We start from the raw sequence: 57,131 nt of genomic DNA on the forward strand, positions 1-57,131 counted from the left end.
AGGAGCGAGCTTGCTCGCGAAAAACGCCAGGGCAACGCGGGCATTCAGATAGTCCGCGTTTTCGTTGACGTCCATCGCGAGCAAGCTCGGCTCCTGCAGGGTTCGCAGTAAAGGGCAAAACCCGCTATCGTCGCCGCCATTCAAAACGAGGCGAGCATGGGCTATCTACTTTTTGTCACGCTGATCCAGGCGTTTTCTTTCAGTTTGATCGGCGAGTACCTGGCCGGTCATGTCGACAGTTATTTCGCGGTGCTGGTGCGCGTGCTGCTGGCGGGGCTGGTGTTCATTCCGTTGACGCGCTGGCGCTCGGTGGAACCGGCGTTCATGCGTGGCATGTTGCTGATCGGCGCGCTGCAGTTCGGCGTGACCTACGTTTGCCTGTACCTGAGCTTCCGTGTGCTGACGGTGCCGGAAGTGTTGCTGTTCACTATCCTCACGCCGTTGCACGTGACCTTGATCGAAGACGCGCTGAACCGCCGCTTCAATCCCTGGGCCCTGATCGCTGCACTGGTGGCGGTCGCGGGAGCGGCGGTGATTCGCTACGATCGCATCAACCCGGACTTCTTCATGGGCTTTTTGCTGCTGCAATTGGCCAACTTCACCTATGCCGCAGGCCAAGTGCTGTACAAGCATCTGGTAGCGCGTCACCCCAGCGACCTGCCGCATTATCGACGCTTCGGCTATTTCTACCTGGGGGCATTGGCGGTGGCCTTGCCGGCGTTCCTGCTGTTCGGCAAACAAAATTTCCTGCCTGAAGCACCCCTGCAATGGGGCGTGCTGTTGTTCCTCGGCCTGGTCTCGACTGCTTTGGGACTCTACTGGTGGAACAAAGGCGCATGCCTGGTGAACGGTGGGACACTGGCGGTGATGAACAACCTGCACGTACCGGTGGGATTGCTGATCAACCTGTTGATCTGGAATCAGCATGAGGAGTTGGGACGCTTGCTGCTGGGCGGCTCGGTGATTCTGCTGGCGGTGTGGATCAGTCGGTTGGGTGTGCGAAACCAGCTGGCAACCGCCTGACCCTGTAGGAGCTAGCTCGCTCGCGATGGTGGTTAACGAAAACACGGGCTGTCTGAATGCCCGCGGTGCCGGAAATTTCATCGCGAGTGAACTCGCTCCTACAGGGGGCGGCGTGCACTACATCACGTGCTTTTCGGGCTCGGGCATGTGGCTCGCGCCCAACACCGCTGGCAGCAGCCCGGCCCGTAAATCCCCGCCACTGGGCTGCTGGTACAGGCTCAAGCCAAACTCCGGCAGCACCGCCAGCAGGTAATCGAAAATATCCCCCTGAATCCGCTCGTAATCGGCCCAGGCCGTGGTGCGGGTGAAGCAGTAGATTTCCAGTGGGATGCCCTGGGCCGTGGTCTGCATCTGCCGGACCATGCAGGTCATGTTCGGCTGGATTTCCGGATGGCTCTTCAGATAGGCCAAGGCATAAGCGCGGAACGTCCCGATATTGGTCATGCGTCGGCGGTTGGCGGACATGGCCGCGACATTGCCTTGCGCTTCGTTCCAGGCCTTGAGCTCAGCCTGTTTGCGGCTGATGTAGTCGGTCAGCAGATGCACCTGGGACAGCTTCTGCTCCTCGTCATCGCGGATGAAGCGCACGCCGCTGGCATCGATGAACAGGCTGCGCTTGATCCGTCGCCCGCCGGACTGCTGCATGCCGCGCCAGTTCTTGAAGGACTCGGACATCAGGCGCCAGGTCGGAATCGAGACGATGGTCTTGTCGAAGTTCTGCACCTTGACCGTGTGCAGCGTGATGTCCACCACGTCGCCATCGGCGCCGACCTGCGGCATCTCGATCCAGTCGCCGACCCGCAGCATGTCGTTGCTGGTCAGTTGCACGCTGGCGACGAACGACAGCAGGGTGTCCTTGTAGACCAACAGGATCACCGCCGACATGGCGCCCAGACCCGACAGCAGCAACAGCGGCGAGCGGTCGATCAGGGTCGCGACGATGATGATGGCGCCGAACACGTACAACACCATTTTCGCCAGTTGCACGTAGCCCTTGATCGAACGGGTCCGGGCGTGTTCGGTGCGGGCGTAGATGTCCAGCAGGGCGTTGAGCAGGGCGCTGATGCACAGCACCAGAAACAGGATGGTGAACGCCAGCGCGACGTTGCCGAGGAAAATCATCGCGGTCTTGCTCAGTTCCGGTACCAGATGCAGGCCGAACTGGATTACCAGCGACGGCGTCATCTGTGCCAGGCGCTGAAACACCTTGTTGTGGCGAAAATCGTTGATCCAGTGCAAGGCCGGCTGACGGCCCAGCATGCGGCTGGCGTGCAGGATCAGGTAGCGCGCCACTCGTCCGAGCACCAGCGCGATCACCAGCAGCAGCGCCAAGGCCAGGCTGGCATGCAGGAGCGGGTGCTGATCGAGGGTGCCCCAAAGGTCTTGGGCGTTGAGCCAGAGCTGTTTGATATCCATGGGTAGCAACAATTCTTCTGTAAGACGCGACGGGCGATTAGAGCATTTAAGACGCTTTGTATTACGCTCTGGGACAAATCAGGCAACAAAAAAGCCACTGTTTGCTGCCGATTGCACAAAGAAACTCGGCCTCAGCGCTCGAAACCGTTACCCTATGCAGCTGTTTTTTTGCATTTCTTCGAGGTAGCACCCGTGTTTTCCGAATTCGCCCTGCACGAACGCCTGCTCAAAGCCGTGGCCGAACTGAAATTTGTCGAGCCGACGCCTGTGCAAGCAGCGGCTATTCCGCTGGCGCTCCAGGGGCGTGACCTGCGGGTGACGGCGCAAACCGGCAGCGGTAAAACCGCGGCCTTCGTTCTGCCGATCCTCAACCGCCTGATCGGCCCGGCCAAGATCCGCGTCAGCATCAAGACCCTCATCCTGCTGCCGACCCGCGAGCTGGCCCAGCAGACCTTGAAAGAGGTCGAGCGCTTCTCGCAGTTCACCTTCATCAAGTCCGGCCTGATCACCGGCGGCGAAGACTTCAAGGTCCAGGCTGCCATGCTGCGCAAGGTGCCGGACATCCTGATCGGTACGCCGGGGCGGATGATCGAGCAACTGAACGCCGGCAACCTCGACCTCAAGGAAGTCGAAGTGCTGGTGCTGGACGAAGCCGACCGCATGCTCGACATGGGCTTTGCCGAGGACGTACAGCGCCTGGTGGACGAGTGCACCAACCGTCAGCAGACCATGCTGTTCTCCGCCACCACCGGCGGTTCGGGCTTGCGCGAGATGGTCGCCAAGGTCCTGAACAACCCTGAGCACCTGCAGCTCAACGCGGTCAGCCAACTGAACGAAACCACCCGTCAGCAGATCATCACCGCCGACCACAACCAACACAAAGAACAGATCGTCAACTGGCTGCTGGCCAACGAGACCTACCAGAAGGCCATCGTCTTCACCAACACCCGGGCCATGGCCGACCGTATCTACGGCCGTCTGGTGGCGCAGGACTACAAAGCGTTCGTGCTGCACGGCGACAAGGACCAGAAGGATCGCAAACTGGCGATCGACCGTCTCAAGCAAGGCGGGGTGAAAATCCTTGTGGCTACTGACGTTGCCGCTCGCGGCCTGGACGTCGACGGTCTGGACCTGGTGATCAACTTCGACATGCCGCGCAGTGGCGACGAATACGTGCACCGTATCGGTCGTACCGGCCGCGCCGGCAACGATGGCCTGGCCATCTCGCTGATCTGCCACGGCGACTGGAACCTGATGTCGAGCATCGAGCGCTACCTCAAGCAGAGCTTCGAACGCCGGACCATCAAGGAAGTCAAAGGCACCTACGGCGGACCGAAAAAGGTCAAGGCCTCCGGCAAGGCTGTTGGCGTGAAGAAGAAAAAGACCGACGCCAAGGGCGACAAGAAAAAAGTCGCCGCCAAGACCCCGACCAAGCGCAAGAGCGTCAACCGCCCGAAGGCCGACGCCCCGTCGCTGGTCAGCAAGGACGGCATGGCCCCGCTCAAGCGCCGCAAGCCAGAGGCGCCAGCGGCTGAATAAGCGCTGGAGCTGAATAAAAAATGCCCGTATCGCCAGATACGGGCATTTTTGTTTAGATGGGGCACAGCCCCGAGGTAGTGATTGGCCATGCTGGTGATTTCCAACAACGTGCATCTGCCCGACAGCGAGATCGAGTTGACCGCCATCCGCGCCCAGGGCGCCGGTGGGCAGAACGTCAACAAGGTCTCCAGCGCCGTGCACCTGCGCTTCGACATTCCCAATTCGTCGTTGCCCGACTTCTACAAGGAGCGCCTGCTGGCCCTGCGCGACAGTCGCATCACCAGTGACGGCGTGTTGATCATCAAGGCCCAACAGTACCGCACCCAGGAGCAGAACCGCGCCGATGCGCTGGAGCGTCTGACCGAGCTGATCCTCAGTGCCACCAAGGTCGAAAAGAAACGCCGCCCGACCAAGCCCACCCTCGGCTCCAAGACCCGTCGGCTCGAATCCAAGAGCAAGCGCGGCAACATCAAGGCCGGGCGTGGCAAGGTGGATTTCTAGCGGGCCGCCCGTTCCTTCGGCGCTTGTCGATACAGGTAGATGCAGAGCATCAGGCTACTGACCGCGGCCAGCGCGGCGAACAGGAAGATCGACGCAAACCCGAAGCCCGAGGCCACCGCACCGGCCAATGGGCCGGTGATCCCCAGCGACAGATCAATGAACAGCGAATAAGCCCCGACTGCCGCGCCACGACTGGAAGCAGGCACCAGGTTGACCGCCTCGACCCCCAGCGCCGGAAACACCAGCGAGAAGCCAAAACCACTCAGCGCCGCACCCGCCAGCGCCCAGTGGGCGTCCGGCGCCAGCCACAACAGCAACAGCCCCAGGGTCTCCACCGACAGGCAGGCGATCGCCACACGAAAGCCGCCCAAGCGATTGATCAGGTTGCCAAACAACAGCCGCGCGCCGATGAAGCTGGCGCCGAACAGGCTCAGGCACAGCACTGCGTTATCCCAGTGCTGGGTGGCGTAATACAGGGTGATGAAGGTGGCGATGGTGCCGAAACCGATGGAGCCCAACGCCAGGCCGCAACCGTGGGGCAGCACCCGCCCGAGCACATGCATGAACGGCAGGCGTTCGCCGACCACGATCGGCGCGGCGGTTTTCGGCCAGGCCAGTGCCAATCCAAACAAGGCCAGCAGCACAATGCTCACGCCCATGCTCCACAAGCCCAATTGGCCGACCAGCCACACCCCCAGCGGGGCGCCGACGGCCAGTGCGCCATAACTGGCGATGCCATTCCAGGAGATGACCTTGGCAGTGTTCGCCGCACCGACCCGGCCGATGCCCCAGCCGATGGAGCCGGAGCCCACCAGGCTCTCCGCGCTGCCCAGCACCAGACGGCCGACCAGCAGACTGGCCAGGCTGAGCATCGGCAAATGCTGGGTCCAGGCCGAGATCAGCATGAACACGCCGCTCAACCCGCAACCGGCCAGGCCATACATCACCGCCAGTTTGCTGCCCTTGTTGTCGATGATTTTCCCGGCGTAGGGACGGCTGAGCAGGGTGGCCAGGTATTGCACGCTGATCACCAGCCCGGCGATCACCGCGCCGAAGCCCAGGTCGCTGTGGACGTAACCGGGCAATACCGCCAAGGGAATGCCGATATTCAGGTAGCCGATAAAGGTGAACAGGACGATGGAGACAACTTGCAGCGTGACCGCCAGGGGGCGCTGGTTTTCAGACATGGGTAAAGGTCCACGGGAAAGCAGGATTAGATAGGCTGCTTATGATAACGGCGCTGGCGTTCGTGGGTTGGGGAAAAGTAAAACTATTTACCGGACGAGGTTATCAAGGCTTGGCAGGTGCCACCAGTTGCGTGGTGACCAGCGCGGCCAGGGCGTTTTCTTCGCTGCCGAAACGGGCGAGCAACGCGGCTTGTTTCTCAGGGGGAAGGCGATTCCAGATCTCGATCATTTTTTCGGCGGTGCCGATCAGGACGCTGGCTTGTTGTTCGTCGAATTCATCGGTCATGGCGGCGCTCGGTTCAGGCAGTGTGGAAAGCGCATGTTAGCGCTTTCCACACGGTCTGTACGGCGGGTGTTTCAGTCTTCGCTGTCAGCCTGGCGGCTGTCAGATGCTTCTTTCGGCTCGGGCTGTTGGGCACCGGCTTGTTGCGTGGTCGTCTGCTCAGGTTCGTGCAGGCTTGGGAAGGGGAGATTGGGAATCTCGTGCATGGTTGCGCTCCTCGCTAAGTCTGTTGATAGATCTGGTAGATCCGCGCTTTCGAAAAAGCCTGGGCAGGATACAGCAGTAAAAATGACAATCAGACTTTTATATCCATTTGTTTCGACGGATGGGCTTGTATAGACACGTATTGAAGGGCGCGCAGCCGCTAAATGTGGGAGCGGGCTTGCTCGCGAAAGCGGAGTGTCAGTCGGCCGATAGGTTGACTGTTACACCGTATTCGCGAGCAAGCCCGCTCCCACAGTGAAGACTACTTGCAGACGTCGGCGATCGCTTCGGCCAGCAGATCCAGGCGCGTGGCATCAATCCCCGCCACGTTGGCCCGGCCAGTACCCACCATGTAAACGCTGTGTTGATCACGCAGTTGCTTGACCTGCTCCGGCGACAAACCGGTGTAGGAAAACATCCCGCGTTGCACGCCAATGTGCGCAAAACGTTCGCGCAAACCATGGGGTTCCAGGGCTTCCACCAGGCCGCTGCGCAACTGGGCAATGCGCAGACGCATGGTTTCCACCTCGTCGACCCAAAGGTTTTTCAGCTCTGGATCGCCAAGGATGGTCGCCACCACGGCAGCACCGTGATCCGGTGGGGTCGACCACAGGTTGCGGGCGATGTTGGCCAGTTGGCTGCGAATGTCGATCAGCTTGTCGGCGGTTTTCGCGCAGACGATCAGCGCACCGGTGCGGTCGCGGTACAGGCCGAAGTTCTTCGAGCAGGAACTGGTGATCAGCACTTCCGGCAGCTCGGCGGCGAACAGCCGGGTCGACCAGGCGTCCTGCTCCAGGCCATCGCCAAAACCCTGGTAGGCGAAGTCGATCAGTGGCAGCAGTTCGCGCTTGCGCACCACGTCCAGAATCCGTCGCCAGTCGTCGTGGGACGGATCGAACCCGGTCGGGTTGTGGCAGCAGGCGTGCAGCAGGACCACATCACCCTTGGGGGCTGCGGCGAGCGCGGTGAGCATGCCCTCGATATCGAGCCGGTTGTCGCGGCCCACATAAGGGTAATGACTGACCTTGACCCCGGCCTTGGCGAAAATGCTTTCGTGGATCGGCCAGGTCGGATCGCTCAACCACACGCCACGGCCTGGCAGGCACTGAGCGATGAAATCCGCACTCAGGCGCAGCGCACCGGTGCCGCCCGGGGTCTGGCTGGCGCCAGCGCGTTTGTCGCGAATCAGCGGCGAGTCGGCGCCCAGCACCAGCTCATTGATCACCTTGCCGAACGCCGGCTCGCCGTGACCGCCAATGTAGATCTTGGTGGTCTGCTGCTCCATCAGCCGCGCCTCGGCCAGCTTCACCGAGTGCGGAATCGGCGTCAGGCCCTGGGCGTCCTTGTAGACGCCAACGCCCAAGTCGAACTTGCGCGGGTTGGGGTCCTGCGCATAAGCCTCCATCAGGCTCAGGATCGGGTCGCCGGGCACTCGGCCGATGGCATCGAAATGCATTATTTGCGTCCCTCGGCGTCCTTGGCCACTTCGTCAGTGCGCGCGGCCATGATGAAATCGTTGCGGTGCAGGCCCTTGATCGAGTGGCTCCACCAGGTCACGGTGACTTTGCCCCATTCGGTCAGCAGGCCTGGGTGGTGACCTTCGGCCTCGGAGATCTCGCCGACGGCGTTGGTGAACGCCAGGGCGTGCTTGAAATTCTTGAACAGGAAGACTTTTTCCAACTGCATGATGCTGTCGCGTACTTCGATGTTCCAGTCCGGGATCTGCTTGATCAGGATCGGCAACTCTTCGTCGCTGACCTGTGGAGCATCGGCGCGGCAGGCTTCGCAGTGGGCTTGGTTCAATGTGGACATGGTGGATTCCTGAAAATCTGATGATTGGAATTCGGCCGTCAGTGTGACCACGCTAAAGCAAAGCGACGGTTTCTGACAGACTCACTTGATCGTAAAAGCAGCGGTTCAGGCGGCTTTTGGTTTTGGCGGAAATTTCGGCGCGTGCAGACCCATCTGCATGGCCTGCTTGACCATGCCCATGATGTCTTCGTGGGCGAGGTCGAACAGGCGCTTGAGATTCGGTAGCACGAAGTACAACGGCTGCAGAATGTCGATGCGATAGGGGGTGCGCATGCACTCCAGCGGATCGAAAGCCTGGTGCTCAGGCTCGTCCGACAGGCAGTAAACGGTTTCTTTGGGCGAGGACAGGATGCCGCCACCGTAGATGCGCTGGCCCTGCGGGGTATCGAGCAGGCCGAACTCGATGGTCATCCAGTACAGGCGCGCCAGGTACACGCGTTCTTCCTTGGAGGCCTGTAGGCCAAGTTTGCCGTAGGTGTGGGTAAATTCGGCGAACCAGGGGTTGGTCAGCAGCGGGCAGTGGCCGAAGATCTCGTGGAAAATGTCCGGCTCTTGCAGGTAATCCAGCTCTTCGCGGGTGCGAATGAAGGTCGCCACTGGAAACTGCTTGCTGGCGAGCAATTCAAAAAAGGTCTGGAAAGGGATCAGCGCCGGAACGCGGGCCACCTGCCAACCGGTGGTTTCACCCAGCACTTTGTTGATCTCGCCCAGTTGCGGAATGCGGTCGTGGGGCAGACCGAGTTTTTCGATGCCGTCCAGGTATTCCTGGCACGCACGCCCTTCGATCACTTTCAACTGGCGAGTGATCAGCGTGTTCCATACCGCGTGTTCTTCGTCGGTATAGTCGATAAAACCTTGCGCATCGGGCTCGCGAGCCACGTATTGCGTCTGCTTCATGCTGCTCTCCTGCGAGGGATTTCGTTCTTGTTATGTCCTGCTATGGACTTAGAAATACTCCAAGGGTTGCGGCATTGCAGTAGGTGAGGGAAGCAGGACGTAGGAAAAATCCGCTGGATTCGTAAATTTTTCGTTACGTTTTGCCGGGTGCTGCGCAGCTGTTGCGGTTTGAGGATTTGAAAAGCGCTCTGACTGTCACATAATCTTGACGACTATCTGAGTGCCTTGGCAGAAAATGCCCGCAAAGCACTGCAGTGCCCCTGTGGTAGCGGGCTTGCTCGCAAAGGCGGTGTGTCAGTCGATGTGAATGGCGACAGGCATACCGTCTTCGCGAGCAAGCCCGCTCCCACAGGGTTGTGCATCAACCCCACTCACCGTTTTCGGGCCTTTTATATGCGAATCAAAGTCCACTGCCAGAACCGCATCGGCATCCTGCGTGACATTCTCAACCTGCTGGTGGGGTACGGCATCAACGTCGCGCGCGGTGAGGTGGGCGGTGAGCATGGCAATGCGATCTACCTGCACTGTCCCAACCTGATCAACATCCAGTTCCAGGCCTTGCGTCCGAAATTCGAAGCGATTGCCGGGGTGTTTGGCGTCAAGCGTGTAGGCCTGATGCCCAGCGAGCGTCGGCATATGGAACTCAATGCGTTACTGGGCGCCCTGGAGTTTCCGGTGCTGTCGATCGACATGGGCGGCTCCATCGTTGCCGCCAACCGTGCGGCAGCGCAGTTGCTGGGTGTGCGGGTCGACGAGGTGCCCGGAATTCCGCTGTCGCGCTACGCCGAGTATTTCGATTTGCCGGAACTGGTGCGCGCCAACAAGTCGCGAATCAACGGCCTGCGGGTCAAGGTCAAGGGCGATGTGTTTCTGGCCGACATTGCCCCGCTGCAATCTGAGCATGACGACAGCGAAGCCATGGCCGGCGCAGTGCTGACGCTGCATCGCGCCGACCGGGTAGGGGAGCGCATCTACAACGTGCGCAAACAGGAATTGCGTGGCTTCGACAGCATCTTTCAAAGCTCGAAGGTGATGGCTGCCGTGGTGCGCGAAGCCCGGCGCATGGCGCCCCTCGACGCACCGCTATTGATAGAAGGCGAAACCGGCACCGGCAAGGAGCTGCTGGCGCGGGCCTGTCACCTGGCCAGCCCCCGTGGGCAATCGCCGCTGATGGCGCTCAACTGCGCCGGCCTGCCGGAGTCCATGGCCGAGACCGAACTGTTCGGCTACGGCCCTGGCGCCTTCGAAGGGGCGCGGGCCGAGGGCAAGCTCGGGCTGTTGGAATTGACGGCGGGCGGCACGCTGTTTCTCGACGGTGTGGGGGAAATGAGCCCGCGGCTGCAGGTGAAATTGCTGCGCTTCCTGCAGGACGGCTGCTTTCGTCGTGTGGGCAGTGATGAGGAGGTCTACCTCGATGTGCGGGTGATCTGTGCGACCCAGGTCGACCTTTCCGAGCTGTGCGCCCGGGGTGAGTTTCGCCAGGACCTCTATCACCGCTTGAATGTGTTGTCGCTGCACATCCCGCCGTTGCGCGAATGCCTCGACGGTTTGCCGCCGCTGGTGGAGCATTTTCTCGATCAGGCCAGTCGGCAGATCGGTTGCCCGCTGCCGAAACTGGCGCCGGCGGCCATGGATCGGTTAAGCCATTACCATTGGCCGGGCAACGTGCGGCAGTTGGAGAACGTGTTGTTCCAGGCGGTTTCGCTGTGCGACGGCGGCACCGTCAAGGCCGAGCACATCCGTTTGCCGGACTACGGCGTGCGCCAACCGCTGGGGGATTTTTCCCTCGAAGGCGGGCTGGACGAAATCGTCGGGCGTTTCGAAAAAGCCGTGCTGCAAAGCCTGTATTGCGAGCATCCCAGCAGCCGGCAACTGGGCAAGCGGCTCGGGGTTTCCCATACCACCATCGCCAACAAGTTGCGTGAGTACGACGTGGGCAAGAACGACGCCTAGCCAACACTTGGGAAAAGACTTGCCTCCAACCGGCATGACACCGCCGGTTTTTCGTCTTCGACACCATCGCTCCATTCCCTGCAAACCCCTCAAGTCCTTTGTTTACCGGCCCTTGCGCCGGCAAAAACAAGTTGGTCTGCAAATTGCTTGTGGCTCATCAGTACAGCAGTGGGCGGCAAACGTCCGGCAGGCAGAGGATAGATTGTGGACAAGTACCTTTATGTGGCAATGACCGGCGCCAGCCAGAATGCACTGGCGCAAAAGGCTCATGCCAACAACCTGGCGAACATCTCTACCAACGGCTTCCAGAAAGACCTGGAGCAGGCGCGTTCGATGCCGGTGTTCGGTGACAGCTTTCCGGCGCGTGCGTTTGCCATGTCCGAACGCCCGGCCACGGATTTCTCCCCAGGCTCGCTGGTGGAAACCGGTCGCGATCTCGACGTTGCCGTGCAAGGCAACGGCTGGCTGGCGGTGCAGAACCCCGATGGCGGTGAAAGCTACGTGCGCACCGGCAGCCTGGTGGTCGATGCCTTGGGCGTCTTGCGCGCCGGCAACGGCATGCCGGTGATCGGCAACGGCGGCCCGATCGCCGTGCCGCCCGAGCAACAGATCGAAGTCGGCGAGGACGGCACCATCAGCATCCGTGCGATGGGCGAAGGTCCGCGGGTCATGGCCGAAGTCGACCGCATCAAGCTGGTCAACCCGGACATCAAGAACATGACCAAGGGCCTGGACGGTTCGATCCACACCAAGGACGGTCAGCCGGCGCAAGCCGATGCCAACGTCAAACTGGTGTCCGGTTTCCTTGAGTCGAGCAACGTCAACGCCGTGGACGAAATGACCTCGGTGCTGGCTTTGTCCAAGCAGTTCGAGCTGCACATCAAGATGATGAACACCGCCAAAGAAGACGACCAGGCCATGGCTCGGGTCTTGCAGATCAGCTAATTATCAGAACGTCGCGCCGTAAAACAGGCGCACGAGGAGAATCGAATGCTTCCGGCTCTATGGGTTGCCAAAACCGGTCTGTCCGCCCAGGACACCAACCTGACCACCATTTCCAACAACCTGGCCAACGTGTCGACCACGGGTTTCAAACGTGACCGCGCCGAGTTCCAGGACCTGCTCTATCAGATCAAGCGCCAGCCAGGCGCCCAGTCGACCCAGGACAGCGAACTGCCGTCGGGTCTGCAACTGGGTACCGGTGTGCGCATCGTAGGCACCCAGAAAAACTTCAACGCCGGCAGCCTGCAAACCACCGAGCAGCCGCTGGACATGGCCATCGACGGTCGCGGTTTCTTCCAGATCCTGCAACCGGACGGCACCACGTCCTACACCCGTGACGGCACCTTCCACCTGGACTCCAACGGCCAGATCGTCAACGCCAGCGGTTTCGCCCTGGAGCCGGCGATCGTCATTCCCAACGATGCCCAAACGTTCACCGTGGGCAAGGACGGCACCGTGTCCATCACCACCGCCGGCAACCCGGCGTCCCAGGTGATCGGCAACCTGCAGACCGCCGACTTCATCAACCCGGCCGGCCTGCAGGCCGTGGGCAACAACCTGTTCCTGGAAACCGCCGCCAGTGGCGCGCCGCAAGTCGGCACCCCGGGCCTGGCCGGTTTCGGCACTACGCTGCAGAACACCCTGGAAACCTCCAACGTCAGCACCGTTGAAGAGATGGTCAACATGATCACCACTCAGCGCGCCTACGAGATGAACTCCAAGGTGATCTCCACCGCCGACCAGATGCTCTCGTTCGTAACGCAGAATCTGTAATCAAGTCTACGGGGCGGCCATGAGGTCGCCTGCAACACCGTGAGGTAAGGGTCATGAAACGCTTCGTCTCTGTTATGGCTTTGAGTGGGATCACCGCGCTTGCCGGTTGCGTCGCGCCGACGCCCAAGCCCAACGACCCTTACTACGCCCCGGTGTTGCCGCGCACGCCGCTGCCGGCGGCGGCGAACAACGGCTCGATCTATCAGGCCGGGTTCGAGCAGAACCTGTACAGCGACCGCAAGGCGTTCCGGGTCGGTGACATCATCACCATCACCCTGAACGAGAAGACCCAGGCCAGCAAGAACGCCAACTCGCAAGTGGCCAAGAACAGCAAGACCGGCATCGGCCTGAGTTCGTTGTTCGGCACCAGCGCCACCACCAACAACCCGTTCGGTGGCGGTGACCTGAGCCTGAGTGCCGGCTATGAAGGCGACCGCGCGACCAAGGGTGACAGCAAGGCCGGGCAAGGCAACAGCCTGACCGGTTCGATCACCGTGACCGTGGCCGACGTATTGCCCAACGGCATCATCGCCGTGCGCGGCGAGAAGTGGCTGACCCTCAACACCGGCGATGAGCTGGTGCGGATCGCCGGCCTGGTGCGTGCCGATGACATCGCCACCGACAACACCGTGTCATCGACCCGTGTCGCCGACGCACGCATCACCTATTCGGGCACCGGTTCGTTTGCCGATGCGAGTCAGCCAGGCTGGTTCGACCGTTTCTTCCTCAGCCCGCTGTTCCCTTTCTAGGTGGCTACGTTGTTGAATTTCAGAAGCCTCATGATGGCCGCGGTGATGGTGTCCGCGGCCTTCAACGCCCAGGCCGAACGCCTGAAGGACATCGCCAGCATTTCCGGCGTGCGTTCCAACCAATTGATCGGTTACGGCCTGGTGGTCGGGCTTAACGGTACCGGCGACCAGACGACGCAAACCCCGTTCACCCTGCAGACCTTCAACAACATGCTCTCGCAGTTCGGCATCAAGGTGCCGCCGGGTTCGGGCAACGTGCAGTTGAAGAACGTCGCGGCAGTGTCGATCAGCGCCGATTTGCCGGCGTTCGCCAAGCCGGGTCAGCAGGTCGACATCACCGTTTCGTCCATCGGTAACTCCAAGAGCCTGCGCGGCGGCACCTTGCTGCTGACACCGCTCAAGGGTATCGACGGCAACGTCTACGCCGTGGCACAGGGCAACCTGGTGGTTGGCGGTTTCGACGCCGAGGGCCGTGACGGTTCCAAGATCACGGTCAACGTGCCGTCGGCCGGTCGCATCCCTGGCGGTGCCTCGGTAGAGCGCGCCGTGCCGAGCGGTTTCAACCAGGGCAACAGCCTGACGCTGAACCTCAACCGTTCCGACTTCACCACCGCCAAACGCATCGTCGACAAGATCAACGACATGCTCGGCCCGGGCGTGGCCCAGGCCATCGATGGCGGTTCGATTCGTGTCACCGCGCCACTGGACCCGAGCCAGCGTGTCGACTACCTGTCGATACTCGAAAACCTGGAAATCGATCCGGGCCAGGCCGTGGCGAAAGTCATCATCAACTCCCGTACCGGCACCATCGTGATCGGCCAGAACGTCAAGGTTTCCCCGGCCGCCGTGACCCACGGCAGCCTGACCGTGACCATCACTGAAGATCCGATCGTCAGCCAGCCCGGCCCTCTGTCCAATGGTCAGACGGCAGTGGTGCCACGTTCGCGGGTCAACGCCCAGCAGGAAGCCAAGCCGATGTTCAAGTTCGGCCCGGGCACCACCCTCGACGAGATCGTGCGTGCGGTGAACCAGGTCGGCGCGGCGCCGGGTGACTTGATGGCCATCCTCGAAGCGCTGAAACAGGCCGGCGCGTTGCAAGCCGACCTGATCGTGATCTGAGGACGGCGACCATGGACATGTACAAGAGCGGTCGCGTCAGCAGCAGCGATTCGGGTTCTTTTTCCGACCTGAACCGCCTGAACCAGCTCAAGGTCGGCGACAAGAACAGCGACGCGAACATGCGCAAGGTCGCGCAGGAATTCGAATCGCTGTTCCTTGGCGAAATGCTCAAGTCGATGCGCTCGGCCACCGAAGCGCTGGGCAAGGACAACCCGCTCAATACGCCCGAAGCCAAGCAATATCAGGAAATGTACGACCAGCAGTTGGCCGTTTCCATGTCCCGCGAAGGCGGGGGCATTGGTCTGGCGGACGTGCTGATGCGCCAGATGTCGAAGAATAAACCGTTGGCGCCGGGCGAGGCCGCGATCCTGTCTGCGCAAAAGCAGGAAGCCGCGAAAGCCGCTGCACAAACGCCAGTGGCTGCCGGCACCGTGGCAATCAACGGGCCGCTGTCGCGGGTCAATGGCGAGCGCCCGCTGTGGGCGTCGCGTTCGGTCAAGGCGCCGACAGGCGAGGGCGAGCATCGCAACGACATGGCGCTGATCAACCAGCGTCGCCTGGCGTTGCCGCCGAAACTGGCCGATCGTTTGCTGGCAGGTCTGGTGCCTTCGGCTACGACCGCTGCGGCCGTCAACAAGGCGCCATTGCCGGAACGCGTCGCCACCACCACCGGCGCCGGTGCTTTGTATAACGGCGACTGGCTGGCGAACGCGCAGGCGATGACCAGCGGGACGATGCAGACTCACGGTCGCGCCATCGCACAGATTCCCCTGGCGCCAGCGAAGAAAGCCTTCAGTTCCGCCGACGAATTCGTCAATGCCATGCTGCCCATGGCCAAGGAAGCCGCCGACCGCATCGGCCTCGATCCGCGGTACCTGGTGGCTCAGGCCGCACTGGAAACCGGTTGGGGTAAATCGGTCATGCGCGCCCAGGATGGCAGCAGCAGCCACAACCTGTTCGGCATCAAGGCCAGCAGCAATTGGCAGGGCAATTCGGCGCGGGCGATCACCAGCGAATTCAGAAACGGCGAGATGGTCAAGGAGACGGCCGAGTTCCGTTCCTATGACTCTTACAGGGACAGCTTCCATGACCTTGTGACGCTGTTGCAAACCAACAATCGCTATCAAGATGTCGTGAAGTCGGCCGATAACCCGGAACAGTTTGTACGCGAGCTGCAAAAGGCCGGTTACGCAACCGACCCGCAGTACGCGAGCAAGATTTCGCAGATAGCCAGGCAGATGACGAGTTACCAAAACTACGCCGCGGCGGGCGCTTCCACGACGCCTTTATAGACACAAGGTATAAGGTCTGAATCATGAGTTTGCTCAACATCGGAATGTCGGGTCTGTCCGCTAGCCACGCCTCGTTGGTGACTACCGGTAATAACATTTCCAACGTCGATACCGTCGGGTACTCGCGCCAACAAACCGTACAGAACAGCAAGAATTCCATTCAGTACGGCAATGTGTTCATCGGTACCGGCACCACGCTGGCCGATGTGCGCCGGGTATACAACAGCTACCTCGATTCGCAGTTGCAGACCACCACGTCGCTCAACAGTGACGCCCAGGCGTATCTGGGCCAGGCCACTCAGGTCGACAAGCTGTTGTCCGACAGCGGTACCGGTGTCACCAAATCCTTGCAGGCGTTTTTCTCGTCCCTGCAAACCCTGGCCGGCAACTCCAACGACAACGCCGCGCGCCAGGCGCTGCTGACCAACGCCCAGGGCTTGAGCAGTCGCTTCAATGCGATCTCCCAGCAACTGAGCCAGCAGAACAGCTATATCAACGACCAGTTGGGCTCGATGGCCGACCAGGTCAACAAGCTGGCCTCGACCGTTGCGGTCTACAACAAGAAGATCGCCGAAGTCAGCGGTTCGGGCGGCACGCCCAACGAGCTGCTGGATCAGCGCAACGAAACCATTCGCCAGCTCAATGAACTGGTCGGTACTCAGGTGACTGAAACCGAAGGCCGTCTCGATATTTACCTGGGCAGCGGCCAGCCACTGGTGGTCGGCGATACCGTCAATAAATTGCGCGTGTCGCCGGACCCGGCCGATCCGACCCGTTCCGCGATCATCATGGATCGCAACGGCTCGTCGGTCGACATCACGTCGGTGATGAGCGGCGGCGAGATGGGCGGGCTGGTGCGTTATCGCAATGAAGTGCTGACGCCTGCGGTCAATGGTCTGGGGCGCATCGCCATGGTTGTGGCCGATCAGGTCAACAAGCAACTGGGCCAGGGCCTGGACCAGAACGGCAACTTTGGCGCGGCACTGTTCAACAACATCAACAGTGCGGCCGCGATCAGCCAACGCAGTATCGCCAACGGCAACAACAACCCGGCATCCGGCAACCTGAACGTCACCATCAACGACACCAGCAAGGTGCAGGCCAGTGACTATCAGGTGACCATCACCGCCACCGGTTACAACGTGCGTCGCCTGTCGGACAACACCGACATGGGCAACTTCGCCTTCGCCACGCCGCCGGCTGCACAACCGGTGATCGACGGCTTCAGCCTGAGCATCAACGCCGGCACCGTCGCTGCCGGCGATAGCTTCAAGATCACCCCGACCCGTGGGTCCGCCGCGGACATGGCAACGGTCATGACCGACACCAAGACCCTGGCCACCTCCGCACCGCTGACCTCGACCAAGGCCTCGGGCAACGACGGCACCGGTGCGGTGAGCCAGCCGAGCCTGAAGACTACCCTGGATATTTATGATCCGGTGCAGCGCCTGGAGGTGCAATCGGCGGTCAAGGCGTCGATGCCGGTGCGTCTGACGATGACCAGTGCGACCGCCTACGAAGTCTTCGACGCCAAGGGCAATAGCATCGGCACCGGCAGCATCGTCCCGGGCCAGAACAACGACCTGAACATCGCCGTGCCGTACACCGATGCCGGTGGCAACGCCAAGACCTTCAATGTCGGCATGACCGTCAGCGGCAGCCCGGCGTCGGGTGACAGCTTCAACATCGCCATGACCGCGGCGGACAGCACCGACAACCGCAACGCCCAGGCATTGCTCGGCCTTCAAACCAAGGCCACCGTCGGCGCCAGCGCGACCAGCCCGGGTGTCAGTTTCACCGATGCTTATGGTGGTCTGGTGACCACCGTTGGTTCGCTGACCAAGCAAGGTCAACTCGATGCCACGGCCACCGATACCATTGTGACCAGTGCACGTAATGCCCGGGACTCGCTGTCGGGCGTCGACCTCGATGAAGAGGCGGGCAATCTGACCAAGTACCAGCAGTACTACACGGCTTCTTCGCAGATCATCAAGACTGCGCAGGAAATTTTCAGCACCCTGATCAATGCCCTTTAAGGAGCCGTAGAACATGCGTATTTCTACAGCACAATATTACGCGGCGTCGGCTGCCAACTATTCGCGCAACCTCAACAACGTGATGAAAACCGCGGAAGAGGCCAGCAGCGGGGTTAAGGTCAACACGGCGGCCGACGATCCGGTGGGCGCCGCGCGTTTGCTGCAACTGGAGCAACAAAAAGCCATGTTGGGGCAGTACACCACCAACATCCAGGCGCTGAACACCGCCCAGGCGCAGGAAGAAAGCGTACTGGACAGCATCAACAACACGCTGCAGAAAGTCAGTGAACTGGCCGTGCGTGCCGGTGGCGGTTCGTTGAACGACGATGACCGTAAATCCATTGCTGCCGAACTCAAGCAGTCGGAAGAGCAATTGCTGAGCCTGATGAACAGCAAGGATGCCAACGGCAAGTACATCTTCTCCGGCGCCAGCAACAACACGCAGCCGTTTGTGAAAAACAGTGATGGCACCTACAGCTACCAGGGTGACCAGACTCAGCTGGAGCTGAAAATCGGCGATTCGATGTCGCTGGGTCTGAACGATACCGGTTGGGATGTGTTCCAGCAGGCGATCAATGCGGCGCGCAGCTCGACTACCATGACCGCGCCGGCCGTCGATGACGGGCGTGTGAAACTGTCGCCTGGACTGGTCAGTTCCGGTGCGGCATTCGATGCGAATTTTCGCAGCGGGCAGCCTTACACCATGGCGTTTACCAGCAGTACCCAGTTTGTGATTACCGATGCACTGGGTAATGACGTGACTGCAGAGGCGATCGGTGGTGGCAAGTTTGATCCGAATGCCAAAGGTGGTTCCGACGTGACTTTCCGTGGTGTGACCTTCAAATTGGATATTGCTTTCCAGCCGGGCGACACCCCTGCCGACACCGCCAGTGCGGATGCTGTGATCGCAGGTCATAGTTTCCAGTTGACTGCCAAACCAGACAGCTTTGTTGCCAACCGAGCCCCGGGCAATACCTCGACAGCCATCATCTCCCAGACTTCGGTGACCAACGCCGCTGATTACAAAAGCTTCTTTCCAGAAGGCGGGGCGGTTCTGAAGTTCACCGGTCCCGGCACCTTTGAGTTGTATGCGCGTCCACTGACCAGTAGCAGTACACCCGTCTCCACCGGTACCGTGACGGCTGGCGTGGCCACGGCCGCCGGTGTCAGCTTTACCCTCGGCGGCACGCCACCTAATCCGGTAGCCGGCGATCAGTTTGATATCGCGGTCAATACGCACCAGACGCAAAACGTGCTCGACACCATCAGTCAACTGCGTTCGGCCCTCGACGCGCCGACCCAGGGTAATCCGATTGCGCAGCGTTTCCTGCAAGACACTGTGGCCTCGTCCATTGCCAACCTGAACAACGCCAAGAACCAAGTCGACCTGGCCCGTGGCGCGATCGGCGCGCGGGGCAACGTGATGGACATGCAGACCGAGCAGAACACCAGCACGGGCCTGATCAACGAATCGACCGGCAACGCGATCAAGAACTCCGATCCTGCCGAAGTGCTGACCCGCCTGACCCTGCAACAAACCATGCTGCAGGCCGCGCAACTGGCCTTCGCCAAAGTGTCCCAGTTGAGCCTTTTCAACAAGCTTTGAGTCGGTCCTGACCGCTCGCGGCCAGCCCCTGTCACAGGGGCTGGCTTTTTTTTGCGTTTTTTTTGTAGGAAACGTGGTGCGGCGGGCGACATTCGGACCCCGAAATCAAATAAAGCGCCGATCTCTGAGTGACCCGTCAGTCAAAACGCGCATCTTCACTGTATCCTGTCTGCGGGCGGTGAAGGTGGCGGGCTCTCCAAGGCTTGTAATAGAGTCCCGATGTCGCTTCTTCTGGGGGCCAGGCCCCGACTGTAGACGCCCTCGATTCAGCGAGCGGCGATGTTCAGCTGTTTATTATTGGGAAGCCATAATGATTGGCATAAAAAATATAGCGAGTTACGTGCCGACAGCCGGGGTTGATAACTACGCCCAGGGTGCAAAGTTCGACAAGGACGAAACCTTCATCCTTGGCAAGATCGGTTCGGCGTTTTTGCCGCGCATGGATGCCGATCAGGAAACCTCGGATCTGTGTGTCGAAGCAGTCAATGCGTTGTTCGCCGCCAGCCCTGAACTCAAGCGTGAATCCATCGACTGCCTGATCGTCGTCACCCAGAACGGTGATGAAGAAGGGTTGCCGCACACCGCCGCGATTGTCCAGGACAAGCTGGGCCTGCCGACCAACGTCGCCGCTTTCGACATTTCCCTGGGCTGTTCCGGTTACGTCTACGGCCTGTATGCGATCAAGGGCTTCATGGAAGCGGCGGGGCTGAAAAACGGCCTGCTGATCACCGCCGATCCCTATTCGAAGATCGTCGACCCGGAAGACCGCAACACCACCATGCTGTTCGGCGATGCCGCCACCGCCACCTGGATGGGCGAAAACGCCGTCTGGCAGTTGGGTAAATCGAAGTTCGGCACCGACGGTTCCGGTGCGCCGCACCTTAAGGTTACCGACGGTGTGTTCTTCATGAACGGGCGCCAGGTCTTCAACTTCGCCTTGCTCAAGGTGCCGGCGCATTTGCATGAACTGCTGGACGAGTCGAATCTGCAGGCCAGTGATATCAACGCCTTCTGCATTCACCAGGGCAGTGCGGCCATCGTAGATGCCGTGGCCCGTCGCTTCGAAGAAGGCGAGCCGGAGAAGTTCGTCAAGGACATGCTCGAAACCGGCAACACCGTTTCGTCGAGCATTCCGCTGCTGTTGCAAAACCACGTGTTCGATTCCAAATGGACTCGTGTGGCCATCAGCGGCTTTGGCGTAGGCCTTTCGTGGGGCTCGGCGATTCTCTATCGCGGCTGATCGACGCTTCGCTGTCGCAAAAAAAAACGCCCGGAAATGTAAGTTCCCGGGCGTTTTTCGTTTTATTGGCGCCGGTATTCTGTCTCTAAAGCCTTGAAAATAAAGGGCTGGCACGCTGCCACTAAAAAATTCAAAAAAACCCCTCAAGCAAACGGGTCCCACGACGATAACTATTACGTAGGTTCTCTAGGCCAAACCCGACGGATGTCAGGGCCGGAAGCCGAAGTATCCATCCAACGAGGATTTCGTCATGGCTTTAACTGTAAACACCAACCTTGCTTCCTTGACCGTTCAGAACAACCTGAACAAAGCTTCCGGCAACCTGCAGACTTCGATGCAGCGCCTGTCCTCCGGCCTGCGCATCAACAGCGCTAAAGACGACGCCGCTGGCCTGCAAATCTCCAACCGTCTGACCAGCCAAATCAACGGCCTGGGCACTGCCATCAAAAACGCCGGTGACGGTATCTCCATCGCGCAAACTGCTGAAGGCGCGATGCAAGAATCGACCAACATCCTGCAAAAAATGCGTACTCTGGCCCTGGCTTCCGCCAACGGCTCGCCAAGCGCTGAAGACCGTAAGTCGAACAACGCTGAATACGCTGCCCTGACTTCCGAACTGACCCGTATCGCTACCACCACTACCTTTGGTGGTCGTAACCTGCTGGATGGTTCTTTCGGTACTACTGCTTTCCAAGTCGGCGCCAACGCCAACCAGACCATCAACATGACTCTGGGCGACGTATCGGCTAACAACATCGGTTCCCAGCAACTAAAAAGTGTAACCAACGCACCTAGCGCTGCTGGTGCTTACACTCCGGGCAACATCACTGTAACAGGTGGTGGCCAGACTAGCGCTGCTCTGGCAATTGCTGCAAACGATTCGGCTAAGTCTGTCGCTGCCAAGTTGAACGGCGCTGTAGGTGGTCTGAGCGCTACTGCGAGCACTGAAGCCTCGTTCAAAGTAACCGCTACCGCTGCTTTGCCTGCTGCCTTCGACCTGACTGTAGCTGGCGCAACTGTCAGCTTCACTGGTATCACCAGCACTTCCGATCTGGCAGATCAGTTGAAATCCAACGCTGCCAAACTGGGCGTCAGCGTAAACTACGATTCTTCGACTCAAAGCCTGTCGGTTAAATCTGATACCGGCGAGAACCTGACCTTCAACAACGGTAACGCCAACATTGCGGGCGTTCAGGTTGCCACTAAAGACGGCTCCGGCACTCTGAGCGGTTACACGGCTCTGGCTGCTACTGCAATCGTTGCTCAAGGCGCTGTATCGCTGAACTCCACCAGCAGCTACTCGCTGTCAGGTGCCGGCGTCGGCGGTCTGTTCGGCGCTGCCGCAGCTACTTCTGCCAACTCGACCAAGACCGTTGTCAGCAACACTGACGTGACCACCGCCGCTAACGCACAAAACGCAATCGACGTGATCACTCAGGCTATCGCCAACATCGACTCTCAGCGTGCTGACCTCGGTGCGGTACAAAACCGTTTCGACAGCACTGTGTCGAACCTGCGCAGCATCTCGGACAACTCCACAGCAGCTCGTGGCGTGATCCAGGACGTTGACTTCGCGGCAGAAACCGCTCAGCTGACCAAGCAGCAGACCCTGCAACAGGCATCCACCGCGATCCTGTCCCAGGCTAACCAGCTGCCATCGGCTGTGCTGAAACTGCTGGGTTAATTCCAGAGTTTGGTGAGTGACGGAAGGGCGCGTTTACGTGCCCTTTTGTCTTTTGAGCGACGAGGAGATCTAGCATGGACATGAGCGTCAAGTTGAACCTGTCTTATCCCGCCGTTGCCCCACAAAGTGCAACGCCGGCTGTTGCAGATAAAAAAGATCAGCCCAAGGCAGAAAATTCTGAAGCGAAGGTCGTCGAACCAAAGCGAGATGAACTGCAAAAGGCTGTGACCGATATTCAGGAATTTGTCCAGGCTGCCCAGCGCAATCTGGATTTCTCCATTGATGACTCCACAGGCCGTGTCGTGGTCAAGGTCATCGCTACCGAAACGGGCCTAGTCATTCGTCAGATCCCTTCGGAAGCTGCATTGAAACTGGCCCAAAGCCTGTCGGACGCCAGTAGTTTGTTGTTTGACGACAAAGTCTGAACTGGCATGAATTTTGTTGCTGTCTGCGCTCGAGGCGCGTTTCGTCAAGAAAGCAGCAGCCACTGAACTAGGAGATAGATGATGGCGGGTACATCGGTTAGTGGTATTGGTTCGAACATCGATACCCAGGCGATTGTGAAGTCTTTGGTGGACTCTGAAAGGGCTCCCAAACAAACTCAGATCAACAATCAAACGCTGAAGGCAACCACTTCGCTGTCGTCTATCGGCAAAATCCAGGCGGCGCTGGACGCGTTTCGCGGCGCACTGGATAACATGAAAACGGCCTCCAGTTTCAGTGGGTTGAGCGGCACGTCCACGGATGAGAAAGTCGCTACGGTGACCACCGGTAATGGTGCGGCAGCGGGCAGTTTCACGCTGTTGGTGACGCAACTGGCAACGGCGTCGAAAATCTCCACCAAAGTCTTCAGCGGCGGCGCGTCTTCGGTGGTGAATGCCGGTACATCGCCGACTGTGCTCAGTATCAAGCAAGGAGCCGATACTTTCGACGTCAGTATTCCTGCGGGCGCGACGTTGCAGCAGGTGCGCGACTCGATCAACTCCCAGTACGCAAACCAGGGCCTAAGTGCCAACATTCTTACCGATGCCAATGGTTCTCGCATGGTGCTGACTTCTAACAAGACCGGCGAGGGGTCGGATCTGAGCTTGTCGGGCAACTCCGGGCTTGAAACTGGCACTTCGGTTCTCGCTACGCCGCAGAACGCCAAGTATAAAATCGATGGTGTTGTGGATATGGAGTCCAAGAGCAACACCATTACCGACGCGGTCAGCGGGATTACCCTCAAGTTGACAGGTATATCTCCCACTCCGTCCGGCGGCGGTTCACCCACGCCACTCACCATCACCGTGGCGGCGGACACGACGACACTCAAATCGGCGGTCAAAGGTTTTGTCGATACCTACAACGCGCTGATCAAGGCTGCGAATACCGAGACTCAGGTCACCACCAATGCCGATGGTTCATTGACCACAGGCGCCCTTACAGGCGATGCCTCTCTGCGTTCGTTGTTGTCATCGGTACGTAACGAGTTGAACTCCATGGGCGGTACGGGCCAATTGAAGTCCCTCGCTCAGTTCGGTGTCGAAACCGATCAGAAGACCGGATTGTTGTCGATCGACGACAAGGTGTTTAGTGCTGCGGCTCTTACCAATGCTGCCGATATCAACGGAATTTTTTCGGGTGATACCGGTTTGCTAGCACGCATGAAGTCTGCCACGGACAGCTTTGCGCAAAAAAATACCGGCGTTTTTGCAGCGCGTTCTACTAGTCTTAGCGACAGTCTGAACGATCTAAAAAAACAGCAGGATGCCCTTGATGCGCGCATGACCGCTCTGCAAACAAGTCTCACGGCTAAATACACCGCCATGGACTCCTTGGTGGCCAAGTTGCGCGCACAGAGCGACAGCATCATGACCACGCTCAACGCGTTGAATAATCCGAAGTCGGACTGATTAAGGTCAGGCATTAAAAACCCAGGTCGTCGATAATGACAGCGCCTGGGTTTTTTCTTTGGTGGCGGGTCTACGTTAAAGTTCTGTGTCGATCAGTCGACATAAAGATCAGAGCCCTTCAAATTTCAAGCTGTTGTCTGTCACGAGGTAGAAACATGAACCCCATGAGAGCCCTTCGCCAATATCAGAAGGTCAATTCCCACGCCCAGGTCTCTGAAGCCAACCCGCATCGCCTGGTGCAGATGCTGATGGAGGGTGGCCTGGATCGTATGGCTCAGGCCAAGGGGGCTCTGGAGCGTGGCGATATTGCACTCAAGGGGTTGATGCTGGGTAAAGCTGTGGACATCATCATCGGTCTGCGCGATGGCTTGAACCCGGAGAAGACCAATGATCCGGCGTCCCTGCAGCAGCTCGATAATCTGTACGCCTACATGATGACGCGCTTGATGGAAGCCAACCGCGATAACAACGTGGTTATCATCGACGAAGTCTCCGGCCTGCTGGAAACCCTGAAAAGCGGCTGGGATGCCATTGCCAATCAATAGGCCCCAAAGCCTGAGGATGACGTCATGAGTCAAGCACTGCGGCGCATAGAAGAAACCCGCGAAGCCCTGATCGACGCCCTGGCGGCGCGTAATTGGGACGCGATTGGCGAACTGGATTCGACCTGCCGCGAATGCGTCGACGAGGTGCTCAGCGAGGCGCCGATCGACGAAGACGCAGTGCGCAGCAATCTTGAGGGGTTGTTGGCGGTGTACAAAGAGTTGCTCACGGCGACCATGGGCGAGCGGCAGGCGATAGTCGACGAGATGTCGCAGATCAATCAAGCACAAAAGGCGTCAAAGGTTTACCATCTGTTTGGTTAATTGACGCCAGTTAATCCAAACATAGTGCGCCATAAATTTGACTGTGCACGGTTTTTTGACTTAACTAGTGGCTGTTCCAGATTTCAGTCGTCTTCAGGCATATTTAGCCTGCAAGCGTTTAGCTTGCCCCAGCATTTTGGGCATTGAGTTGACTAGGGAAGTTGCTATTGCATGTGGCGTGAAACCAAAATTCTGCTGATAGATGACGATAGCGTCCGCCGCCGCGACCTGGCGGTGATTTTAAATTTTCTCGGCGAAGAAAATTTACCCTGCGGTAGCCACGACTGGCAGCAGGCTGTCGGCTCTTTGTCATCAAGTCGTGAAGTGATCTGTGTCCTTATCGGGACGGTCAATGCTCCTGGCGCGCTATTGGGCTTGCTAAAGACACTCTCGACCTGGGATGAGTTCCTTCCGGTTTTGCTGATGGGCGATAATTCTTCCATCGACCTGCCGGAAGACCAGCGTCGTCGCGTGCTTTCGACCCTCGAAATGCCGCCCAGCTACAGCAAGTTGCTCGACTCCCTGCATCGTGCCCAGGTCTACCGCGAGATGTATGACCAGGCCCGCGAGCGCGGCCGTCATCGCGAACCCAATCTTTTCCGTAGTCTCGTCGGCACCAGCCGGGCGATTCAGCACGTGCGCCAGATGATGCAGCAAGTGGCCGATACCGACGCCAGCGTGCTGATCCTCGGCGAGTCCGGCACCGGCAAGGAAGTGGTGGCGCGTAACCTGCACTACCATTCCAAGCGCCGTGAAGCGCCGTTCGTACCGGTCAACTGCGGGGCGATTCCGGCGGAGCTGCTGGAAAGCGAATTGTTCGGTCACGAGAAGGGCGCCTTCACCGGGGCGATCACCAGTCGCGCCGGGCGTTTCGAACTGGCCAACGGCGGCACCCTGTTCCTCGACGAAATCGGCGACATGCCGCTGCCGATGCAGGTCAAGCTGCTGCGCGTGTTGCAGGAGCGTACGTTCGAGCGCGTGGGCAGCAACAAGACCCAGAGCGTCGATGTGCGCATCATTGCCGCCACCCACAAGAATCTCGAAAGCATGATCGAGATCGGCACGTTCCGCGAAGACCTGTACTACCGCCTGAACGTGTTCCCGATCGAAATGGCGCCGCTGCGTGAGCGCGTCGAAGACATCCCGCTGCTGATGAACGAGTTGATCTCGCGCATGGAGCACGAGAAGCGCGGTTCGATCCGTTTCAACTCCGCCGCCATCATGTCCCTGTGCCGTCACGGCTGGCCGGGCAACGTCCGCGAACTGGCCAACCTGGTGGAGCGCATGGCGATCATGCACCCGTACGGGGTGATAGGCGTGGTCGAGTTGCCGAAGAAATTCCGCTACGTCGACGACGAAGACGAGCAGATGGTCGACAGCCTGCGCAGCGATCTGGAAGAGCGGGTGGCCATCAACGGCCATACCCCGGACTTCACCGCCAATGCCATGCTGCCGCCGGAAGGCCTGGACCTGAAGGACTACCTCGGTGGTCTGGAGCAGGGCCTGATCCAGCAGGCGCTGGATGATGCCAATGGCATCGTGGCACGTGCCGCCGAACGTCTGCGTATTCGCCGCACCACGCTGGTGGAGAAGATGCGCAAGTACGGCATGAGCCGTCGCGACGGTGATGAACAGGCGGATGATTGACGCCTGTTTTTCAAGGTCTTCATTTATAAGCGGTTTTTTTTAGGCACGGGTATTGCTACGTCCCTCGCAACGTTCCGTTTCACTGACGGTCAGCCAAGCGAGAAAGTACGATGCCCCAAGCCGCCCAGATCTCCTCTGTCCCTGACGCCCTGGGGCACTCGTCTTCCGTAGAGCAGGCAAGCCGACTTGGCCTCGAGCAGGCATTCGCCCTGTTCAACCAGATGTCGAGCCAACTGACCTCTTCCTACAGCATGCTCGAAGCGCGGGTCACCGAACTCAAGGGTGAGTTGGCCGTGGTCAGCGCCCAGCGCATGCAGGAACTGGCGGAAAAGGAGCGTCTGGCGAACCGTCTGCAAAACCTCCTCGATCTGTTGCCCGGTGGCGTCATCGTCATCGACGCTCAGGGCATCGTGCGCGAAGCCAATCCGGCGGCCTGTGAGTTGCTGGGCCTGCCGCTGGAAGGTGAGCTGTGGCGCCATGTGATTGCTCGCTGCTTTGCCCCTCGCGAAGACGACGGCCACGAAATTTCCCTCAAGGACGGTCGGCGTCTGTCGATCGCCACGCGCTCCCTGGATGCCGAGCCGGGTCAGCTTGTGCTGCTCAATGACCTGACTGAAACACGTCACTTGCAGGACCAGTTGGCCCGCCACGAACGCCTGTCCTCCCTCGGTCGCATGGTGGCCTCACTGGCTCATCAGATTCGCACCCCGCTGTCCGCTGCCTTGCTCTATGCCAGCCATTTGACTGAGCAGGCGCTGCCGGTCGAGACCCAGCAACGTTTCGCCGGGCGCCTCAAGGAGCGCTTGCACGAGCTGGAGCATCAGGTGCGTGACATGCTGGTGTTCGCCCGGGGCGAGCTGCCGTTGACCGATCGCGTCACGCCAAAGCAACTGATGCAATCGCTGCAGGCGGCGGCCCTGACCCATGTGCAGGACCTGCCAATCCGCTGGCAATGCGACAGCCATGCCGGCGAGTTGCTGTGCAGTCGTGACACCCTGGTCGGCGCCTTGCTCAACCTCATCGAAAACGCCGTCCAGGCCAGTGCCGGTGATGTGCGCCTCAAAGTCCATCTGTACACCCGTGGCAACCAGTTGCGCGTGTGCGTCAGTGACAGTGGCTGCGGCATCGACGGCGTCGTCCTGGCGCGTCTGGGCGAACCCTTCTTTACCACCAAAGCGAACGGCACCGGCCTGGGCCTCACCGTGGTTCACGCAGTTGCCCGTGCCCACCAGGGCGAGCTGCAGTTGCGCTCGCGGCTCGGTCGCGGCACCTGCGCGCAGGTCGTGCTGCCGCTGTTTTCCGATGAAACACGCAGCACTCAGGGAGCGGAGTGAAGTCATGAGCATCAAGGTTCTACTGGTCGAGGATGACCGCGCGCTGCGTGAAGCGCTGGCCGACACGCTGCTGCTTGCCCATCACGATTACAAGGCCGTCGGTTCGGCGGAGGAGGCCCTGGCGGCGGTCGAGGCCGAGGCGTTCAACCTGGTGGTCAGTGACGTCAATATGCCGGGCATGGACGGGCATCAACTGCTCGGTTTGCTGCGAGTGCGTCAACCGCAACTGCCGGTGTTGCTGATGACGGCCCATGGCGCGGTGGAGCGTGCAGTGGATGCGATGCGCCAGGGCGCGGCGGACTACCTGGTCAAGCCGTTCGAGCCCAAGGCTTTGCTCGATCTGGTAGCGCGGCATGCATTGGGCAGCCTCGGTGCCATCGACAGCGAAGGGCCGGTGGCCTTCGAGCCTGCCAGTGCGCAGTTGCTCGAACTGGCCGCGCGGGTCGCCCGCAGTGATTCGACGGTGCTGATCTCCGGCGAGTCCGGCACCGGCAAGGAGGTGCTGGCGCGCTACATTCACCAGCACTCCCATCGCGCCAGTCAGCCGTTCATTGCGATCAACTGCGCGGCGATCCCGGACAACATGCTCGAAGCGACTTTGTTCGGTCATGAAAAAGGCTCGTTCACCGGGGCCATTGCGGCCCAGCCGGGCAAGTTCGAACAGGCCGATGGCGGGACTATCCTGCTCGATGAAATTTCCGAAATGCCACTGGGGCTGCAGGCCAAACTGCTGCGTGTGTTGCAAGAGCGCGAGGTCGAGCGGGTGGGCGCACGCAAGCCGATCAATCTGGACATCCGCGTGGTGGCGACCACCAACCGCGACCTGGCCGCCGAAGTGGCGGCGGGGCGTTTTCGTGAAGACCTTTACTATCGCCTGTCGGTGTTTCCGCTGGCCTGGCGACCGCTGCGCGAGCGCACCGCCGACATCCTGCCGCTGGCCGAGCGTCTGCTGGCCAAACACGTCAATAAAATGAAGCACGCGGCCGCGCGGCTGTCGCCCGAGGCGCAAGCCTGCCTGATCGGTTATCCATGGCCGGGGAATGTGCGTGAACTGGACAACGCGATTCAGCGGGCGCTGATCCTGCAGCAGGGCGGTTTGATCCAGCCTCAGGATTTTTGCCTGACGGGCCCGGCCCTCTTCGCCCCATTGCCTGCAACCACACCGGTGCGCGCGGTAGAAGTCGAAGCGGAGTCTGCCGGAGCCTTGGGCGATGACCTTCGCCGCCGCGAATTCCAGATGATCATTGACACCCTGCGCACCGAACGCGGCCGCCGCAAGGAAGCCGCCGAGCGCCTGGGCATCAGCCCGCGCACCCTGCGCTACAAGCTGGCGCAGATGCGCGATGCCGGGATGGACGTGGAAGCCTACCTGTTCGCCACCTGACAGTGTCGCTGCTTCTGTCTCTGTAGGAGCGAGCATGCTCGCGATGGTCGTTAACGAAGACGCTGGGCGTCTGGATAAACGCAGTGCTCTTGAGTTGATCGCGAGCCTGCTCGCTCCTACAGGGGGCGGCGATGAGAAGGGCTTTTGTGGAACGAGGCCACCGAGCTGGCACCCTTGTTGCTAACACCTGAGTACCCGCCGAGTGAGCGTCAAAAAATTGCGGGCCGCCAAAGAGAGAAATCATGAGCCAAGGTATTGAATTCAATCGGTTGATGCTGGATATGCGGGCCATGCAAATGGATGCCATGTCTGCGCCGAAATCGTCGGCCGCCGTGCCTGAACTGAATGGCAGCAGCTTTTCCGACATGCTCGGCCAGGCCGTCAATAAAGTGAACGACACCCAGCAAGCGTCCAGTCAGTTGGCCAATGCCTTCGAGATTGGCAAAAGCGGCGTCGACCTGACCGATGTGATGATTTCTTCGCAAAAGGCCAGCGTGTCGTTCCAGGCATTGACCCAAGTGCGCAACAAGCTGGTTCAGGCTTACCAAGACATCATGCAGATGCCGGTTTAAGGACGAGATTGAGTCATGGCAGAAGCAGTCGCCGATAACGTTCCGGCCAAGGCCACACCGACAGAAGGCAAACCGCCGCTGTTCGGCCTGTCCTTCCTGGAAAATCTTTCCGAGATGACCATGTTGCGTCAGGTGGGCCTGTTGGTCGGCCTGGCTGCCAGCGTGGCGATTGGTTTTGCCGTGGTGTTGTGGTCCCAGCAGCCGGACTACCGTCCGCTGTACGGCAGCCTTGCCGGCATGGACGCCAAGCAGGTGATGGACACCCTGGCCGCCGCCGACATTCCCTACACCGTCGAACCGAACTCAGGTGCCTTGCTGGTCAAGGCCGAAGACCTGTCCCGTGCGCGACTCAAACTCGCGGGCGCTGGTGTCACTCCCAGCGACGGCAACATCGGTTTCGAGATCCTCGACAAGGATCAGGGCCTGGGCACCAGCCAGTTCATGGAAGCGACCCGTTATCGTCGCGGCCTGGAAGGTGAGCTGGCACGGACCATCTCCAGCCTGAACAACGTCAAGGGTGCCCGCGTGCACCTGGCGATTCCCAAGAGTTCGGTGTTCGTGCGCGATGAGCGCAAGCCGAGCGCTTCGGTTCTGGTTGAACTCTATTCCGGCCGCTCTCTGGAGCCAGGCCAGGTTGTCGCCATCATCAATCTGGTGGCCACCAGCGTTCCCGAGCTGAGCAAATCGCAGATCACCGTCGTCGACCAGAAGGGCAACCTGCTGTCCGATCAGGCGGAAAACTCCGAACTGACCATGGCCGGCAAGCAATTCGACTACAGCCGTCGCATGGAAAGCATGCTCACCCAGCGTGTGCACAACATCCTGCAACCGGTGCTGGGCAATGATCGCTACAAGGCTGAAGTTTCGGCTGACGTGGATTTCAGTGCCGTCGAATCGACCTCCGAGCAGTTCAACCCGGATCAGCCGGCACTGCGCAGCGAACAGTCGGTCAACGAACAACGCACCGCCAGCAATGGCCCGCAAGGCGTGCCGGGTGCCCTGAGCAACCAGCCGCCGTCGCCGGCCTCCGCGCCACAAACCACCGGCGGCACCGCTGCTGCGGCAGGCATGGTTCAGCCAGGTCAGCCGTTGGTCGATGCCAACGGCCAGCAGATCATGGACCCGGCCACCGGCCAGCCGATGCTGGCACCATACCCGGCGGACAAGCGTCAACAATCGACCAAGAACTTTGAACTCGACCGTTCCATCAGCCACACCAAGCAGCAACAGGGCCGTTTGAATCGCCTGTCGGTGTCGGTGGTGGTGGATGATCAGGTCAAGGTCAACCCGGCCAATGGCGAAACCACTCGCGCGCCCTGGAGCGCCGATGAGTTGGCGCGCTTCACTCGCCTGGTTCAGGATGCGGTCGGCTTCGATGCCAGCCGTGGCGACAGCGTCAGCGTGATCAACATGCCGTTCTCCGCCGATCGCGGTGAAGTGATTGCCGACATTCCGTTCTACTCACAGCCCTGGTTCTGGGACATCGTCAAGCAAGTGCTGGGTGTGCTGTTCATCCTGGTGCTGGTGTTCGGCGTGCTGCGTCCGGTGCTCAACAACATCACCGGTGGCGGCAAAGGCAAACAGCTGGCCGGCATCGGCAGCGACGTGGAACTGGGTGGCATGGGCGGCCTGGACGGCGAACTGGCCAACGATCGCGTCAGCCTCGGTGGCCCGACCAGCATCCTGCTGCCGAGCCCGAGCGAAGGCTATGACGCACAGTTGAACGCAATCAAGAGTCTGGTGGCAGAAGACCCGGGTCGTGTGGCCCAGGTCGTGAAAGAGTGGATTAACGCAGATGAGTGATAACCGAGCCGTTGCCGCCAAGCTGTCCAAGGTCGACAAAGCCGCGATTCTGCTGCTGTCCCTTGGTTCTACCGACGCCGCCCAGGTGCTGCGCCACATGGGGCCCAAAGAGGTCCAGCGTGTGGGTGTGGCCATGGCCCAGATGGGCAACGTTCACCGTGAGCAGGTCGAACAGGTGATGAGCGAGTTCGTCGACATCGTCGGCGACCAGACCAGCCTGGGCGTCGGTTCCGACGACTACGTGCGCAAGATGCTTACCCAGGCCCTGGGCGAGGACAAGGCCAACGGCCTGATCGACCGCATCCTGCTGGGCGGCAACACCAGTGGCCTGGACAGCCTCAAATGGATGGAACCGCGCGCCGTCGCCGACGTGATCCGCTACGAGCACCCGCAGATCCAGGCGATCGTGGTGGCGTATCTCGATCCGGATCAGGCCGGCGAAGTGCTGGGCAACTTCGACCATAAAGTGCGGCTGGACATCATCCTGCGGGTGTCCTCGCTGAACACCGTTCAGCCAGCGGCCCTGAAGGAACTCAACCAGATTCTCGAGAAACAGTTCTCCGGCAACTCGAACGCCTCGCGCACCACCCTGGGTGGCATCAAGCGCGCGGCCGACATCATGAACTTCCTCGACAGCTCGATCGAAGGCCAGCTCATGGACTCGATCCGCGAAGTCGACGAAGACCTGTCCGGTCAGATCGAAGACCTCATGTTCGTGTTCAACAACCTGGCCGACGTCGACGACCGCGGTATCCAGGCACTGTTGCGCGAAGTGTCCTCCGATGTGCTGGTGCTGGCCCTCAAGGGCTCGGACGAGAACGTCAAGGAAAAGATCTTCAAGAACATGTCCAAGCGTGCGGCCGAGCTGCTGCGCGACGACCTCGAAGCCAAGGGCCCGGTGCGCGTCAGCGACGTGGAAACCGCGCAGAAGGAAATCCTCACCATTGCCCGTCGTATGGCCGAAGCCGGAGAAATCGTTCTGGGCGGCAAGGGCGGCGAGGAAATGATCTGACACCATGGCCAAGCATGACGATTTACCCACTGACCTGATCCGGGCCGGGCAGGTCAGTGGTTTCGATACCTGGGCCCTGCCCAGTTTCGACCCGCCGGAACCCGAGCCAGAACCTGAGCCGGAACCCGAACCGCCAGAGATGGAGGAAGTGCCGCTGGAGGAAGTCCAGCCACTGACCCTCGAAGAAGTGGAAAGCATTCGTCAGGAGGCCTACAACGAAGGCTTCGCGGTGGGCGAAAGAGAAGGGTTTCACAGCACCACCCTCAAGGTTCGCCAGGAAGCCGAAGTGGCGCTGACCGCCAAGGTCGCGGCGCTGGAGCAACTGATGAGCCACCTGTTCGAGCCCATCGCTGACCAGGACACCTTTATCGAAAAATCCCTGGTCGACCTGGTGCAGCACATCACCAGACAGGTGATCCAGCGCGAACTGGCGATTGATTCGACGCAGATCGAACAGGTCATGCGCGAGGCGCTCAAGCTGTTGCCGCTGGGCGTGGGCAACGTGCGCCTGTACATCAACCCTCAGGATTTCGAACAGGTCAAAGCCCTGCGCGAGCGCCATGAAGAAACCTGGCGCATCGTCGAGGATGAGTCGCTGTTGCCGGGCGGTTGCCGGGTCGAGACCGAACACAGCCGCATCGATGCCACGGTGGAAACCCGGGTCGCGCGGGTGATGGACAAACTGTTCGATCAACTGCACGAGCAGGCCCTGCACCCGTCCGAGGCGGACCTGAGCCTGGACCTGCCGATCGACAGCAAACCGGTCTCGGACATTCCCGATGCGCCTTGAACGCACCAGTTTCGTCAAACGCCTGAGCAGCTACGCCGAGGCCACGCAATTGGCCGGCGCGCCGATCCTTGAAGGACGCCTGCTGCGCATGGTCGGCCTGACCCTCGAAGCCGAAGGTCTGCGCGCCGCCATGGGCAGCCGCTGCATGGTCATCAACGACGACAGTTACCACCCGGTGCAGGTCGAAGCCGAAGTCATGGGCTTCTCCGGCAGCAAGGTATTTCTGATGCCGGTGGGCAGCGTTGCCGGTATCGCCCCTGGTGCCCGGGTCGTGCCGCTCTCGGACAGCGGTCGTCTGCCGATGGGCATGAGCATGCTCGGCCGGGTACTCGATGGCGCCGGTCGGGCCCTGGATGGCAAGGGCGGAATGAAAGCCGAAGACTGGGTGCCGATGGATGGCCCGACCATCAACCCGCTCAAGCGCGAACCGATCAGCGAACCGCTGGACGTGGGCATCCGTTGCATCAACGGCATGTTGACGGTGGGGCGCGGTCAGCGACTGGGCTTGTTCGCTGGTACCGGTGTCGGTAAATCCGTGCTGCTGGGCATGATGACCCGCTTCACCGAGGCCGACATTATTGTCGTCGGCCTGATCGGTGAGCGGGGTCGGGAAGTCAAGGAGTTCATCGAGCACATCCTCGGTGAAGAAGGCCTCAAGCGTTCGGTGGTCGTGGCCTCGCCGGCGGACGATGCGCCGCTGATGCGCCTGCGCGCCGCCATGTACTGCACGCGCATCGCCGAGTATTTCCGCGACAAGGGCAAGAACGTCCTGTTGCTGATGGATTCCCTGACCCGTTTCGCCCAGGCCCAGCGGGAAATCGCCCTGGCCATCGGCGAGCCGCCCGCGACCAAGGGCTACCCGCCGTCGGTGTTCGCCAAGTTGCCGAAACTGGTGGAGCGGGCAGGCAACGCCGAGAAGGGCGGTGGTTCGATCACCGCGTTCTACACCGTGCTGTCCGAGGGCGACGACCAGCAGGACCCGATTGCCGACTCGGCGCGAGGCGTGCTCGACGGGCACATCGTACTGTCGCGGCGCCTGGCCGAAGAAGGTCATTACCCGGCCATCGATATCGAAGCGTCCATCAGCCGGGTGATGCCGGCGGTGGTGTCGCCGGAGCACATGACCCGGGCGCAGTATTTCAAGCAGTTGTGGTCGCGCTATCAGCAGAGCCGGGACCTGATCAGCGTCGGCGCCTATGTGGCCGGCGGTGATCGCGAGACCGACCTGGCGATTTCCCTGCAACCGCAGTTGGTCAAATACCTGCGCCAGGGTCTCAACGACAGCATCAGCCTGGGCGAGAGCGAAGCCTATCTGGCCTCGATCTTCGCGCCCGCGGCGGGCGGTTAATCGGCCATGGCCCAGACTCGGGCAGGGCGCCTGGCCCCCGTGGTGGAAATGGCCGAAAAGGCTGAGAAAACCGCGGTCCAGCGTCTGGGGCACTTTCAAGGTCAGGTACGCCTGGCGGAAAGCAAGCTGGCCGACCTCGAAGCCTTTCGGCTCGATTATCAGGAACAGTGGATCGTACGCGGCAGTGGCGGTGTGTCGGGGCAATGGCTGCTCGGCTATCAAGGCTTCCTGGCGCAGTTGGGCACGGCCATCGACCAGCAGCGTCAGAGCCTGGCCTGGCACCAGAACAACCTGAACAAGGCGCGCGAGACCTGGCAACAGGCATTCGCCCGGGTCGAAGGCTTGCGCAAACTGGTGCAACGTTACATGGATGAGGCGCGGGCGCTGGAAGACAAGCGCGAGCAGAAGCTGCTGGACGAGTTGTCCCAGCGCTTGCCCAGGCAGGATCAGTATTGATTCAGATGTACACAAAGTTTTTGAGCCGCCCAAATCCCCTGTGGGAGCGGGCTTGCTCGCGAAAGCGGTGTGCCAGTCGACCTCCATGCTGCCTGTTGAGCCGCCTTCGCGAGCAAGCCCGCTCCCACAGGTTTTGCGCCGACACCCCGATAGGCTGCCTTGCCCCAACCTCTACCAAATGCTAAACCTTGTACAAGAAGGTTCACCCATGACAAGGAAGCCATAAAATGTCCGTCGTTTCGCAAGTCTCTCCAGATGGTCAAAAACTGACGATCTCCGTCAAAGGGCGTTTCGATTTCGCCAAGCATCAGGAATTTCGTGAATCCTACGAGTCCAGGGATCTGGCCGAAGTGGTGATCGACCTGAAAGAGGCGACCTACCTCGACAGCTCCGCACTGGGCATGTTGCTGCTGTTGCGTGACCACGCCGGCGGCGACGATTCCGACATTCGCGTCGTCAACAGCAGCTCCGACGTGAGAAAAATCCTCGCGATCTCCAATTTCGACAAACTGTTCGACATCAGTTGATCGCCGTGCAGGCTGCACTCGAACCGCTGACGATCCTGATCGCCGAAGACAGCGCGGCCGATCGCCTGCTGTTGTCGAGCATCGTCCGCCGCCAGGGCCATCAAGTACTGACGGCGGCCAACGGTGCCGAGGCGGTCGAAGCGTTTCGCCAGGAGCGCCCGCAACTGGTGCTGATGGACGCGATGATGCCGGTGATGGACGGCTTCGAAGCGGCCCGGCAGATCAAGGCGTTGGCCGGCGAAACCCTGGTGCCGATCATCTTTCTTACCTCCTTGTCCGAAAGCGAAGCCCTGGCCCGTTGCCTGGAAGTGGGTGGCGACGATTTTCTGGCGAAACCCTATAACCAGGTGATCCTTGCCGCCAAGATCAAGGCGATGGACCGTCTTCGACGGCTGCAGGAAACCGTGCTGCAGCAGCGCGATCAGATTGCCCGCCATCACGACTACCTGCTCAACGAACAGCGGGTGGCCAAGGCTGTGTTCGACAAGGTGGCCCACTCCGGCTGCCTGAACGCCCCCAACATCCGCTACCTGCAATCGCCCTACGCGCTGTTCAACGGCGATCTGCTGCTGGCGGCCTTCACCCCGGCCGGCGACATGCACGTGCTGCTCGGCGACTTCACCGGGCATGGCTTGCCGGCCGCGGTCGGCGCGATGCCGTTGGCCGAGGTGTTCTACGGCATGACCGCCAAGGGCTATGGCCTGGCCGAAACCCTGCGCGAGATGAACGCCAAGCTCAAGCGCATCCTGCCGGTGGATATGTTCTGTTGCGCCACGCTGCTGTCCCTGAGTTTTCAACGCCAGTCAGTGGAAGTCTGGAACGGCGGCATGCCCGACGGTTATCTGCACAGTATTGCCAGTGGTGAGCGCACGCCGCTCAAGGCGCGGCATTTGCCCCTCGGCGTATTGACCCCGCAAACATTCGACGATCGCACCGAAGTGTTTCCGATGGCGCTCGGTGATCGGGTGTTCCTGTTGTCGGACGGGGTGATCGACACTTGCGATGTCAACGATCAGCTCTTTGGCGTAGAGCGCCTGCAGCAGGTGTTTGCCGCCAATCGTCAGCCTGATGCGTTGTTCGAGGACATCGAGCAGGCACTGCGGGATTTTCGCGGAGAGGCCCGTGACGATGTCAGCATGGTGGAAATCAGCCTGCTGGACCCGAACCTGCTGAGTCCGCCGGCGCCGATCTATTCCGACAGTGGCCAGTCCTGCCCCCTGGACTGGTCGGTGAGTTTCGAATTTCGCGCCGCCACCCTCAAACGCTTCAATCCGCTGCCCTACCTGCTGCAACTGTTGCTGGAGGTTCACGGCCTGCGGACCCAGAGCGGGGCGCTGTACAGCGTGCTGGCCGAGTTGTATTCCAATGCCCTGGAACATGGCGTCCTGGGGCTCGATTCAAGCCTCAAGCGTGACGTCGCCGGTTTTGCCCGTTATTACCAGCAGCGCAATGCGCGCCTGGAAGCGCTGGAGGACGGCTATGTGCGCGTGCACCTGCAGGTCACGCCGGAGGGCGAGGGTGGTTGCCTGGTGATTCGCGTCGAAGACAGTGGCAAGGGATTTGATGTGGAAAGGGTGATGGCGCGCCCGGTCGACCCTGTCCGTTTGTCGGGACGTGGTGTCAGTCTGATCCGACAATTGGGGCGTAACGCCCATTGGACCGACGATGGTCGAAGTGCCCGCGTGGAGTTTTTCTGGGAGGCTCTGGCATAATCCGCGCATTCTTGATCAAGGAGTGAACAAGTGGCTGACATACATCTGGATCCGGACGTGCTGAGCGCGTTGCGGGACGTCATGGAGGATGAGTTTTCGACGCTGATCGATACCTTCCTCGCCGATTCCGAACAACGGTTGCGGCAATTGACCGTGGCTGGCGATGCCACGCAATTGCTTGAAGCGGCGCACAGCTTCAAGGGCAGCAGCAGCAATATGGGGGCGATTCGCCTGGCCGCGTTGTGCCATGACCTGGAGCAGCGTTCCAAGGAGCGCAACCTCTCGGGGATCGAACTCCTGATCGCTGATATCACCCGCGAATTCGCTTTGATCCGACCACTCTATGAAGATGAGCGCACGCGCGCCGGTTCTGCGATCGCGACCGTTCGGCCCTATTGACCTATTTCCATAAGAATTGGCGCGGCCTTTGCACACAACTCCCTGAACTGTACCTACGATCCCAGTACAGCGGAGACCGTTAAATGCCCGTTACCCCCAATCTTCTTCTCCAGGCCAACGCGCCGGCCAAGACTCAAAGCGCCAGCGCCAATACCACGGCGCTGGCCGCAGAGCCCGGGGACAAGGCTTCCAGCTTCGCTCAGGTGTACGCCAGGCAGGCGCAGAACAAGCCTGCGACATCCACCGAGGATTCGGCCAAACCGGTACGAGACAAAGCCACGGACAGCGCCGGCAAGCAGGATGTGGGCAACGACAAGGCTGCCGCCGAGGAGCCTGTGGTTGCCGATAGCGGCAAATCCTTGCCCGCCGCCAAACCTGTGACAGCCGATGACGAAAGCGCCAGCGATGACGCCGATGACGCAGCACAGACGCCTGTCGTCGATGCCGCGCCGGTCGACCCGACGCTCGACCCTGCCTTGCTGCAGGCGGTGCAACCCACGGTGTCAGAACCCGCCGCCGTCACCCCGCCGGTGGTCGATGCGCAGCCAGCGCCAACTCAAACCCAGGTTGCCGCTGTTGTCACGGCAGCACCGCCGGCGGCAGTTGCAGACCCCGATTTCGATCCCGAAGCCGATCCGCTCGACGCACTGCCGGCCCTGCGCCTGGCCATGGAGCAGAGTGGTCACGTGTCAGCGTCCAGCCAGGCGCAGCCTAAGGCTGCACCAACGCCTGCCCAGGCGCAGGCCGATGGCGAGCAGACCGCGGCGCAGAATTTTGCCGCCGGCATGGCCACCATGCTCGATGTGCAGACCAGCAAGGACAGCACCAGCCAGGGCGGCGACAAAGCCTTCAGCGGCCTGATCGATGACGGCCTCAAAGACCTGACATCGGCCAGCAGCGATACCCGGGTCGACGATTTCGCCAATCGTCTGGCGGCGCTGACGCAAGCGGCCACGCCGAAAACCGCTAACGCGCTGCCGGTGAACCAGCCGATCGCCATGCACCAGAACGGCTGGACCGAGGAAGTGGTGAACCGGGTGATGTACCTGTCCAGCGCCAACCTCAAGGCGGCGGACATTCAGCTGCAGCCGGCGGAACTGGGGCGTCTGGACATCCGCGTGAACATGGTGCCGGACCAGCAGACCCAGGTGACCTTCATGAGTGCCCACCCGAGCGTGCGAGAGGCGCTGGACGGCCAGATGCACCGCTTGCGCGACATGTTCGCGCAGCAGGGCATGGGCCAGGTCGACGTCAACGTGTCCGACCAGTCCCGTAATCCGCAGCAGGGCCAGCAACAGGCTCACCAAAGCCAGAGTGGCGGTACCCGTGCCAGCGGCGGTCGCCTCGATGCCATGGATGACGACATCGCGCCGAGCGTGGTTGAAGTCGCCGCTCCCGTGACCAGCGTGATTGGTTCCAGCGCCGTCGACTACTACGCCTGATTCATCGCAACACATCCCTGGGGGAGCGGGCTTGCTCGCGAAGGCGTCGTCTCAGACACCATGGAAGGCGACTGATACTCCGACTTCGCGAGCAAGTCCCCTCCCACAAGGGGCCTGCTGCGTTCTTGGTCTGCTTTCGGCCATCCATCTCGGTCCGACCTTTCTGGCATAACACTTGCTCTTGCCTATCCGTGCGACTGTGAAAACCCGATTAGTGACGGATTATTGGCATGGCGAAGAGCGACGCAGCAGTAAAAGACCCCGCAACCAAAGGCAAACTCAAGCTGATTATCCTGATCGTAGCGGCTGTGCTGCTGGCGATCGGTTTGTCCGTGGGAGCGACCTGGTACTTCATGCACAGCGCCCAGAGCAAGCCTGCGGCAGTGGCCGACGTGGCCCCGGTCGGCAAGCAGCCGGCGATTTTCGAATCCATGGCGCCGGCATTCGTCGCCAACTACAACCAGAACGGCCGTCAGCGCTACATGCAAGTGAGCATCAGCATGCTCGCGCGCAACCAGGCCGATCTGGACGCGCTCAAGGTCCACATGCCGGTGATCCGCAACAACCTGGTCATGCTGTTCTCCGGGCAGGATTTCGCCACGCTCGCCTCGCCGGTCGGCCAGGAAATGCTGCGCCAGAAAGCCACGGCCAGCGTCCAGGAAGTGGCGCAGAAAGAACTCGGCAAAGTGGTTGTCGAACAGTTGCTCTTCACTAATTTCGTACTGCAGTAGGAACACGACATGGCCGTGCAGGACCTGCTGTCCCAGGATGAAATCGACGCGCTGTTGCATGGCGTGGACGATGGTCTGGTACAGACCGATATCGCTGCCGAACCCGGCACCGTCAAAAGCTACGACCTGACCAGCCAGGATCGCATCGTCCGCGGACGCATGCCGACCCTGGAGATGATCAACGAACGTTTCGCCCGCTATACGCGCATCAGCATGTTCAACATGCTGCGCCGCTCCGCGGACGTGGCGGTCGGCGGCGTGCAGGTGATGAAGTTTGGCGAATACGTGCACTCGCTGTACGTGCCGACCAGCCTCAACCTGGTCAAGATCAAGCCATTGCGCGGCACCGCGCTGTTCATTCTCGACGCCAAACTGGTGTTCAAGCTGGTGGACAACTTCTTTGGCGGCGACGGCCGTCACGCGAAGATCGAAGGGCGTGAATTCACCCCGACCGAACTGCGGGTGGTGCGCATGGTGCTGGAGCAGGCCTTCGTCGATTTGAAGGAAGCGTGGCAGGCGATCATGGAAGTGAACTTCGAGTACATCAACTCGGAAGTGAACCCGGCCATGGCCAACATCGTCGGCCCGAGCGAAGCGATCGTGGTGTCGACCTTCCACATCGAACTCGATGGCGGTGGCGGCGACCTGCACGTGACCATGCCGTACTCGATGATCGAGCCGGTGCGCGAAATGCTCGACGCCGGCTTCCAGTCCGACCTCGACGACCAGGACGAGCGCTGGGTCAATGCCCTGCGTCAGGACGTGCTGGATGTCGACGTGCCGATCGGTGCCACCGTTGCCCGTCGCCAGTTGAAACTGCGCGACATCCTGCACATGCAGCCGGGGGACATCATCCCGGTGGAAATGCCGGAAGACATGATCATGCGCGCCAACGGCGTGCCGGCCTTCAAGGTCAAGATGGGCTCGCACAAAGGCAACCTGGCGTTGCAGGTGATCGAGCCGATCGAGCGCCGTTGACCGGCGCACCCCCTATTCGTTTTTAACTGACGGCCTCCCGTTCAAAGGTGGCCTTCCGAGGACAAATTGATGGCTGACGATATGAATACCCAGGACGACCAGGCGCTGGCAGACGAGTGGGCAGCAGCCCTGGAAGAAACCGGTGATGCCGGTCAGGCCGACATCGACGCGCTGTTGGCGGCCGATGCGTCCTCTTCCTCCAATAACCGTCTGCCGATGGAAGAATTCGGCAGCGTGCCGAGAAGCAACGACCCGGTGAGCCTGGAAGGTCCGAACCTGGACGTGATCCTCGACATCCCGGTATCGATCTCCATGGAAGTGGGCAGCACCGACATCAACATCCGTAACCTGCTGCAGCTGAACCAGGGTTCGGTGATCGAGCTTGATCGCCTGGCCGGTGAGCCGCTGGACGTGCTGGTCAACGGCACGCTCATCGCCCACGGCGAAGTGGTAGTGGTCAACGAGAAGTTCGGCATCCGCCTGACCGACGTGATCAGCCCAAGCGAACGCATCAAGAAGCTGCGCTGAGTGAAAAGGTTCCTGGGGTGGGTAATGGCGCTGCCGTTGAGCGTGATGGCGGCCGAGCCGGTTACCACAGCCGCCACCGCTGCTGCGCCAGTGGCCAGTGGCGGGGTGGCCGGGCAATTGACGCAACTGGTGTTCGGCCTGCTTTTGGTCGTCGGGCTGATCTTCCTGCTCGCCTGGCTGTTGCGCCGGGTTCAGCAGGCAGGGCCGGCGGGCAAAGGCCAGGTGATCGAGCTGATCGGCTCCCGCGCGCTGGGCCCCCGTGATCGCTTGATGCTGGTGCAGGTGGGCAACGAGCAGATCCTGCTCGGTCTGAGCCCGGGCACCATCACCGCGTTGCATGTACTCAAGGAGCCGGTGCAAGTGCCGGCCGCCACGCCAACCGCGACCCCCGAGTTTGCCCAGCGCCTGATGGAGCTGTTGGGCAAGGATCAGAAGGATAAGAAGTAATGGGTGCGTTACGCATCATCTTGACCCTGGCCCTGATGCTGGCTGCGCCGCTGGCGTTTGCCGCCGATCCGTTGTCGATCCCGGCGATTACCCTGGGCACCAACGCCCAGGGCGCTCAGGAGTACTCGGTCAGCCTGCAAATCCTGCTGATCATGACCGCGCTGAGTTTCATCCCGGCGTTCGTCATGCTGATGACCAGCTTCACCCGGATCATCATTGTCTTCTCGATCCTGCGTCAGGCCCTGGGCCTGCAACAGACGCCGTCGAACCAGATCCTCACCGGCATGGCGCTGTTTTTGACCCTGTTCATCATGGCGCCGGTGTTCGACCGGGTGAACCAGGATGCCTTGCAGCCCTACCTGGCGGAAAAGATGACCGCCCAGGACGCCGTGGCCAAGGCTCAGGTCCCGATCAAGGACTTCATGCTCGCCCAGACCCGCACCAGTGATCTGGAGCTGTTCATGCGCCTGTCCAAGCGCACCGACATCGCCACGCCGGACCAAGCGCCGCTGACGATTCTGGTGCCGGCGTTCGTCACCTCTGAGTTGAAAACCGCCTTCCAGATCGGCTTCATGATCTTCATTCCGTTTTTGATCATTGACCTGGTGGTGGCAAGTATTCTCATGGCGATGGGCATGATGATGCTGTCGCCGCTGATCATTTCCCTGCCGTTCAAAATCATGCTGTTCGTGCTGGTCGATGGCTGGGCGCTGATCATCGGTACCCTGGCCAGCAGTTTCGGTGGTGTATCGCCATGACCCCAGAAGTTGCCGTCGACATATTCCGCGATGCCCTGTGGCTGACCACGCTGATGGTCGCGGTGCTGGTGATCCCCAGCCTGCTGGTGGGCCTGGTGGTGGCGATGTTCCAGGCCGCCACCCAGATCAACGAACAGACCCTGAGCTTCCTGCCGCGCCTGCTGGTCATGCTGGTGACACTGATCGTGGCCGGCCCGTGGCTGGTGCAGACCTTCATGGAGTACATCCTGCAGCTGTACGGCAGCATTCCGCAGGTCATTGGCTAAGCCATGTCTTCGCTGCTGCAACTGACCGATACCCAGATCAGCACCTGGGTGGCGACTTTCATGTTGCCGCTGTTCCGGGTCGGCGCCTTGCTGATGGTCATGCCGGTGTTCGGCACCTCCCTGGTGCCCAAGCGTGTGCGTCTGTACTTCACCCTGGCCATTACCGTGGTCATCGCCCCGGGCCTGCCGCCCATGCCGCCGGTCAATGCACTGGACTTGAGTGGTCTGCTGCTGATTGCCGAGCAGATCCTCATAGGCGCGGTACTGGGATTTTTCCTGCAGTTGTTTTTCCAGGCCTTCGTCATCGCCGGGCAAATCCTCTCCATCCAGATGGGCATGGGGTTCGCCTCGATGGTCGACCCCACCAACGGCGTGTCGGTGGCTGTTATCGGTCAGTTTTTCACCATGCTGGTGACCCTGCTGTTCCTGTCGATGAACGGCCACCTGGTGGTGTTCGAAATACTCACCGAAAGCTTCACCACGCTGCCGGTGGGCAGTGGCCTGACGGTCACCCATTACTGGGAACTGGCCGGCAAGCTCGGTTGGGTGCTGGGCGCGGCGCTGCTGCTGGTGCTGCCGGCGATCACCGCGCTGCTGGTGGTCAACATCGCCTTCGGCGTGATGACCCGGGCGGCGCCGCAACTGAACATTTTCTCCATCGGCTTCCCGCTGACCCTGGTGCTGGGGATGTTCATCATGTGGGTCGGGCTGGCGGACATTCTCAATCAGTATCAACCGCTGGCCAGCGAGGCCTTGCAGTTTTTACGCGAACTGGCACAGGCGCGCTGAGACATGGCAGAGAGCGAAAGCGGTCAGGACAAGACAGAAGACCCCACGGACAAAAAGAAAAAGGACGCCCGAGAGAAGGGCGAGATCGCCCGTTCAAAGGAACTCAACACCCTGGCGATCATGCTCGCCGGCGCCAGTGCCCTGCTGATATTCGGCGGCGCCCTGGCCCAGGAGATGATGGACCTGATGCGCCTGAATTTTTCCCTGTCCAGGGACGTGGTGCTGGACCAGCGCTCCATGGGCACCTTCCTGCTGCATTCGGGGCAGATTGCCTTGCTGGCCATTCAACCGGTGATGATCACCCTGTTGCTGGCCGCCCTGATCGGCCCGATCTCCCTGGGTGGCTGGCTGTTCTCCGCCGGCACCATGGCCCCCAAGTTCAGCCGCATGAATCCCGGCGCCGGCCTCAAGCGCATGTTCTCCACCAAGTCCATCGCCGAACTGCTCAAGGCCCTGGCCAAGTTCTTCATCATCCTGTTCGTGGCGCTGATGGTGTTGTCAGCCGACATCGACGACCTGCTGCGCATCGCCCACGAACCCCTGGACCGGGCCATCACCCACAGCCTGCAAGTGGTCGGCTGGAGCACCCTGTGGATGGCCTGCGGCCTGATCATCATCGCCGCCGTCGACGTACCGATCCAGCTGTGGGAAAGCATCAAGAAACTGAAAATGACCAAGCAGGAAATCCGCGACGAGCACAAAGACCAGGAAGGCCGGCCGGAGGTCAAGCAACGCATCCGCCAACTGCAGCGGGAAATGTCCCAACGCCGGATGATGGCGGCCATCCCCGAAGCCGACGTGGTCATCACCAACCCGACCCACTACGCCGTGGCGCTCAAATACGACGCCGACAAGAGCGGCGCGCCGATGCTGATCGCCAAGGGCAGCGATTTTCTGGCGTTGAAGATGCGAGAAATTGCCGTTGCTAACGAAGTGTTGCTGCTGGAGTCACCGGCGCTGGCGCGGTCGATCTATTACTCGACCGAGTTGGAACAGGAGATTCCGGGTGGCTTGTATCTGGCCGTGGCGCAGGTATTGGCGTATGTGTATCAGATTCGGCAGTACAAGGCAGGGAAGGGCAAGCGGCCGGATCCGTTGAAGGATGATTTGCCGATTCCGCCGGATTTAAGACGGGATTAGTCGTCAGTATTTTATGGTTAATCCTTGCGCAGTCTTGCAGCGTCAAATACAAGGTTTTTTGGGCTTGGGGGAGGATTGCTCCCCTGTGAGGCGGGTGCCTTGGCTAATGAAGTAAGGTCTACATATTCAAACAGATTGGCTATTTGGTAGCGGGAGTGATGGCGCTCAATGCTATCGGCCTCATTGATTTTCTTATGTGCTTTTATGAGCAAGTTCTTAGCTGATATGAGATTTTCAATTGACTCTGGCTGAGTGTTTAGTAGAGCGACCTGCGATCTGAGCTCTTTGAATTTTGTCATTTTATGTTCGAAGGCTGCACTAAACACGCGATCTGCAAGTTCTGCACTGTCGAGGTTGCTAATTTCTGAGGGAAGGGCGTTGATTTGTTTCTTTAAACTATCAATCACTTTGCTTGTGTCGAAGCTTCCTGTTTTTGCCGGAGCCGAGGCGGCAACTTTGTTTAAAAAGCTGGTAAACCAATTATGCCCTGTGCTGTCTGTACGATTTATTGGTTCTCCACCGCAATAGGCATACGCATTTAAACCTCCTTTACCGAAGGGGCTTAAGTTATCGGTGCAGGTGAACCTCATTAACAACGGGTCAAACGGTCGATACCCATTCCCCAACAAATACCATCCCGTCACCGGATCCGGCCGCTCGCCGTTGAAGCCAAGCGGGCTCAGTAGTCCGCTGTCCGAGGAGCGATGTCCGTAGGGCGAATAGGCAAGGCCCCGGGATGTTTGATTGACTTGGAGCGCTTGCAGTACAGACCGTTGCTGATCGGTAGCCAGCAGTGCCGCTTCGAGTGCATCGCCGTCGCGTAGTTGCGCCAGTAATTGGTCTTCGTGTTGGATGATCGAGTAGCTGATTGCTCCGTTTATCTCGGTTGCCAAGCGGGTTTTGCAATAGAAATGCTGGCGCTCTGGCTCGTTTGTCGGCGCATCGGCGATCAGTCGATCGAGCGGGTCATAGCGGTACTGGCAGTGCAGGCTTTCGCTTGATGATGGCATGGGTGAGTGCTCCGAAGTGCTAGCACTCAGTATCGGTCTTGTCGCATGCAGTGGGTACTAGCAGAACTGATAGGTGGGCAGTTCCGCCTCTTCGCGGGCAAGCCTCGCTCGTACATTTTCAGCTGCTGGCCGCGCTGATCGGCCCGATCTCCCACGGTGGCTGGCTGCTCTCCGCCGGCACCAGGGCCCCCAAGTTCAGTCGCATGAACCACGGCGCCGGCCTCAAACGCATGTTTTCCACCAAGTTCTTCATCGTCATGTCCGTGCCACTGATGGTGTTGTCCGCCGACATCGACGACCTGCTGCGCATCGCCCACCGCCCCCTGGACCGGGCCATCATTCACAGCCTGCGGGTAGTCGGCTGGAGCACCCTGTGGAAGGCAAGCGGCCTAATCCGTTGAAGGAAGATTTGCCGATTCCGCCGAATTCAAGGCCGGATGCTTAAGCGGAATCGTCTTTATATTAATGAGTAATTTAGGCCTAATTGCTTTCAACTATTTAAAAAAGGTGGAGGAAACGATCTTTAAGCGCGGTATTTGGGCCGTCAACATCGTTTCCATATCGTATGATTTGATTCATTGCTCTGTTAGGAAGAATTCCAAGTTCATTTCCATTGAGCGCAGAGGCGTAGGCTTCGTTTTGATTGTGAAATTGCGCTCTGTCGAGGTTGTTGTGGCTAGAGTTCCGATGGCGAACGTTGTTTAAGAGATTGTTAAGGTTGATGTCCCCAATCGATTTATCTGTTGCGCTGACCAGCTCGGCTGAGCTTCGTGATGAATTTGCCAGCTTCTGCAGTTCGCTTCCTTTTGAAGCGCTAAAGCTTAACTGTTTCAGTGATGGGGAGTTGATTGTGGTTCTTGTAAATCCCGTAGAGTCCATGTAAGTCGTAGTTACGATGTCGTTGAAAGAAAGGCTGAGAAAATTCTGTTCTTCAACGATTCGGTAAAAAAAATTCTCTGGGCCGGCTTTGGCAGCAGGGGGCATTTTTCTTTTTTTTATTCCTGAGGCTACTCTCGGGATGGTGTTGCGACTACGCTTTAATGCGTTATTCAGAATTTTCGCTGCGGCTATACTTGCAATACTGTGACCGCTTGGGTCGGAGAATTTTATTGGATTCCCTAAGCAATAGGTGTAGGCGTTTAATCCTCCCTTTCCAAACGGACTTACGCTATCCGGACTGGTGAAGCACATCAACACTGGAATAAACGGTCGATACCCATTCCCCAATAAATACCATCCCGTCACCGGATCCGACCGTTCGCCATTGTAGCCGAGCAGGCTGAGCAACCCGTTGGCGATTGGGCGATGGCCATATGGGGAATACACAAAAGGCTGTCCCGGTTGGTTGGCTTTCTGAGATTGCAGCACTGATCGCTGGTTATCGGTTGCCAGCAACGACGTTTCACGCGCATCGCGTTCACTATGCTGCTGTGCCAATAACTGGTCTTCGTACTGGATGATGGAACAGGCGGTTGCCCCGTGTATCTCAGTCGCCAGACGGCTTTTGCAGTAAAAACGCTGGCGCTCTGGCTCGTCTGGCAGCGCATTGGCGACCAGCCGATCCAGCGGGTCGTAGCGATATCGGCAGAGCAGATTTTCCCTTGGCGATGGCATGAGTGAGTGCTCCGAAGTGCTGGCGCTCAGTATCGGTCTTGTCGCATGCAGTGGGTACTGGCAGAACTGATAGGTGGGCAGTTCCGGCCTCTTCGCGGGCAAGCCTCGCTCCTGCGGTTTCTCATCGTTCGCGACCCTTCTATCAACCAAAGCTGTAGGAGCGAGGCTTGCCCGCGATGACGTCCGCCCAGCCACCCCCATCCCCCTGAAAACCCTTCAATTTCAAACCCCCGCTAAAGTTGGAAAGCTTCTTGCAGTAGCCCCGTTGCGCCTGCTTCAGGCGTCAAAAGTTTGCTTCAAAGGAACGGGGAATACCGGTGGATCGCTCTCAGTTAATCAACAGTGCCCGCACGAACATGGCAGACCTCAGCCGAGGCAATCTGGGCGTGCCGCTGTTGCTGCTGGTCATGTTGGCGATGATGATGTTGCCGGTGCCGCCGTTCCTGCTCGACGTGTTTTTTACGTTCAACATTGCCCTTTCCATCGTCGTGCTGCTGGTCTGCGTATACGCCTTGCGGCCGCTGGATTTCGCAGTGTTCCCGACCATCCTGCTGGTGGCGACGCTGTTGCGCCTGGCGCTCAACGTGGCATCCACCCGGGTGGTGATGCTGCACGGTCAGGACGGACACGCGGCCGCCGGTAAGGTGATCCAGGCGTTCGGTGAGGTGGTGATCGGCGGTAACTACGTGGTCGGTATCGTGGTTTTCGCGATTTTGATGATCATCAACTTCGTGGTGGTGACCAAGGGTGCCGGGCGGATTTCCGAGGTAAGCGCGCGTTTCACCCTCGATGCAATGCCCGGCAAGCAAATGGCGATCGACGCCGACCTCAACGCCGGCCTGATCGACCAGAACCAGGCCAAGGCCCGCCGTTCGGAAGTGGCCCAGGAAGCCGAGTTCTACGGCTCCATGGACGGTGCCAGCAAATTCGTGCGCGGTGACGCCATCGCCGGCCTGCTGATTCTGTTCATCAACCTGATCGGCGGCATGGCGGTCGGTATCTTCCAGCACAACATGACGTTCGCCGACGCCGGCAAGGTGTACGCACTGCTGACCATCGGTGACGGTTTGGTGGCGCAATTGCCATCACTGTTGTTGTCGACAGCGGCTGCCATCATGGTGACCCGTGCTTCCGGTTCGGAAGACATGGGCAAGCAGATCAATCGTCAGATGTTCGCCTCGCCCAAGGCGCTGGCCGTGGCGGCGGGCTTGATGGCAGTGATGGGCCTGGTGCCCGGCATGCCGCACATTTCCTTCCTGAGCATGGCTGCCCTGGCGGCGGGCGGTGCGTACCTGTTCTGGCGCAAGCAGAACATGGTCAAGGTGCAGGCGCTGCAAGAGGTCAAGCGTCAGCAGGAACTGCTGCCATCGCCGGCCCGCGCCCAGGAAACCAAGGAATTGGGCTGGGACGACGTGACACCCATCGACATGATCGGCCTGGAAGTGGGCTACCGCCTGATTCCCCTGGTGGATCGCAACCAGGGCGGGCAGTTGCTGGCGCGGATCAAGGGCGTGCGCAAGAAGCTGTCCCAGGACCTGGGCTTCCTGATGCCCACTGTGCACATCCGCGACAACCTCGATCTGGCACCCAGTGCCTATCGCCTGACCCTGATGGGCGTGATTCTGGCCGAGGCTGAGATCTACCCGGACCGCGAACTGGCGATTAACCCCGGGCAGGTCTACGGTACGCTCAACGGCATCACCGCCAAAGATCCGGCTTTCGGCCTGGAAGCGGTGTGGATCGAAATAAGTCAGCGTGCCCAGGCACAATCTCTTGGCTATACAGTGGTCGATGCCAGTACAGTAGTGGCCACTCACTTGAATCAGATTCTGTATAAGCACTCCAGTGAGCTGATTGGTCACGAAGAAGTGCAGCAGCTTATGCAGTTGCTGGCGAAGAATTCGCCGAAACTGGCCGAGGAACTGGTACCGGGCGTGCTGTCGCTGTCGCAGCTGCTCAAGGTTCTGCAGGCATTGTTGGCCGAACAGGTGCCGGTGCGCGACATTCGCAGCATCGCCGAAGCCATCGCCAACAATGCGTCCAAGAGTCAAGATACCGCCGCGTTGGTGGCTGCCGTGCGGGTCGGGGTATCGCGCGCAATCGTGCAAAGCATTGTAGGCACTGACTCCGAGCTGCCAGTGATCACGCTGGAGCCAAGGTTGGAACAGATATTGCTCAATAGTCTGCAGAAGGCAGGACAAGGCTCTGAAGAGGGCGTTCTGCTGGAGCCAAGCATGGCCGAGAAGCTGCAACGTTCGTTGATCGATGCGGCGCAGCGCCAGGAGATGCAAGGTCAACCGGTGATTCTGCTGGTGGCCGGTCCGGTACGCGCGATGCTCTCGCGGTTTGGCCGACTGGCAGTACCGGGTCTGCATGTGCTGGCCTACCAGGAAATACCGGACAACAAGCAAGTGACCATCGTTGCGACAGTAGGGCCCAACGGCTGAGGTAGTGGTTTATGCAAGTTAAGCGTTTTTTCGCCGCCGATATGCGTCAGGCCATGAAGCTGGTTCGTGATGAGCTGGGCGCTGAGGCTGCCATCATTGGCAACCGCCGGATCGCCGGTGGTGTCGAGTTGACGGCTGCCCTGGATTACAAGCTGTCGGCGCTGGCGCCGCGGGTTCCGAACATGGAACTTGAAGACGAGCTGCGCAAGACCCAATCGCGGATCGTCACCGCTCAGGCCGAACTGAGCCTGCGCAGCGAGGGCGAGAGCGACAACGCCACCAATCGCCAGTTGTTCGCCGGCCTGCCGTTGACCGCCGCCGAACCACTGATCGAGCCGACCTACGCCGAGCCGCGTCGCCCCGCGCCTGCACCGGCCGCAGCGCCTTCGATCGACCAGCGTGCGTTCGATTCGATGCGCTTCGAACTCAATGGCCTGCGAGAGCTGCTGGAAGTGCAGTTGGGCTCTCTGGCGTGGAACCAGTTGCAAGGTCGTCGTCCCGATCAGGCCAACCTCTGGCGTCGCCTGCAGCGCATCGGTCTGTCCGGCCCGTTGTCGCGGGATCTGCTGGCAATGATCACCGACATCGAAGAACCCCGTCAGGCCTGGCGCATGTTGCTGGCGCACCTGGCGCGGATGATCGTCACGCCGGAAATCGAACCGCTCGAAGAGGGCGGTGTGATCGCCATGGTCGGTCCGGCCGGCATGGGCAAGACCACCACCCTGGCCAAGCTTGCTGCCCGCTACGTGCTCAAGTACGGCGCGCAGAACATCGCACTGGTGAGCATGGACAGCTATCGCATCGGCGCCCAGGAACAACTCAAGACCCTCGGTCGGATTCTCAATGTGTCGGTAACCCACGTCGATCCGGGACAATCCCTGGTGCAGGCGTTGGATCCACTGCTGCGCAAGCGCGTGGTGCTGATCGACACCGCAGGTCTTCAGGCCAGCGATCCAGCGCTGCGCATGCAACTCGAAAGTCTGGCCGGGCGTGGCATCAGGTCAAAAAATTACCTGGTCCTGGCAACCACCAGCCAGAAGCAGGTTCTAACGGCCGCTTATCACAGTTACAAGCGCTGCGGGCTCGCTGGCTGCATCCTGACTAAACTGGATGAAACGGCAAGTCTGGGCGAGGTGTTGAGCCTGGCGATCAGTCATGAATTGCCGGTGGCCTACCTGACCGATGGCCCGCGGATTCCGGATGATCTGCATCTGCCGCGCCGTCATCAACTGGTCAGTCGCGCCGTCAGCGTGCAAATGCAGGAAGAGCCCAGCGAAGAAGCCATGGCTGACATGTTCGCTGATATCTACCACAGCCCGACCAAGCAGGTTGGCTGAGGTAACAATGAATAGTTTTTGTACCTACATCGATGGTCTGCCATGCATTGTTCCGGTTGTGAACGCGCAGCCAGTCATGTGGCCTCCGTCTATGCAAGACAAGGTAAAGAAATAACATGGGCAGCATGCATCCCGTACAGGTGATCGCGGTGACCGGCGGCAAAGGTGGCGTCGGCAAAACTAACGTGTCAGTGAACTTGTCCCTGGCTTTAGCTGAGCTTGGCCGTCGCGTCATGCTGCTGGACGCCGATCTGGGGCTGGCGAACGTCGACGTTCTGTTGGGCCTGACCCCCAAACGCACCCTGGCCGACGTGATCGAAGGTCGCTGCGAGCTGCGCGACGTACTGTTGCAGGGGCCTGGCGGCATCCGCATCGTGCCGGCCGCGTCCGGTACCCAGAGCATGGTTCACTTGAGCCCGGCACAACACGCCGGCCTGATCCAGGCGTTCAGCGACATCGGCGACAACCTCGACGTGCTGGTGATCGACACCGCAGCGGGGATTGGTGACTCGGTCGTCAGTTTCGTTCGCGCCGCCCAGGAAGTGTTGCTGGTGGTGTGCGACGAGCCGACCTCCATCACCGACGCCTACGCCCTGATCAAACTGCTTAACCGCGACTACGGCATGAACCGTTTCCGCGTCCTGGCCAACATGGCCCAGAGCCCGCAGGAAGGTCGCAACCTGTTCGCCAAGTTGACCAAGGTCACCGATCGCTTCCTCGACGTCGCCCTGCAATATGTTGGTGCGGTGCCCTACGACGAAAGCGTGCGCAAGGCCGTGCAGAAGCAGCGTGCCGTCTATGAAGCCTTCCCGCGTTCCAAGTGCTCGCTGGCGTTCAAGGCCATCGCGCAGAAAGTTGACACCTGGCCTTTGCCGGCCAATCCACGGGGCCACCTGGAGTTTTTCGTCGAGCGCCTCGTGCAACAAACGGCAGGACCCGTGCTATGACAGCCAGCGGCTACAACCTTTACAAAAAGTCGGCGCGTGATGCGCAATACGAGCTGATCGAGCGTTACGCGCCATTGGTCAAACGCATTGCCTATCACTTGCTGGCGCGCCTGCCGGCCAGCGTCCAGGTTGAAGACCTGATCCAGGCCGGGATGATCGGCCTGCTGGAAGTCTCGACCAAATACGACGCCAGCAAGGGGGCCAGTTTCGAAACCTACGCGGGCATCCGCATCCGTGGCGCCATGCTCGACGAAGTGCGCAAAGGGGACTGGGCGCCGCGTTCAGTCCACCGCAATACCCGAATGGTCAGCGACGCCATTCGTGCAATTGAAGCTAAAACCGGCCGTGACGCTAAAGATCACGAAGTTGCGGCCGAACTCCAATTGAGTCTCGACGATTACTACGCGATTTTGAACGATACCCTGGGCAGCCGTCTGTTCAGTTTCGACGACCTGCTGCAGGACGGCGAACACGAAGGGCTGCACGAGGATGGCGCCAGTGCCCATCTCGAACCGTCACGCGATCTGGAAGATGAACGCTTCCAGGCGGCGCTGGCGGATGCGATTGCCAATTTGCCGGAGCGTGAGCGACTGGTGTTGGCGCTGTACTACGACGAAGAGTTGAATCTCAAGGAAATCGGTGAGGTCCTGGGCGTCAGCGAGTCCAGGGTCAGCCAGTTACATAGCCAGTGCGCGGCCCGCTTGCGGGGGCGTCTGGGAGAGTGGCGAGCGCGCTGAAGGCGGTGTGGGGGCACTGCGACGTGGCTGGTGGGGTGATGAGCCGCGCCGGTCTCGATTCGTTGTACTCCAGACAATCATCGAGTGTTTCGCCAGATTGATTGAAATGGCGCGCCCAGGTGCTGGGCGCGTTTTAGTCTGCTTGGAGGTCGAATTGGACAAGAACATGAAAATCCTCATCGTTGATGACTTCTCAACGATGCGGCGGATCATAAAAAACCTGTTGCGTGACCTTGGGTTCACCAACACGGTCGAGGCTGACGATGGCACTACCGCCATCCCGGTCCTCAACAGCGGGAGCATCGACTTTCTGGTAACGGACTGGAACATGCCAGGCATGACCGGTATCGATCTGCTGCGCCATGTGCGCGCCGATGAAAAGCTCAAGCACCTGCCGGTGCTGATGGTGACCGCCGAAGCCAAGCGCGAGCAGATCATCGAAGCGGCCCAGGCCGGTGTTAACGGCTATGTGGTCAAACCCTTCACGGCCCAGGCGTTGAAAGAAAAAATCGAGAAGATTTTCGAACGCATTGGTTGATCTGCGCCACGGGGGAGCTATGGGGCATAACGAATCTTCGCAGGGCGATTTTGAATCGACCCTGAAAAAACACGCCGTCGAACTGGTCGCCAGCCTTGAAAAGGGCAGGTTCGGCGATGCTGTGCAATTGATCCATGAGCTCAACCAGACCCGTGACCGCGGCCTGTATCAGGAAGTGGGCAAGCTCACCCGCGAGCTGCACAGCGCGATCGTCAATTTCCAGATTGACCCGCACATGCCGCAAGCCGAGGAAGTGTCCCAGATCACCGACGCCACCGAGCGTCTGGGGTATGTGGTCAAGCTGACCGAGGCCGCGGCCAACCGCACCATGGACCTGGTGGAAAACGCCACGCCGCTGGTCAACCGCCTGAGCGATGAAGCCCAGGCGCTGAGCACCGACTGGGGCCGGTTCATGCGTCGCGAAGTCGGGGCTGAAGAGTTCCGCGAGCTGGCCCGGCGCGTCGACGCGTTCCTGGCGCGCAGCAGCGAGGACGGTCGCGCGGTGTCGAGCAACCTCAACGACATCCTGCTGGCTCAGGATTACCAGGACCTCACCGGTCAGGTGATCAAGCGTGTGACCCAACTGGTCACCGAAGTCGAAAGCAACTTGCTCAAGCTCGTACTCATGGCCAGCCAGGTGGACCGTTTTGCGGGCATCGAGCATGACCGTGCGGCGATGCTTGCAGAAAAAGATCCACAAAAACATCTCTCTCAGGGTGAAGGTCCGCAGATTCATGCCGATAAAAGAGAAGACGTTGTGTCCGGTCAGGACGATGTGGACGATTTGTTATCCAGCCTTGGATTTTAGATTTGGATCCTGGGTTTTTTGGGTTTTTAGACCTGTAGGAGCACACCCTTAATGAGCTTCGGCGCCGATGAAGAGATCCTTCAGGATTTCCTGGTTGAGGCCGGCGAGATTCTAGAGCAACTGTCCGAGCAACTGGTCGAGCTGGAAAGCCGCCCGGATGATGCGGACTTGCTCAATGCAATTTTTCGCGGTTTTCACACTGTAAAAGGGGGCGCCGGCTTCCTCCAGCTCAATGAGTTGGTGGAATGCTGTCACATCGCCGAGAACGTATTCGACATCCTGCGCAAGGGTGAGCGTCGCGTTGACTCGGAGTTGATGGACGTGGTTCTCGAAGCACTGGACGCGGTGAACAGCATGTTCAGCGAAGTCCGTGAACGTGGCCCGATCACTGCGGCCACGCCTGAATTGCTCGCTGCCCTGGCCCGTCTGGCCGAGCCGCAAAGTGCCGACGAGGTCGCCGCCGCACCGGTCGCGGAAATCGTTGAAGCGCCTGTGGCGGAAAGCGAATCGGTCGACATCACCGACAATGAATTCGAACAACTGCTGGACTCGCTGAACGCCGTCAAGGCCCAGGCCGAGGGCACAGCGGTCGCTGCTGCACCTGTCAGCGACAGTGCTGCCAGCGACGAAATCACCGATGCCGAGTTCGAGTCGTTGCTCGATCAACTGCATGGCAAGGGTCAGTTCGCTGTCGATGCGGTCGTACCGTCCGCCGCGCCGGCCGCGCCCGAGGCACCGAAAGCCGCGGGCGACAGTTCCGATATCACCGACGACGAATTCGAAGCACTGCTCGACCAGTTGCATGGCAAGGGTAACTTTGCGGTGGATGCCCTGGAGTCGGCCATCGCTTCGGTCACACCGCCTGCGGCACCCGCCGCCGCCGCGGCCGCCGGCAGCGACCTGATCACCGATAACGAGTTCGAAGCGCTGCTCGACGAGTTGCACGGTAAAGGCAAGTTCACCGAAGTCGGCCAAGCCACCGGCACCGATGCTTCCGTGGCGACGACAGTGGCCAAGGCCGCCACGCCAAAACCGGTGGCCAAGGCGCCAGAACCAAAGGCCGAAGCGCCCAAACCCGAAACATCCAAGCCTGCACCGGCACCTGGTGCCGCACCGGCTCCGACTCGTGCGCCCGCCGCACCGCCTGCGGAAAAACCGGCCAGTGAAGCCGAAACCACCGTGCGGGTCGACACCGCGCGTCTGGACGAAATCATGAACATGGTCGGCGAACTGGTGCTGGTGCGTAACCGTCTGGTGCGCCTGGGTGCCAACAGCGCCGACGAAGCCATGTCCAAGGCGGTGTCGAACCTCGACGTGGTCACCGCCGACCTGCAAACCGCGGTCATGAAGACCCGGATGCAACCAATCAAGAAAGTCTTCGGGCGCTTCCCGCGCCTGGTTCGCGACCTGGCCCGCCAGCTCAAGAAAGAGATCAACCTGGAACTGGTGGGCGAAGAAACCGACCTCGACAAGAACCTCGTCGAGGCCCTGGCCGACCCGCTGGTCCACTTGGTGCGCAACGCGGTCGACCACGGCATCGAGTCGCCGGAAGAACGCGAAGCGTCGGGCAAGGCTCGTGGCGGCAAGGTAATCCTGGCGGCAGAGCAGGAAGGCGACCACATCTTGTTGTCGATCTCCGATGACGGCAAGGGCATGGACCCCAACGTGTTGCGTTCCATCGCGGTCAAGCGCGGTGTGATGGATAAGGATGCGGCCGATCGTCTGAGCGACACCGAATGCTACAACCTGATTTTCGCCCCGGGCTTCTCGACCAAGACCGAGATCTCCGACGTGTCCGGCCGTGGCGTGGGCATGGACGTGGTGAAGACCAAGATCTCCCAGCTCAACGGCTCGATCAACATCTTCTCGGCCAAGGGCCAGGGTTCGAAGATCGTCATCAAGGTGCCGTTGACCCTGGCGATCATGCCGACGCTGATGGTCATGCTCGGTAACCAGGCCTTCGCGTTCCCGCTGGTGAACGTCAACGAGATCTTCCACCTCGATCTGTCGACCACCAACGTGGTGGATGGCCAGGAAGTGGTGATCGTGCGGGACAAGGCGCTGCCATTGTTCTACCTCAAGCGCTGGCTGGTCAGCTCCGCCGCTCACGAAGAGCAGCGCGAAGGCCATGTGGTGATCCTCTCGGTGGGCACCCAGCGGATCGGCTTTGTTGTCGATCAACTGGTGGGCCAGGAAGAAGTGGTCATCAAGCCGTTGGGCAAGATGCTCCAGGGAACCCCGGGCATGTCGGGCGCCACCATCACCGGTGACGGTCGCATTGCGCTGATTCTCGATGTTCCGAGCATGCTCAAGCGTTACGCCACACGGCGTATTTGATTTCGGTGGAGCGGGGCGACGGGCCTCGCTCCATCTAATGGAGTGTTTATGGCAGTCAAAGTCCTGGTGGTGGACGATTCGGGGTTTTTCCGCCGCCGCGTCTCGGAAATTCTTTCAGCGGATTCGAATATCCAGGTCGTCGGCACGGCGACCAACGGCAAAGAGGCGATCGATCAGGCGCTGGCCCTCAAGCCGGACGTGATCACCATGGACTA

The 57,131-nt window shown here is 60.1% G+C and carries 55 protein-coding genes and 1 pseudogene (1 of these 56 running past the window's edge); 47 read left to right on the plus strand and 9 right to left on the minus strand.

Features of this window, described 5'->3' with window-relative positions; all coding sequences use genetic code 11:
- The first annotated feature begins 156 nt into the window (after positions 1-156).
- Positions 157-1,023 carry a carboxylate/amino acid/amine transporter gene (locus B0W55_RS09495; protein ID WP_077045746.1) on the plus strand — a complete coding sequence of 289 codons (867 nt, stop codon included), beginning with the start codon at positions 157-159 and terminating at the stop codon, positions 1,021-1,023.
- 117 nt (positions 1,024-1,140) lie between these two features.
- On the opposite strand, the gene B0W55_RS09500 is transcribed toward B0W55_RS09495, so the two are convergent.
- A complete protein-coding gene (locus B0W55_RS09500; protein ID WP_077045747.1) occupies positions 1,141-2,439 on the minus strand; it encodes a mechanosensitive ion channel family protein in 1,299 nt (432 codons plus the stop codon).
- Positions 2,440-2,631: 192 nt separating this feature from the next.
- Here B0W55_RS09500 and B0W55_RS09505 point away from each other — a divergent pair, with 192 nt between their 5' ends.
- The gene (locus B0W55_RS09505; RefSeq protein WP_077045748.1) at positions 2,632-3,978 is read left to right on the plus strand and encodes a DEAD/DEAH box helicase; all 1,347 of its coding nucleotides are present in this window, start codon (positions 2,632-2,634) and stop codon (positions 3,976-3,978) included.
- Between the two features lie 87 nt (positions 3,979-4,065).
- The gene (arfB, locus tag B0W55_RS09510; protein WP_077045749.1) at positions 4,066-4,479 is read left to right on the plus strand and encodes an alternative ribosome rescue aminoacyl-tRNA hydrolase ArfB; all 414 of its coding nucleotides are present in this window, start codon (positions 4,066-4,068) and stop codon (positions 4,477-4,479) included.
- On the opposite strand, the gene B0W55_RS09515 is transcribed toward arfB, so the two are convergent.
- The 6 genes from B0W55_RS09515 to phhA form a co-directional block, all read right to left on the minus strand.
- On the minus strand, positions 4,476-5,666 hold the full coding sequence (locus tag B0W55_RS09515; protein WP_077045750.1) for an MFS transporter: 1,191 nt from the start codon (positions 5,664-5,666) through the stop codon (positions 4,476-4,478). The genes arfB and B0W55_RS09515 overlap by 4 nt on opposite strands.
- 103 nt (positions 5,667-5,769) lie before the next feature.
- Positions 5,770-5,952: a hypothetical protein gene (locus B0W55_RS09520; protein WP_077045751.1), complete on the minus strand. Its 183-nt coding sequence runs from the start codon at positions 5,950-5,952 to the stop codon at positions 5,770-5,772.
- A gap of 71 nt (positions 5,953-6,023) precedes the next feature.
- Positions 6,024-6,155, minus strand: coding sequence for a hypothetical protein (locus B0W55_RS31100; RefSeq protein ID WP_256576250.1), 132 nt, complete (start codon positions 6,153-6,155; stop codon positions 6,024-6,026).
- 260 nt (positions 6,156-6,415) lie between these two features.
- Complete coding sequence (locus tag B0W55_RS09525) at positions 6,416-7,609, minus strand: amino acid aminotransferase (protein ID WP_077045752.1); 1,194 nt, start codon at positions 7,607-7,609, stop codon at positions 6,416-6,418.
- Positions 7,609-7,965, minus strand: coding sequence for a 4a-hydroxytetrahydrobiopterin dehydratase (locus B0W55_RS09530; protein ID WP_007975310.1), 357 nt, complete (start codon positions 7,963-7,965; stop codon positions 7,609-7,611). The genes B0W55_RS09525 and B0W55_RS09530 overlap by 1 nt, the downstream gene beginning before the upstream one ends.
- A gap of 105 nt (positions 7,966-8,070) precedes the next feature.
- On the minus strand, positions 8,071-8,862 hold the full coding sequence (phhA, locus tag B0W55_RS09535) for a phenylalanine 4-monooxygenase (protein ID WP_077045753.1): 792 nt from the start codon (positions 8,860-8,862) through the stop codon (positions 8,071-8,073).
- Positions 8,863-9,255: 393 nt separating this feature from the next.
- Between phhA and B0W55_RS09540 the strand changes: the two genes are divergently transcribed.
- The 35 genes from B0W55_RS09540 (at position 9,256) to flhB (ending at position 45,141) form a co-directional block, all read left to right on the plus strand.
- The gene (locus tag B0W55_RS09540) at positions 9,256-10,815 is read left to right on the plus strand and encodes a sigma-54-dependent transcriptional regulator (protein WP_077045754.1); all 1,560 of its coding nucleotides are present in this window, start codon (positions 9,256-9,258) and stop codon (positions 10,813-10,815) included.
- Positions 10,816-11,019: 204 nt separating this feature from the next.
- Positions 11,020-11,760: a flagellar basal body rod protein FlgF gene (locus tag B0W55_RS09545; protein WP_077045755.1), complete on the plus strand. Its 741-nt coding sequence runs from the start codon at positions 11,020-11,022 to the stop codon at positions 11,758-11,760.
- A gap of 45 nt (positions 11,761-11,805) precedes the next feature.
- Entirely contained in the window at positions 11,806-12,591 is a 786-nt protein-coding gene (flgG, locus tag B0W55_RS09550) for a flagellar basal-body rod protein FlgG (protein ID WP_077045756.1), read from the plus strand.
- Positions 12,592-12,644: 53 nt separating this feature from the next.
- A complete protein-coding gene (flgH, locus tag B0W55_RS09555; RefSeq protein ID WP_077045757.1) occupies positions 12,645-13,340 on the plus strand; it encodes a flagellar basal body L-ring protein FlgH in 696 nt (231 codons plus the stop codon).
- A 30-nt stretch (positions 13,341-13,370) separates the two neighbouring features.
- Complete coding sequence (locus tag B0W55_RS09560; protein ID WP_175645487.1) at positions 13,371-14,459, plus strand: flagellar basal body P-ring protein FlgI; 1,089 nt, start codon at positions 13,371-13,373, stop codon at positions 14,457-14,459.
- 11 nt (positions 14,460-14,470) lie between these two features.
- Positions 14,471-15,751: a flagellar assembly peptidoglycan hydrolase FlgJ gene (flgJ, locus tag B0W55_RS09565; protein WP_077045758.1), complete on the plus strand. Its 1,281-nt coding sequence runs from the start codon at positions 14,471-14,473 to the stop codon at positions 15,749-15,751.
- A 23-nt stretch (positions 15,752-15,774) separates the two neighbouring features.
- On the plus strand, positions 15,775-17,787 hold the full coding sequence (flgK, locus tag B0W55_RS09570) for a flagellar hook-associated protein FlgK (protein ID WP_077045759.1): 2,013 nt from the start codon (positions 15,775-15,777) through the stop codon (positions 17,785-17,787).
- 13 nt (positions 17,788-17,800) lie between these two features.
- The gene (locus B0W55_RS09575) at positions 17,801-19,393 is read left to right on the plus strand and encodes a flagellar hook-associated protein 3 (RefSeq protein WP_077045760.1); all 1,593 of its coding nucleotides are present in this window, start codon (positions 17,801-17,803) and stop codon (positions 19,391-19,393) included.
- Positions 19,394-19,703: 310 nt separating this feature from the next.
- Positions 19,704-20,633 carry a ketoacyl-ACP synthase III gene (locus B0W55_RS09580; protein ID WP_077045761.1) on the plus strand — a complete coding sequence of 310 codons (930 nt, stop codon included), beginning with the start codon at positions 19,704-19,706 and terminating at the stop codon, positions 20,631-20,633.
- Between the two features lie 250 nt (positions 20,634-20,883).
- Complete coding sequence (locus B0W55_RS09585; protein WP_077045762.1) at positions 20,884-22,317, plus strand: flagellin; 1,434 nt, start codon at positions 20,884-20,886, stop codon at positions 22,315-22,317.
- A 74-nt stretch (positions 22,318-22,391) separates the two neighbouring features.
- Complete coding sequence (locus tag B0W55_RS09590) at positions 22,392-22,742, plus strand: flagellar protein FlaG (RefSeq protein ID WP_077045763.1); 351 nt, start codon at positions 22,392-22,394, stop codon at positions 22,740-22,742.
- Positions 22,743-22,823: 81 nt separating this feature from the next.
- Positions 22,824-24,212, plus strand: coding sequence for a flagellar filament capping protein FliD (gene fliD, locus B0W55_RS09595; RefSeq protein ID WP_077045764.1), 1,389 nt, complete (start codon positions 22,824-22,826; stop codon positions 24,210-24,212).
- A 155-nt stretch (positions 24,213-24,367) separates the two neighbouring features.
- Positions 24,368-24,757, plus strand: a complete 390-nt coding sequence (fliS, locus tag B0W55_RS09600; protein WP_077045765.1) for a flagellar export chaperone FliS — start codon at positions 24,368-24,370, stop codon at positions 24,755-24,757.
- A gap of 24 nt (positions 24,758-24,781) precedes the next feature.
- The gene (gene fliT, locus B0W55_RS09605; RefSeq protein WP_077045766.1) at positions 24,782-25,078 is read left to right on the plus strand and encodes a flagellar protein FliT; all 297 of its coding nucleotides are present in this window, start codon (positions 24,782-24,784) and stop codon (positions 25,076-25,078) included.
- 171 nt (positions 25,079-25,249) lie between these two features.
- On the plus strand, positions 25,250-26,725 hold the full coding sequence (locus B0W55_RS09610) for a sigma-54 dependent transcriptional regulator (RefSeq protein ID WP_077045767.1): 1,476 nt from the start codon (positions 25,250-25,252) through the stop codon (positions 26,723-26,725).
- A gap of 110 nt (positions 26,726-26,835) precedes the next feature.
- On the plus strand, positions 26,836-28,059 hold the full coding sequence (locus B0W55_RS09615; protein WP_077045768.1) for a PAS domain-containing sensor histidine kinase: 1,224 nt from the start codon (positions 26,836-26,838) through the stop codon (positions 28,057-28,059).
- 4 nt (positions 28,060-28,063) lie between these two features.
- Complete coding sequence (gene fleR, locus B0W55_RS09620; RefSeq protein ID WP_077045769.1) at positions 28,064-29,443, plus strand: sigma-54-dependent response regulator transcription factor FleR; 1,380 nt, start codon at positions 28,064-28,066, stop codon at positions 29,441-29,443.
- A 242-nt stretch (positions 29,444-29,685) separates the two neighbouring features.
- A complete protein-coding gene (gene fliE, locus B0W55_RS09630) occupies positions 29,686-30,015 on the plus strand; it encodes a flagellar hook-basal body complex protein FliE (protein WP_077045771.1) in 330 nt (109 codons plus the stop codon).
- Between the two features lie 15 nt (positions 30,016-30,030).
- Complete coding sequence (gene fliF / locus B0W55_RS09635) at positions 30,031-31,818, plus strand: flagellar basal-body MS-ring/collar protein FliF (protein ID WP_077045772.1); 1,788 nt, start codon at positions 30,031-30,033, stop codon at positions 31,816-31,818.
- On the plus strand, positions 31,811-32,830 hold the full coding sequence (gene fliG, locus B0W55_RS09640) for a flagellar motor switch protein FliG (RefSeq protein ID WP_077045773.1): 1,020 nt from the start codon (positions 31,811-31,813) through the stop codon (positions 32,828-32,830). Before fliF ends, fliG begins: the two co-directional genes overlap by 8 nt.
- Positions 32,831-32,834: 4 nt before the next feature.
- Positions 32,835-33,620: a flagellar assembly protein FliH gene (gene fliH / locus B0W55_RS09645; protein ID WP_077045774.1), complete on the plus strand. Its 786-nt coding sequence runs from the start codon at positions 32,835-32,837 to the stop codon at positions 33,618-33,620.
- Positions 33,610-34,968, plus strand: a complete 1,359-nt coding sequence (gene fliI / locus B0W55_RS09650; RefSeq protein ID WP_077045775.1) for a flagellar protein export ATPase FliI — start codon at positions 33,610-33,612, stop codon at positions 34,966-34,968. The genes fliH and fliI overlap by 11 nt, the downstream gene beginning before the upstream one ends.
- A gap of 6 nt (positions 34,969-34,974) precedes the next feature.
- Positions 34,975-35,424, plus strand: a complete 450-nt coding sequence (gene fliJ / locus B0W55_RS09655; protein WP_077045776.1) for a flagellar export protein FliJ — start codon at positions 34,975-34,977, stop codon at positions 35,422-35,424.
- Positions 35,425-35,651: 227 nt separating this feature from the next.
- Entirely contained in the window at positions 35,652-35,951 is a 300-nt protein-coding gene (locus B0W55_RS09660; RefSeq protein ID WP_077045777.1) for an STAS domain-containing protein, read from the plus strand.
- Positions 35,952-35,956: 5 nt separating this feature from the next.
- Positions 35,957-37,663, plus strand: a complete 1,707-nt coding sequence (locus tag B0W55_RS09665; protein ID WP_077045813.1) for a fused response regulator/phosphatase — start codon at positions 35,957-35,959, stop codon at positions 37,661-37,663.
- 30 nt (positions 37,664-37,693) lie between these two features.
- A complete protein-coding gene (locus B0W55_RS09670; RefSeq protein WP_077045778.1) occupies positions 37,694-38,062 on the plus strand; it encodes an Hpt domain-containing protein in 369 nt (122 codons plus the stop codon).
- A gap of 83 nt (positions 38,063-38,145) precedes the next feature.
- Complete coding sequence (locus tag B0W55_RS09675; protein WP_077045779.1) at positions 38,146-39,504, plus strand: flagellar hook-length control protein FliK; 1,359 nt, start codon at positions 38,146-38,148, stop codon at positions 39,502-39,504.
- A 230-nt stretch (positions 39,505-39,734) separates the two neighbouring features.
- A complete protein-coding gene (gene fliL / locus B0W55_RS09680) occupies positions 39,735-40,235 on the plus strand; it encodes a flagellar basal body-associated protein FliL (protein WP_077045780.1) in 501 nt (166 codons plus the stop codon).
- A gap of 9 nt (positions 40,236-40,244) precedes the next feature.
- Positions 40,245-41,213 carry a flagellar motor switch protein FliM gene (gene fliM, locus B0W55_RS09685; protein ID WP_034146283.1) on the plus strand — a complete coding sequence of 323 codons (969 nt, stop codon included), beginning with the start codon at positions 40,245-40,247 and terminating at the stop codon, positions 41,211-41,213.
- 69 nt (positions 41,214-41,282) lie between these two features.
- Complete coding sequence (fliN, locus tag B0W55_RS09690) at positions 41,283-41,741, plus strand: flagellar motor switch protein FliN (protein ID WP_077045781.1); 459 nt, start codon at positions 41,283-41,285, stop codon at positions 41,739-41,741.
- A gap of 24 nt (positions 41,742-41,765) precedes the next feature.
- Positions 41,766-42,188: a flagellar biosynthetic protein FliO gene (gene fliO / locus B0W55_RS09695; protein ID WP_139340886.1), complete on the plus strand. Its 423-nt coding sequence runs from the start codon at positions 41,766-41,768 to the stop codon at positions 42,186-42,188.
- Entirely contained in the window at positions 42,188-42,946 is a 759-nt protein-coding gene (gene fliP / locus B0W55_RS09700; protein ID WP_077045783.1) for a flagellar type III secretion system pore protein FliP, read from the plus strand. The genes fliO and fliP overlap by 1 nt, the downstream gene beginning before the upstream one ends.
- Positions 42,943-43,212 (plus strand): flagellar biosynthesis protein FliQ, encoded by a 270-nt coding sequence (gene fliQ, locus B0W55_RS09705; RefSeq protein ID WP_077045784.1) that lies wholly within the window; start codon positions 42,943-42,945, stop codon positions 43,210-43,212. The genes fliP and fliQ overlap by 4 nt, the downstream gene beginning before the upstream one ends.
- A gap of 3 nt (positions 43,213-43,215) precedes the next feature.
- Positions 43,216-44,001, plus strand: a complete 786-nt coding sequence (gene fliR / locus B0W55_RS09710) for a flagellar biosynthetic protein FliR (RefSeq protein WP_077045785.1) — start codon at positions 43,216-43,218, stop codon at positions 43,999-44,001.
- Between the two features lie 3 nt (positions 44,002-44,004).
- Positions 44,005-45,141, plus strand: a complete 1,137-nt coding sequence (gene flhB / locus B0W55_RS09715; RefSeq protein WP_077045786.1) for a flagellar biosynthesis protein FlhB — start codon at positions 44,005-44,007, stop codon at positions 45,139-45,141.
- Positions 45,142-45,158: 17 nt separating this feature from the next.
- On the opposite strand, the gene B0W55_RS09720 is transcribed toward flhB, so the two are convergent.
- Positions 45,159-46,151 (minus strand): RHS repeat-associated core domain-containing protein, encoded by a 993-nt coding sequence (locus B0W55_RS09720; protein ID WP_077045787.1) that lies wholly within the window; start codon positions 46,149-46,151, stop codon positions 45,159-45,161.
- A gap of 66 nt (positions 46,152-46,217) precedes the next feature.
- Here B0W55_RS09720 and B0W55_RS09725 point away from each other — a divergent pair.
- A pseudogene (locus B0W55_RS09725) lies at positions 46,218-46,546 on the plus strand (EscU/YscU/HrcU family type III secretion system export apparatus switch protein); the annotation flags it as partial.
- A 103-nt stretch (positions 46,547-46,649) separates the two neighbouring features.
- On the opposite strand, the gene B0W55_RS09730 reads toward B0W55_RS09725, so the two are convergent.
- Positions 46,650-47,765, minus strand: coding sequence for an RHS repeat-associated core domain-containing protein (locus tag B0W55_RS09730; RefSeq protein ID WP_083743170.1), 1,116 nt, complete (start codon positions 47,763-47,765; stop codon positions 46,650-46,652).
- A 317-nt stretch (positions 47,766-48,082) separates the two neighbouring features.
- On the opposite strand from B0W55_RS09730, the gene flhA reads away from it, so the two are divergent.
- The 8 genes from flhA to B0W55_RS09770 all read left to right on the plus strand — a co-directional run.
- A complete protein-coding gene (flhA, locus tag B0W55_RS09735) occupies positions 48,083-50,212 on the plus strand; it encodes a flagellar biosynthesis protein FlhA (RefSeq protein ID WP_077045790.1) in 2,130 nt (709 codons plus the stop codon).
- A gap of 11 nt (positions 50,213-50,223) precedes the next feature.
- Positions 50,224-51,549, plus strand: coding sequence for a flagellar biosynthesis protein FlhF (gene flhF, locus B0W55_RS09740; RefSeq protein ID WP_077045791.1), 1,326 nt, complete (start codon positions 50,224-50,226; stop codon positions 51,547-51,549).
- A gap of 116 nt (positions 51,550-51,665) precedes the next feature.
- Positions 51,666-52,496 carry a flagellar synthesis regulator FleN gene (gene fleN / locus B0W55_RS09745; protein ID WP_008001746.1) on the plus strand — a complete coding sequence of 277 codons (831 nt, stop codon included), beginning with the start codon at positions 51,666-51,668 and terminating at the stop codon, positions 52,494-52,496.
- The gene (gene fliA / locus B0W55_RS09750) at positions 52,493-53,233 is read left to right on the plus strand and encodes an RNA polymerase sigma factor FliA (protein ID WP_077045792.1); all 741 of its coding nucleotides are present in this window, start codon (positions 52,493-52,495) and stop codon (positions 53,231-53,233) included. The genes fleN and fliA overlap by 4 nt, the downstream gene beginning before the upstream one ends.
- A 166-nt stretch (positions 53,234-53,399) precedes the next feature.
- Positions 53,400-53,771 (plus strand): chemotaxis response regulator CheY, encoded by a 372-nt coding sequence (locus B0W55_RS09755; RefSeq protein ID WP_003183998.1) that lies wholly within the window; start codon positions 53,400-53,402, stop codon positions 53,769-53,771.
- A gap of 19 nt (positions 53,772-53,790) precedes the next feature.
- Positions 53,791-54,579 carry a protein phosphatase CheZ gene (locus B0W55_RS09760; protein ID WP_077045793.1) on the plus strand — a complete coding sequence of 263 codons (789 nt, stop codon included), beginning with the start codon at positions 53,791-53,793 and terminating at the stop codon, positions 54,577-54,579.
- A gap of 51 nt (positions 54,580-54,630) precedes the next feature.
- Positions 54,631-56,916 (plus strand): chemotaxis protein CheA, encoded by a 2,286-nt coding sequence (locus B0W55_RS09765; RefSeq protein WP_077045794.1) that lies wholly within the window; start codon positions 54,631-54,633, stop codon positions 56,914-56,916.
- 48 nt (positions 56,917-56,964) lie between these two features.
- On the plus strand, positions 56,965-57,131 hold the start of the coding sequence (locus B0W55_RS09770) for a chemotaxis response regulator protein-glutamate methylesterase (RefSeq protein ID WP_077045795.1). Its footprint extends 958 nt past the window's final position; 167 of the gene's 1,125 nt are visible here — the first part of the coding sequence; the start codon lies at positions 56,965-56,967; its stop codon lies off the right edge, out of view.

It is taken from the genome of Pseudomonas sp. KK4, from assembly GCF_001984065.1.
Taxonomy (GTDB): domain Bacteria; phylum Pseudomonadota; class Gammaproteobacteria; order Pseudomonadales; family Pseudomonadaceae; genus Aquipseudomonas.

What these genes read in the sequence shown, in the direction of transcription:
- B0W55_RS09495 (WP_077045746.1), top strand. Translation starts at nt 157, where the DNA reads ATGGGCTATCTACTTTTTGTCACGCTGATCCAGGCGTTTTCTTTCAGT.
- B0W55_RS09500 (WP_077045747.1), bottom strand. Translation starts at nt 2,439, where the DNA reads ATGGATATCAAACAGCTCTGGCTCAACGCCCAAGACCTTTGGGGCACC.
- arfB (WP_077045749.1), top strand. Translation starts at nt 4,066, where the DNA reads ATGCTGGTGATTTCCAACAACGTGCATCTGCCCGACAGCGAGATCGAG.
- B0W55_RS09515 (WP_077045750.1), bottom strand. Translation starts at nt 5,666, where the DNA reads ATGTCTGAAAACCAGCGCCCCCTGGCGGTCACGCTGCAAGTTGTCTCC.
- B0W55_RS09520 (WP_077045751.1), bottom strand. Translation starts at nt 5,952, where the DNA reads ATGACCGATGAATTCGACGAACAACAAGCCAGCGTCCTGATCGGCACC.
- B0W55_RS31100 (WP_256576250.1), bottom strand. Translation starts at nt 6,155, where the DNA reads ATGCACGAGATTCCCAATCTCCCCTTCCCAAGCCTGCACGAACCTGAG.
- B0W55_RS09525 (WP_077045752.1), bottom strand. Translation starts at nt 7,609, where the DNA reads ATGCATTTCGATGCCATCGGCCGAGTGCCCGGCGACCCGATCCTGAGC.
- B0W55_RS09530 (WP_007975310.1), bottom strand. Translation starts at nt 7,965, where the DNA reads ATGTCCACATTGAACCAAGCCCACTGCGAAGCCTGCCGCGCCGATGCT.
- phhA (WP_077045753.1), bottom strand. Translation starts at nt 8,862, where the DNA reads ATGAAGCAGACGCAATACGTGGCTCGCGAGCCCGATGCGCAAGGTTTT.
- B0W55_RS09540 (WP_077045754.1), top strand. Translation starts at nt 9,256, where the DNA reads ATGCGAATCAAAGTCCACTGCCAGAACCGCATCGGCATCCTGCGTGAC.
- flgG (WP_077045756.1), top strand. Translation starts at nt 11,806, where the DNA reads ATGCTTCCGGCTCTATGGGTTGCCAAAACCGGTCTGTCCGCCCAGGAC.
- flgH (WP_077045757.1), top strand. Translation starts at nt 12,645, where the DNA reads ATGAAACGCTTCGTCTCTGTTATGGCTTTGAGTGGGATCACCGCGCTT.
- B0W55_RS09560 (WP_175645487.1), top strand. Translation starts at nt 13,371, where the DNA reads ATGATGGCCGCGGTGATGGTGTCCGCGGCCTTCAACGCCCAGGCCGAA.
- flgJ (WP_077045758.1), top strand. Translation starts at nt 14,471, where the DNA reads ATGGACATGTACAAGAGCGGTCGCGTCAGCAGCAGCGATTCGGGTTCT.
- flgK (WP_077045759.1), top strand. Translation starts at nt 15,775, where the DNA reads ATGAGTTTGCTCAACATCGGAATGTCGGGTCTGTCCGCTAGCCACGCC.
- B0W55_RS09575 (WP_077045760.1), top strand. Translation starts at nt 17,801, where the DNA reads ATGCGTATTTCTACAGCACAATATTACGCGGCGTCGGCTGCCAACTAT.
- B0W55_RS09580 (WP_077045761.1), top strand. Translation starts at nt 19,704, where the DNA reads ATGATTGGCATAAAAAATATAGCGAGTTACGTGCCGACAGCCGGGGTT.
- B0W55_RS09585 (WP_077045762.1), top strand. Translation starts at nt 20,884, where the DNA reads ATGGCTTTAACTGTAAACACCAACCTTGCTTCCTTGACCGTTCAGAAC.
- B0W55_RS09590 (WP_077045763.1), top strand. Translation starts at nt 22,392, where the DNA reads ATGGACATGAGCGTCAAGTTGAACCTGTCTTATCCCGCCGTTGCCCCA.
- fliD (WP_077045764.1), top strand. Translation starts at nt 22,824, where the DNA reads ATGGCGGGTACATCGGTTAGTGGTATTGGTTCGAACATCGATACCCAG.
- fliS (WP_077045765.1), top strand. Translation starts at nt 24,368, where the DNA reads ATGAACCCCATGAGAGCCCTTCGCCAATATCAGAAGGTCAATTCCCAC.
- fliT (WP_077045766.1), top strand. Translation starts at nt 24,782, where the DNA reads ATGAGTCAAGCACTGCGGCGCATAGAAGAAACCCGCGAAGCCCTGATC.
- B0W55_RS09610 (WP_077045767.1), top strand. Translation starts at nt 25,250, where the DNA reads ATGTGGCGTGAAACCAAAATTCTGCTGATAGATGACGATAGCGTCCGC.
- B0W55_RS09615 (WP_077045768.1), top strand. Translation starts at nt 26,836, where the DNA reads ATGCCCCAAGCCGCCCAGATCTCCTCTGTCCCTGACGCCCTGGGGCAC.
- fleR (WP_077045769.1), top strand. Translation starts at nt 28,064, where the DNA reads ATGAGCATCAAGGTTCTACTGGTCGAGGATGACCGCGCGCTGCGTGAA.
- fliE (WP_077045771.1), top strand. Translation starts at nt 29,686, where the DNA reads ATGAGCCAAGGTATTGAATTCAATCGGTTGATGCTGGATATGCGGGCC.
- fliF (WP_077045772.1), top strand. Translation starts at nt 30,031, where the DNA reads ATGGCAGAAGCAGTCGCCGATAACGTTCCGGCCAAGGCCACACCGACA.
- fliG (WP_077045773.1), top strand. Translation starts at nt 31,811, where the DNA reads ATGAGTGATAACCGAGCCGTTGCCGCCAAGCTGTCCAAGGTCGACAAA.
- fliH (WP_077045774.1), top strand. Translation starts at nt 32,835, where the DNA reads ATGGCCAAGCATGACGATTTACCCACTGACCTGATCCGGGCCGGGCAG.
- fliI (WP_077045775.1), top strand. Translation starts at nt 33,610, where the DNA reads ATGCGCCTTGAACGCACCAGTTTCGTCAAACGCCTGAGCAGCTACGCC.
- fliJ (WP_077045776.1), top strand. Translation starts at nt 34,975, where the DNA reads ATGGCCCAGACTCGGGCAGGGCGCCTGGCCCCCGTGGTGGAAATGGCC.
- B0W55_RS09660 (WP_077045777.1), top strand. Translation starts at nt 35,652, where the DNA reads ATGTCCGTCGTTTCGCAAGTCTCTCCAGATGGTCAAAAACTGACGATC.
- B0W55_RS09675 (WP_077045779.1), top strand. Translation starts at nt 38,146, where the DNA reads ATGCCCGTTACCCCCAATCTTCTTCTCCAGGCCAACGCGCCGGCCAAG.
- fliL (WP_077045780.1), top strand. Translation starts at nt 39,735, where the DNA reads ATGGCGAAGAGCGACGCAGCAGTAAAAGACCCCGCAACCAAAGGCAAA.
- fliM (WP_034146283.1), top strand. Translation starts at nt 40,245, where the DNA reads ATGGCCGTGCAGGACCTGCTGTCCCAGGATGAAATCGACGCGCTGTTG.
- fliN (WP_077045781.1), top strand. Translation starts at nt 41,283, where the DNA reads ATGGCTGACGATATGAATACCCAGGACGACCAGGCGCTGGCAGACGAG.
- fliO (WP_139340886.1), top strand. Translation starts at nt 41,766, where the DNA reads ATGGCGCTGCCGTTGAGCGTGATGGCGGCCGAGCCGGTTACCACAGCC.
- fliP (WP_077045783.1), top strand. Translation starts at nt 42,188, where the DNA reads ATGGGTGCGTTACGCATCATCTTGACCCTGGCCCTGATGCTGGCTGCG.
- fliQ (WP_077045784.1), top strand. Translation starts at nt 42,943, where the DNA reads ATGACCCCAGAAGTTGCCGTCGACATATTCCGCGATGCCCTGTGGCTG.
- fliR (WP_077045785.1), top strand. Translation starts at nt 43,216, where the DNA reads ATGTCTTCGCTGCTGCAACTGACCGATACCCAGATCAGCACCTGGGTG.
- flhB (WP_077045786.1), top strand. Translation starts at nt 44,005, where the DNA reads ATGGCAGAGAGCGAAAGCGGTCAGGACAAGACAGAAGACCCCACGGAC.
- B0W55_RS09720 (WP_077045787.1), bottom strand. Translation starts at nt 46,151, where the DNA reads ATGCCATCATCAAGCGAAAGCCTGCACTGCCAGTACCGCTATGACCCG.
- B0W55_RS09730 (WP_083743170.1), bottom strand. Translation starts at nt 47,765, where the DNA reads ATGCCATCGCCAAGGGAAAATCTGCTCTGCCGATATCGCTACGACCCG.
- flhF (WP_077045791.1), top strand. Translation starts at nt 50,224, where the DNA reads ATGCAAGTTAAGCGTTTTTTCGCCGCCGATATGCGTCAGGCCATGAAG.
- fleN (WP_008001746.1), top strand. Translation starts at nt 51,666, where the DNA reads ATGGGCAGCATGCATCCCGTACAGGTGATCGCGGTGACCGGCGGCAAA.
- fliA (WP_077045792.1), top strand. Translation starts at nt 52,493, where the DNA reads ATGACAGCCAGCGGCTACAACCTTTACAAAAAGTCGGCGCGTGATGCG.
- B0W55_RS09755 (WP_003183998.1), top strand. Translation starts at nt 53,400, where the DNA reads ATGAAAATCCTCATCGTTGATGACTTCTCAACGATGCGGCGGATCATA.
- B0W55_RS09760 (WP_077045793.1), top strand. Translation starts at nt 53,791, where the DNA reads ATGGGGCATAACGAATCTTCGCAGGGCGATTTTGAATCGACCCTGAAA.
- B0W55_RS09765 (WP_077045794.1), top strand. Translation starts at nt 54,631, where the DNA reads ATGAGCTTCGGCGCCGATGAAGAGATCCTTCAGGATTTCCTGGTTGAG.